54 protein-coding genes (1 of these 54 only partly in view) are annotated in these 55411 nt (G+C 71.4%); 40 read left to right on the plus strand and 14 right to left on the minus strand.

Annotation, left to right across the window (positions count from 1 at the left end; all coding sequences use genetic code 11):
- The 3 genes from JMJ55_RS08380 to JMJ55_RS08390 all read left to right on the plus strand — a co-directional run.
- Positions 1-423 carry the 3' portion of a hypothetical protein gene (locus tag JMJ55_RS08380; protein ID WP_202825086.1) on the plus strand. Its footprint begins 3 nt before the window's first position, so only the last 423 of its 426 coding nucleotides appear in the window; the start codon falls outside the window, past its left edge; it ends in the stop codon at positions 421-423.
- An 85-nt stretch (positions 424-508) separates the two neighbouring features.
- Positions 509-736: a 50S ribosomal protein L31 gene (gene rpmE / locus JMJ55_RS08385; RefSeq protein WP_202825087.1), complete on the plus strand. Its 228-nt coding sequence runs from the start codon at positions 509-511 to the stop codon at positions 734-736.
- 204 nt (positions 737-940) lie between these two features.
- Positions 941-1417, plus strand: a complete 477-nt coding sequence (locus JMJ55_RS08390) for an Hsp20 family protein (RefSeq protein WP_202825088.1) — start codon at positions 941-943, stop codon at positions 1415-1417.
- Between the two features lie 160 nt (positions 1418-1577).
- On the opposite strand, the gene JMJ55_RS08395 is transcribed toward JMJ55_RS08390, so the two are convergent.
- A complete protein-coding gene (locus tag JMJ55_RS08395; protein WP_202825089.1) occupies positions 1578-1775 on the minus strand; it encodes a DUF1192 domain-containing protein in 198 nt (65 codons plus the stop codon).
- 116 nt (positions 1776-1891) lie between these two features.
- On the opposite strand from JMJ55_RS08395, the gene JMJ55_RS08400 reads away from it, so the two are divergent.
- Entirely contained in the window at positions 1892-2461 is a 570-nt protein-coding gene (locus JMJ55_RS08400) for a DUF1013 domain-containing protein (protein ID WP_202825090.1), read from the plus strand.
- Positions 2462-2481: 20 nt separating this feature from the next.
- On the opposite strand, the gene JMJ55_RS08405 is transcribed toward JMJ55_RS08400, so the two are convergent.
- Entirely contained in the window at positions 2482-2652 is a 171-nt protein-coding gene (locus JMJ55_RS08405; protein WP_202825091.1) for a YdcH family protein, read from the minus strand.
- A gap of 178 nt (positions 2653-2830) precedes the next feature.
- On the opposite strand from JMJ55_RS08405, the gene JMJ55_RS08410 reads away from it, so the two are divergent.
- The 6 genes from JMJ55_RS08410 (at position 2831) to JMJ55_RS08435 (ending at position 8046) form a co-directional block, all read left to right on the plus strand.
- Positions 2831-3031: a YdcH family protein gene (locus JMJ55_RS08410; RefSeq protein WP_202825092.1), complete on the plus strand. Its 201-nt coding sequence runs from the start codon at positions 2831-2833 to the stop codon at positions 3029-3031.
- Positions 3028-3528, plus strand: a complete 501-nt coding sequence (purE, locus tag JMJ55_RS08415) for a 5-(carboxyamino)imidazole ribonucleotide mutase (RefSeq protein WP_202825093.1) — start codon at positions 3028-3030, stop codon at positions 3526-3528. The genes JMJ55_RS08410 and purE overlap by 4 nt, the downstream gene beginning before the upstream one ends.
- On the plus strand, positions 3525-4646 hold the full coding sequence (locus JMJ55_RS08420; RefSeq protein ID WP_202825094.1) for a 5-(carboxyamino)imidazole ribonucleotide synthase: 1122 nt from the start codon (positions 3525-3527) through the stop codon (positions 4644-4646). Before purE ends, JMJ55_RS08420 begins: the two co-directional genes overlap by 4 nt.
- Positions 4647-4823: 177 nt before the next feature.
- Entirely contained in the window at positions 4824-5870 is a 1047-nt protein-coding gene (locus tag JMJ55_RS08425; protein WP_202825539.1) for an OmpA family protein, read from the plus strand.
- A gap of 229 nt (positions 5871-6099) precedes the next feature.
- On the plus strand, positions 6100-7263 hold the full coding sequence (locus JMJ55_RS08430) for an OmpA family protein (protein ID WP_202825095.1): 1164 nt from the start codon (positions 6100-6102) through the stop codon (positions 7261-7263).
- Between the two features lie 267 nt (positions 7264-7530).
- The gene (locus JMJ55_RS08435; protein WP_202825096.1) at positions 7531-8046 is read left to right on the plus strand and encodes a hypothetical protein; all 516 of its coding nucleotides are present in this window, start codon (positions 7531-7533) and stop codon (positions 8044-8046) included.
- On the opposite strand, the gene JMJ55_RS08440 is transcribed toward JMJ55_RS08435, so the two are convergent.
- The gene (locus tag JMJ55_RS08440) at positions 8043-9161 is read right to left on the minus strand and encodes a PA0069 family radical SAM protein (protein ID WP_202825097.1); all 1119 of its coding nucleotides are present in this window, start codon (positions 9159-9161) and stop codon (positions 8043-8045) included. The genes JMJ55_RS08435 and JMJ55_RS08440 overlap by 4 nt on opposite strands.
- Positions 9162-9268: 107 nt before the next feature.
- Between JMJ55_RS08440 and JMJ55_RS08445 the strand changes: the two genes are divergently transcribed.
- The 5 genes from JMJ55_RS08445 to JMJ55_RS08465 all read left to right on the plus strand — a co-directional run bounded on the left by JMJ55_RS08445 (position 9269) and on the right by JMJ55_RS08465 (position 13909).
- Positions 9269-9910 (plus strand): TIGR04283 family arsenosugar biosynthesis glycosyltransferase, encoded by a 642-nt coding sequence (locus JMJ55_RS08445; protein ID WP_328702590.1) that lies wholly within the window; start codon positions 9269-9271, stop codon positions 9908-9910.
- A complete protein-coding gene (locus JMJ55_RS08450) occupies positions 9907-10476 on the plus strand; it encodes a TIGR04282 family arsenosugar biosynthesis glycosyltransferase (RefSeq protein ID WP_202825098.1) in 570 nt (189 codons plus the stop codon). The genes JMJ55_RS08445 and JMJ55_RS08450 overlap by 4 nt, the downstream gene beginning before the upstream one ends.
- Positions 10467-11813, plus strand: a complete 1347-nt coding sequence (locus JMJ55_RS08455; protein WP_328702591.1) for a chloride channel protein — start codon at positions 10467-10469, stop codon at positions 11811-11813. Before JMJ55_RS08450 ends, JMJ55_RS08455 begins: the two co-directional genes overlap by 10 nt.
- A gap of 148 nt (positions 11814-11961) precedes the next feature.
- The gene (locus tag JMJ55_RS08460) at positions 11962-12651 is read left to right on the plus strand and encodes a DJ-1/PfpI family protein (protein ID WP_202825099.1); all 690 of its coding nucleotides are present in this window, start codon (positions 11962-11964) and stop codon (positions 12649-12651) included.
- Between the two features lie 52 nt (positions 12652-12703).
- Positions 12704-13909, plus strand: a complete 1206-nt coding sequence (locus tag JMJ55_RS08465) for an MFS transporter (protein ID WP_202825100.1) — start codon at positions 12704-12706, stop codon at positions 13907-13909.
- Here the strand turns inward: JMJ55_RS08465 and JMJ55_RS08470 are convergent.
- The 5 genes from JMJ55_RS08470 to JMJ55_RS08490 all read right to left on the minus strand — a co-directional run bounded on the left by JMJ55_RS08470 (position 13889) and on the right by JMJ55_RS08490 (position 19695).
- Entirely contained in the window at positions 13889-14830 is a 942-nt protein-coding gene (locus tag JMJ55_RS08470) for a ketopantoate reductase family protein (RefSeq protein ID WP_202825101.1), read from the minus strand. The two genes, JMJ55_RS08465 and JMJ55_RS08470, sit on opposite strands and share 21 nt — an antisense overlap.
- Positions 14830-15777, minus strand: coding sequence for a CarD family transcriptional regulator (locus JMJ55_RS08475; protein ID WP_236033532.1), 948 nt, complete (start codon positions 15775-15777; stop codon positions 14830-14832). The genes JMJ55_RS08470 and JMJ55_RS08475 overlap by 1 nt, the downstream gene beginning before the upstream one ends.
- Positions 15778-16061: 284 nt before the next feature.
- The gene (gene fdxA, locus JMJ55_RS08480) at positions 16062-16394 is read right to left on the minus strand and encodes a ferredoxin FdxA (RefSeq protein WP_202825102.1); all 333 of its coding nucleotides are present in this window, start codon (positions 16392-16394) and stop codon (positions 16062-16064) included.
- A 73-nt stretch (positions 16395-16467) separates the two neighbouring features.
- Complete coding sequence (locus tag JMJ55_RS08485) at positions 16468-16770, minus strand: RNA-binding S4 domain-containing protein (protein ID WP_202825103.1); 303 nt, start codon at positions 16768-16770, stop codon at positions 16468-16470.
- A 3-nt stretch (positions 16771-16773) separates the two neighbouring features.
- Complete coding sequence (locus tag JMJ55_RS08490) at positions 16774-19695, minus strand: helicase-related protein (protein WP_236033534.1); 2922 nt, start codon at positions 19693-19695, stop codon at positions 16774-16776.
- 170 nt (positions 19696-19865) lie between these two features.
- Between JMJ55_RS08490 and JMJ55_RS08495 the strand changes: the two genes are divergently transcribed.
- From JMJ55_RS08495 to JMJ55_RS08550, 12 genes are all read left to right on the plus strand, one after another.
- Entirely contained in the window at positions 19866-21005 is a 1140-nt protein-coding gene (locus JMJ55_RS08495) for an MFS transporter (RefSeq protein ID WP_202825104.1), read from the plus strand.
- 81 nt (positions 21006-21086) lie between these two features.
- Positions 21087-22325 carry an SAM-dependent methyltransferase gene (locus JMJ55_RS08500; protein ID WP_202825105.1) on the plus strand — a complete coding sequence of 413 codons (1239 nt, stop codon included), beginning with the start codon at positions 21087-21089 and terminating at the stop codon, positions 22323-22325.
- Positions 22326-22431: 106 nt separating this feature from the next.
- Positions 22432-23958: a replicative DNA helicase gene (locus tag JMJ55_RS08505; protein WP_236033535.1), complete on the plus strand. Its 1527-nt coding sequence runs from the start codon at positions 22432-22434 to the stop codon at positions 23956-23958.
- Positions 23945-25015, plus strand: coding sequence for an alanine racemase (gene alr / locus JMJ55_RS08510; protein ID WP_202825106.1), 1071 nt, complete (start codon positions 23945-23947; stop codon positions 25013-25015). Before JMJ55_RS08505 ends, alr begins: the two co-directional genes overlap by 14 nt.
- Positions 25015-25803 carry an MlaE family ABC transporter permease gene (locus JMJ55_RS08515; RefSeq protein ID WP_202825107.1) on the plus strand — a complete coding sequence of 263 codons (789 nt, stop codon included), beginning with the start codon at positions 25015-25017 and terminating at the stop codon, positions 25801-25803. The genes alr and JMJ55_RS08515 overlap by 1 nt, the downstream gene beginning before the upstream one ends.
- A gap of 65 nt (positions 25804-25868) precedes the next feature.
- Positions 25869-26642 carry an ABC transporter ATP-binding protein gene (locus tag JMJ55_RS08520; protein ID WP_202825108.1) on the plus strand — a complete coding sequence of 258 codons (774 nt, stop codon included), beginning with the start codon at positions 25869-25871 and terminating at the stop codon, positions 26640-26642.
- Between the two features lie 53 nt (positions 26643-26695).
- Positions 26696-26905, plus strand: a complete 210-nt coding sequence (locus JMJ55_RS08525; RefSeq protein WP_202825109.1) for a hypothetical protein — start codon at positions 26696-26698, stop codon at positions 26903-26905.
- A gap of 112 nt (positions 26906-27017) precedes the next feature.
- On the plus strand, positions 27018-28337 hold the full coding sequence (locus JMJ55_RS08530) for an ABC transporter substrate-binding protein (protein ID WP_202825110.1): 1320 nt from the start codon (positions 27018-27020) through the stop codon (positions 28335-28337).
- Between the two features lie 70 nt (positions 28338-28407).
- Positions 28408-29295, plus strand: a complete 888-nt coding sequence (locus JMJ55_RS08535) for a TauD/TfdA dioxygenase family protein (RefSeq protein WP_202825111.1) — start codon at positions 28408-28410, stop codon at positions 29293-29295.
- Between the two features lie 60 nt (positions 29296-29355).
- The gene (locus JMJ55_RS08540) at positions 29356-29754 is read left to right on the plus strand and encodes a cupin domain-containing protein (RefSeq protein WP_202825112.1); all 399 of its coding nucleotides are present in this window, start codon (positions 29356-29358) and stop codon (positions 29752-29754) included.
- Positions 29754-30377, plus strand: coding sequence for a ribonuclease HII (locus JMJ55_RS08545; protein WP_202825113.1), 624 nt, complete (start codon positions 29754-29756; stop codon positions 30375-30377). Before JMJ55_RS08540 ends, JMJ55_RS08545 begins: the two co-directional genes overlap by 1 nt.
- Before the next feature lie 128 nt (positions 30378-30505).
- Positions 30506-31528, plus strand: a complete 1023-nt coding sequence (locus tag JMJ55_RS08550) for a site-specific DNA-methyltransferase (RefSeq protein WP_202825545.1) — start codon at positions 30506-30508, stop codon at positions 31526-31528.
- Positions 31529-31585: 57 nt separating this feature from the next.
- On the opposite strand, the gene JMJ55_RS31555 is transcribed toward JMJ55_RS08550, so the two are convergent.
- Positions 31586-33664, minus strand: coding sequence for a methyl-accepting chemotaxis protein (locus JMJ55_RS31555; RefSeq protein WP_202825114.1), 2079 nt, complete (start codon positions 33662-33664; stop codon positions 31586-31588).
- A 115-nt stretch (positions 33665-33779) separates the two neighbouring features.
- On the opposite strand from JMJ55_RS31555, the gene JMJ55_RS08560 reads away from it, so the two are divergent.
- Both JMJ55_RS08560 and JMJ55_RS08565 read left to right on the plus strand, forming a co-directional pair.
- On the plus strand, positions 33780-34997 hold the full coding sequence (locus JMJ55_RS08560; RefSeq protein ID WP_236033536.1) for a M20/M25/M40 family metallo-hydrolase: 1218 nt from the start codon (positions 33780-33782) through the stop codon (positions 34995-34997).
- Between the two features lie 82 nt (positions 34998-35079).
- Entirely contained in the window at positions 35080-35481 is a 402-nt protein-coding gene (locus tag JMJ55_RS08565) for a DMT family transporter (RefSeq protein WP_328702592.1), read from the plus strand.
- On the opposite strand, the gene JMJ55_RS08570 is transcribed toward JMJ55_RS08565, so the two are convergent.
- The gene (locus tag JMJ55_RS08570) at positions 35478-36524 is read right to left on the minus strand and encodes an A/G-specific adenine glycosylase (protein WP_202825116.1); all 1047 of its coding nucleotides are present in this window, start codon (positions 36522-36524) and stop codon (positions 35478-35480) included. The two genes, JMJ55_RS08565 and JMJ55_RS08570, sit on opposite strands and share 4 nt — an antisense overlap.
- Here JMJ55_RS08570 and JMJ55_RS08575 point away from each other — a divergent pair, their 5' ends adjacent.
- Genes JMJ55_RS08575 through JMJ55_RS08585 form a run of 3 tightly spaced genes read left to right on the plus strand, consistent with a single transcriptional unit; the run spans position 36525 to position 42267 of the window.
- Positions 36525-36989, plus strand: coding sequence for a DUF721 domain-containing protein (locus tag JMJ55_RS08575; RefSeq protein ID WP_202825117.1), 465 nt, complete (start codon positions 36525-36527; stop codon positions 36987-36989).
- 17 nt (positions 36990-37006) lie between these two features.
- On the plus strand, positions 37007-37618 hold the full coding sequence (locus JMJ55_RS08580; RefSeq protein WP_202825118.1) for a thioredoxin domain-containing protein: 612 nt from the start codon (positions 37007-37009) through the stop codon (positions 37616-37618).
- A complete protein-coding gene (locus JMJ55_RS08585) occupies positions 37615-42267 on the plus strand; it encodes a chromosome segregation SMC family protein (RefSeq protein ID WP_236033537.1) in 4653 nt (1550 codons plus the stop codon). Before JMJ55_RS08580 ends, JMJ55_RS08585 begins: the two co-directional genes overlap by 4 nt.
- A gap of 9 nt (positions 42268-42276) precedes the next feature.
- Here JMJ55_RS08585 and JMJ55_RS08590 read toward each other — a convergent pair whose 3' ends face one another.
- A complete protein-coding gene (locus JMJ55_RS08590) occupies positions 42277-43359 on the minus strand; it encodes a sensor histidine kinase (protein ID WP_328702593.1) in 1083 nt (360 codons plus the stop codon).
- A gap of 130 nt (positions 43360-43489) precedes the next feature.
- On the opposite strand from JMJ55_RS08590, the gene JMJ55_RS08595 reads away from it, so the two are divergent.
- The 7 genes from JMJ55_RS08595 to JMJ55_RS08625 all read left to right on the plus strand — a co-directional run bounded on the left by JMJ55_RS08595 (position 43490) and on the right by JMJ55_RS08625 (position 49681).
- On the plus strand, positions 43490-45355 hold the full coding sequence (locus tag JMJ55_RS08595; protein ID WP_202825120.1) for an ABC transporter ATP-binding protein: 1866 nt from the start codon (positions 43490-43492) through the stop codon (positions 45353-45355).
- A 114-nt stretch (positions 45356-45469) separates the two neighbouring features.
- Complete coding sequence (locus tag JMJ55_RS08600; protein WP_202825121.1) at positions 45470-45766, plus strand: AtpZ/AtpI family protein; 297 nt, start codon at positions 45470-45472, stop codon at positions 45764-45766.
- A gap of 19 nt (positions 45767-45785) precedes the next feature.
- A complete protein-coding gene (locus tag JMJ55_RS08605) occupies positions 45786-46544 on the plus strand; it encodes a F0F1 ATP synthase subunit A (RefSeq protein ID WP_202825122.1) in 759 nt (252 codons plus the stop codon).
- Between the two features lie 55 nt (positions 46545-46599).
- Complete coding sequence (locus JMJ55_RS08610) at positions 46600-46824, plus strand: ATP synthase subunit C family protein (RefSeq protein ID WP_043338292.1); 225 nt, start codon at positions 46600-46602, stop codon at positions 46822-46824.
- 55 nt (positions 46825-46879) lie between these two features.
- Positions 46880-47482 carry a F0F1 ATP synthase subunit B family protein gene (locus JMJ55_RS08615; RefSeq protein ID WP_202825123.1) on the plus strand — a complete coding sequence of 201 codons (603 nt, stop codon included), beginning with the start codon at positions 46880-46882 and terminating at the stop codon, positions 47480-47482.
- Complete coding sequence (locus JMJ55_RS08620) at positions 47482-47988, plus strand: F0F1 ATP synthase subunit B family protein (protein WP_202825124.1); 507 nt, start codon at positions 47482-47484, stop codon at positions 47986-47988. The genes JMJ55_RS08615 and JMJ55_RS08620 overlap by 1 nt, the downstream gene beginning before the upstream one ends.
- A 118-nt stretch (positions 47989-48106) precedes the next feature.
- Complete coding sequence (locus tag JMJ55_RS08625; protein WP_202825125.1) at positions 48107-49681, plus strand: ABC transporter substrate-binding protein; 1575 nt, start codon at positions 48107-48109, stop codon at positions 49679-49681.
- Between the two features lie 46 nt (positions 49682-49727).
- Here the strand turns inward: JMJ55_RS08625 and JMJ55_RS08630 are convergent, their stop codons facing one another.
- A complete protein-coding gene (locus JMJ55_RS08630) occupies positions 49728-50804 on the minus strand; it encodes a TRAP transporter substrate-binding protein (protein ID WP_202825126.1) in 1077 nt (358 codons plus the stop codon).
- Positions 50805-50946: 142 nt separating this feature from the next.
- Positions 50947-52038 carry a TRAP transporter substrate-binding protein gene (locus JMJ55_RS08635; RefSeq protein ID WP_202825127.1) on the minus strand — a complete coding sequence of 364 codons (1092 nt, stop codon included), beginning with the start codon at positions 52036-52038 and terminating at the stop codon, positions 50947-50949.
- 125 nt (positions 52039-52163) lie between these two features.
- Here JMJ55_RS08635 and JMJ55_RS08640 point away from each other — a divergent pair, with 125 nt between their 5' ends.
- Positions 52164-53081 (plus strand): NAD(P)-dependent oxidoreductase, encoded by a 918-nt coding sequence (locus tag JMJ55_RS08640; protein ID WP_202825128.1) that lies wholly within the window; start codon positions 52164-52166, stop codon positions 53079-53081.
- Positions 53082-53087: 6 nt separating this feature from the next.
- Here the strand turns inward: JMJ55_RS08640 and JMJ55_RS08645 are convergent, their stop codons facing one another.
- Complete coding sequence (locus JMJ55_RS08645; protein WP_202825129.1) at positions 53088-55406, minus strand: xanthine dehydrogenase family protein molybdopterin-binding subunit; 2319 nt, start codon at positions 55404-55406, stop codon at positions 53088-53090.
- Positions 55407-55411: the final 5 nt, after the last annotated feature.

The following is a 55411-nucleotide window of genomic DNA, read 5'->3' on the forward strand; positions in this document are numbered from 1 at the left end:
AGAACCCATCTTGCGGTGCTGCTGCTGGCGGGGCTCGGTGGCTGCGCCGCGCAGCCCCGCACGGCCCTGCCCGATGCCAGCGTCATCGCCGCGCATGAATGGGACCACGGCCCGCCCTGGGGGCCGGAGGAGATCCCCTGGGTCGCCCCGCCCCCCGACACCTATTATGCGGGCTCCCCCTGGTACTGGGGCGGGCCGGCGGTCGGGCTCGGCGTCGGGATCGGCATCGGGCGCGGCCATTGGTGGGGCGGCCATCGCGGCGGCTTCCATCGCGGTGGCGGCTGGCATGGCGGGCGCGGCTTCCATCGCGGGGGCGGCTGGCATGGCGGGCGCGGCTTCCATCGCGGGGGCGGCTGGCATGGCGGGCGCGGTTTCCATCGCGGGGGCGGGCATTTCGGCGGCGGGCGGCGCGGGGGTCGGTAAGGTTGCGTCGAGGGCGCGCTTCCCCTATACGCCCCGCTTCCCGCGGCCGGTCGGTATCGGCTGCGCCTTGTCCCGCGAGCGCGCCATGAAGCCCGATATCCATCCCGATTACCACACGATCACCATCGTCATGACGGACGGCACGACCTATACGACGCGGTCCTGCTACGGGAACGAGGGTGACACGATCCGCCTCGACATCGACCCGAAGTCCCATCCGGCCTGGACCGGCGTGCAGCGGGTGATGGACACCGGCGGCCAGGTGGCGAAGTTCAACAAGAAGTTCGCCGGCATCGGCGCCCGCAAGAAGTAGGCTTCGTCCCACTCGGACGGCTCTTTGGGAAAGGCCGCGCCCCCTTGAACGGGGCGCGGCCTTTGCTAATTTCTCCCTCCGTCAGGGGCGCCCGAATGGGGCTCCTGGCGCGGTTCACCGCAAGCAGCGGCGCCCGAATGGGGTCGATGCAGCAGAACCGCCGGCACAATCGGACCTTGCTTCCGCCAAGGAGGTTCTCTGGCTATGAATACCCTCGATTTCTCCCCGCTGTTCCGCACCGCCATTGGCTTCGACCGTCTGGCCCGCACGCTCGAGACGGCGCGCGCCTCGCAGGACCAGCAGGGCTATCCCCCGTACAACATCGAGAAGGTCGGTGAGGACAGCTACGTCCTGACCATGGCCGTCGCCGGCTTCGGCCCGAACGACCTCGAGATCGTCGCGCGCGACAACGTCCTCACCGTTGCCGGCCGCGCGCCGCAGACCGAGGAAGGCCGCAGCTACCTGCATCGCGGCATCGCCGGCCGCGCCTTCGAGCGTCGCTTCGCCCTGGCCGACCATATCGTGGTCGATGGCGCGAACCTCGAGCATGGCCTGCTCCAGCTCTCGCTGAAGCGGGTGGTGCCGGAGGCGCTGAAGCCCCGCCGCATCCCGGTGCAGGCCGGCCGTCCGGCCATCGCCAACCAGGACCAGCCGGAGGCGCCGCAGGCCCAGGCTGCCTGAGGGCAGTTCGGCCATCAGGGCCGGCGGGGGCAGCCCCGCCGGCCTTTTTCATGCTTTTTTATGGCGGCACCGGCCCACACCCCCACCTGGCCACCCATCAGCATACTGTCGTGGGTAGCCGGGTGGGGCTGCGGGCCGGTGCCGAGCGTCCCGATGCCCCTCAGCCCCCGCCGGGCTTGCGGAACAGCGCATCCGCCGCGCCCCGATGCGTCTGCCGGGCCGCGATCATCGCCTCCGCCCGGGCGATTTCGGCCCGCAAGGCGTCGATATACTGGCGCAATTCCTCGACGTCCCAGCGATCGAGCTGGGCGGGCATGAAACGAGCGGCGACGGGGCGGGGGCTCTCTTCCTCGAACATGGGCGGTTTCTCTCGATCAAGCGGGCTTTGACCATGCCCGGCGCCGCCTCTATATCCCAGCCCAAGTCGCGGCGGGGGATCCCGCCTTGCCCCGCGTCGCCCAGATAGGTTCGCCCATGACCCAACCGCTGATGCCCAAGGCCACCGCCGTGTGGCTGATCGATAAAACTTCCCTGACATTCGAACAGGTCGCCGATTTCGTGGGCATGCACCCGCTGGAGGTGCAGGCGATCGCCGATGGCGAGGTCGCGCAGGGGATCATCGGCTACGACCCCGTGCTGAACGGCCAGTTGACGCGCCAGGAGATCGCCCGCTGCGAGGCCGATCCGGCCTTCCGGCTGCAGATCCAGTCCTCGGCCCTGCCGGCGCCGAAGGTTCGCGGCAAGGGCGCCCGCTACACCCCCGTCTCCAAGCGGAACGACCGGCCGGACGCCATCGCCTGGCTGATCCGCCACCATCCGCAGCTCTCGGATGCGACGGTCGGCAAGCTCGTCGGCACCACCAAGGAGACCATCGCCAAGGTCCGCGACCGGACCCACTGGAACAGCGCCAATATCAAGCCGCGCGACCCGGTGATCCTCGGCCTGTGCAGCCAGTCGGACCTGAATGCGGCCCTGATCGCCGCGGGCGACCGGCCGGCCAGCGCCGTACCCCTGCCGGATGCGGCGGAAGACCCGGCGGCCTGAATGCCGCCGGGCCGGAAGCGCTAATTCGACCGGCGGAGCCGCTCGATCTCCTCGCGCAGTTTCAGCTTTTCCCGTTTCAGCCGCGCCAGCTCCATCTCATCGGGTCGCGGTCGGGTGCCCTGCGCCATGATCTCCCGTTCCAGGATGGCATGCTTGTCCTCGAGGGAGCGGAGCCTCGGCGAGCTCATCATGCAGGCATCTCCTTTAGATCCGGTTGCGCCCTGGGCGCAGCCCCATCGGGGCGGCAGCAGGCCGGGTCCGGTGGCCCGGCCAAGCTGTTGCGCCCGGGCCGGGGCATGGTAATGGCGACCGCGCCCCGTTTGCACGCCTCCTTTTTCCCCCACCGTCCAGCCCCGGGCCCGCATATCGATGCTCGATGACCGAGACAGCCTGCTGCGCCGCCTGCATGAGATGCGGAGCGAGCACCGCGACCTCGACACGGTCATCGCCCGATTGCAGGACAGCATCGCCGATCAGCTCCAGGTGCAGCGGCTGAAGAAGCGCAAGCTGAAGCTGAAGGACGAGATCTCCTGGCTGGAAAGCCGCCTCCTGCCCGATATCAGCGCATGAGCGACCCAATTCCCCCCTCGGCGCCCCTTATCGGCGTCATCATGGGCAGCCGCTCCGACTGGGAAACGATGCGCCACGCGGCGGAGGTGCTGGAGCGGCTCGGCATCCCGCACGAGACGCGGGTGGTCTCGGCCCATCGCACGCCGGACCGGCTGTTCGAATACGCTAAGGCAGCGCGCGGCCGCGGCCTCCGGGTCATCATCGCCGGCGCCGGTGGCGCGGCCCATCTGCCGGGCATGGCCGCCGCCATGACGCCGTTGCCGGTCCTTGGCGTGCCGGTCGAGAGCCATGCGCTGAAGGGCATGGACAGCCTGCTCTCCATCGCCCAGATGCCGGGCGGCATCCCCGTCGGAACGCTGGCCATCGGCCGCGCCGGCGCCACCAATGCCGGGCTGCTGGCCGCCGCGATCCTCGCCCTCTCCGACCCGGAACTGGCCGGTCGGCTCGATGCCTGGCGCGCCGCCCAGACCGAGGGCGTGGCGGAGACGCCGGCATGAGCTTCCCGCTGCCGCCGGGCTCGACCATCGGCATCCTGGGCGGCGGCCAGCTCGGCCGGATGTCCGCCATGGCGGCCGCCCGGCTCGGCTATCGCTGCCATGTCTATGCGCCCGAGACCGAGAGTCCCGGGATGCAGGTCTCCGCCGCCGCGACCGTCGCTCCCTATGAGGACTCGGCGGCACTGACCCGCTTCGCCGCCGCGGTCGATGTCGTCACCTTCGAATTCGAGAATGTCCCGGCCGAGACGCTGGCGACCCTCGCCCCCCTCGCGCCCTGCCGTCCGGGGGTGGAGGTGCTGCGGGTCTGCCAGGACCGTCTGGCCGAGAAATCCTTTCTCGAGAGCGCCGGCGTCCCCGTCGCCCCCTGGCGCGCGGTGGAGGACGAGGCCGGCCTCGCCGAGGCCATCGCCGCGATCGGCCTGCCGGCGGTGCTGAAGACGACCCGCCTCGGCTATGACGGGCGCGGCCAGGCGGTGATCCGCCGCCCGGAGGAGGCCGCGGCCGCCTTCGCCCGGCTGGCGCCGAAGCCGCTGATCCTCGAAGCCTTCGTCCCCTTCGTCGCCGAGGTCTCGGCCATCGCCGCGCGCGACGAGGATGGCGCGACCGTGGTCTATGACGCGGTCGAGAATCGCCACCGCGACCATATCCTCGATCTCAGCTTCGCCCCGGCGCGGCTGCCGGCCGATGTGGCGGCCGCCGCACGGCGCCATGCGGTGGCGGTGGCCGAGGCGTTGGGCCTGATCGGCGTGCTCGCGCTCGAGATGTTCGTGCTGCCGGACGGCCGGTTGCTGGGCAATGAGATCGCGCCGCGGCCACATAATTCCGGCCACTGGACCATGGATGCCTGCGCCGCCGGCCAGTTCGAGCAGCATGTGCGCGCCGTGGCCGGCCTGCCACTGGCTGCCGCGACGCGACATCACGATGCTGTGATGCGAAACCTCGTCGGGTCGGACGGCCTGGAGCGCTGGCCAGGCCTGCTGCGGAGCCCGGGCGTGGTGCCGCACTGGTATGGCAAGGCAGAGGCTCGGAAGGGCCGAAAGCTGGGCCACGCCAATCGGTTGCTGCCGCTCGGCAGCCTCGACAGCCTGGATGACGAGGCCGCCCTGGCCGGCCTGTGACGTATTTGCCATCCCCCGCTGTGGTTTTCTCGCCACATCGATGCGGAATTGGTTCCGCCTGGGGTGCAGGTTGCGGTCCTCGATGCTAGGTTCCCGAAACGCAGCGCTGTCGCCGCCTCAACTTCGCGGCAGAGCGTGGCGACACACAGCGTTTCGGAAGAATCGAGGAGAATGGTGATGACCCTCAGGAAGGCCCTTCTGGCGGCGACGGTGCTGGCGCTGCCGGTTGCCGCGCAGGCGCAGCCGGTCTCCGGCCTCTACATCGGCGCCGGCGGTGGCCTGAACTTCCACCAGACGTCGAACAACAACGGCGCCAAGACCAAGTTCGACGATGTCGGCGCGGTCGGCCTCGTCGCGATCGGCTGGGGCTTCGGCAACGGCCTGCGCGCCGAGATCGAAGGCAGCTATCGCCACAACGAGATCCGCAGCATCACTGGCGGCGGCAGGAACGGCAATGGCGGCTATTTCCGCAACTACGCCGCGATGGCCAACGTCCTGTATGACTTCAATCTCGGCCTGCCGGTCATTCCGTACCTGGGCGTTGGCGTCGGCTACGGCTGGGCCGATGTCGACAAGGCGCGCCTCGCCGGCCCCGGCGCCGCCCGCTATCGGATCGAGGACACTGACGGCAACCTCGCCTATCAGGGCATCGCCGGCCTGGCCTTCGCGCTGCCGGTTCCCGGCCTGGCGCTGACCGCTGAGTACCGGTTCTTCGGCACGCTCGAGCCGAAGCTGGACATCGACCGCACCAGCACCGTGGGCGCCCCGGGCGGCACCTACAAGCCGACCAACTACAACCACAGCGCGCTGCTCGGCATCCGCTATGCCTTCAACGCGCCGGTTGCCCCGCCGCCGGTTCAGCAGGTTCCGGCGGTCGTGCAGCCGGCCGAGACGGCCCGCACCTACCTGGTCTTCTTCGACTGGGATCGTGCCGACCTGACCGACCGCGCCCGCCAGATCATCGGCGAGGCCGCCAGCGCCGTCCGCCGCGTGCAGAGCACCCGCATCGAGGTGGCCGGCCATGCCGACCGTTCGGGCACCCCGCAGTACAACCAGCGCCTCTCCGAGCGGCGCGCCCAGGCCGTGGCCGCCGAGCTGGTCCGTCAGGGCGTGAGCCGCAACGAGATCGCGGTCACCGCCTTCGGCGAGAGCCGCCCGCTGGTTCCGACCGCGGATGGCGTGCGCGAGCCGCAGAACCGCCGCGTCGAGATCGTCCTGCGCTAAGCAGCCGACCTCCCGCAAGGGCTTGGGAAAGGGGTGCCGAAAGGCGCCCCTTTTTCTTTGAGTTTCAGGCTGTAACGGCGGCTGTGGCAGCCTTGCCACAGTCACAGAGCTCGCGTTTCCGGCACCGAACTTCCCGCCAATTTTTTTCTTAACCGAGGGAACGCACCCCGCGCCCGCACCGGATGGCCGGTTCCCGACGGGGCTGCGTCTCTTGCTTGGAGCATAGTTTATGAGCCTGAAACGGGCCCTGCTGGCGACCACCGCGGTCGCTCTCCCCCTGCTCGCCGGCCTCGGCACCGCCAGCGCACAGCCGGTCACCGGCCTCTATATCGGCGCCGGCGCCGGTGCGAACTGGGTGAACAGCCCCGAGCGTTTTGAACCGGCTTCCGAAGGCTTCACCATCGGCGGTCAGCGGAACACCGTCGGCAAAGCCAATTTCAACACCGGCTGGGTCGGCGTCCTCAGCCTGGGTTGGGGCTTCGGCAACGGGCTTCGTGCCGAGATCGAGGGCAATTACCGTGAGAACGAGGTCGACAGCCTCCGCGGCTTCAATCTCGCGCCCCTCTCCCGGACCGGTGGCTTCCAGCGCTCCTACGGCGTGATGGCCAATGTGTTCTACGATTTCGACTTCGCTAACTTCGGCCTCGGACAGAGTGTCATTCAGCCCTATGTCGGCGTTGGCGCCGGCTATGCCCTGACCGAGTTCAGCAACATCCGTGGCGTCAGCGCCGGAAACGGTCTGGTGCTGCACGCGGATGATAAGCAGAGCATCGGGGATGGCAGCTTCGCCTTCCAGGGCATCGTGGGCCTTGCCACGCCCTTGACCTGGCTCGGCGTTACCGGCCTGACCCTGACGGCCGAGTACCGCTTCTTCGGCATGCTGGAGAATGAGGTGAAGGGTTCGATCCGGGATGGGGCGAACCGCATCGTCGGGAACACCAGGCTGGAGACGGACAAGTACAACCACTCCGCCATGCTCGGCCTGCGCTACGCACTGTTCCAGCCGCCGCCGGCCCCGCCGCCGGTCGTCGCTGCCCCGGCCCCGGCTCCGGTGCCGGCTCCGGCGCGGACCTATCTGGTGTTCTTCGACTGGGATCGGGCTGACCTGACCACCCGCGCCCGCGAGATCATCGGCGAGGCCGCCCAGAACGCCCGGCGCGTCGAGTCCACCCGGATCGAGGTTGCGGGCCATGCCGACCGTTCCGGCACGCCGCAGTACAACCAGCGCCTGTCCGAGCGCCGCGCCCAGGCGGTTGCGGCTGAGCTGATGGCCCGTGGCATCGGCCGGAACGAGATCAGCGTGACGGCCTTCGGTGAGAGCCGGCCGCTGGTCCCGACCGCGGATGGCGTGCGCGAGCCGCAGAACCGCCGCGTCGAGATCGTGCTCCGCTAAGTCTGACGCTCCGGCCGGGTGGCGACACCCGGCCGGGACTGCAGGCTGACATGGAAAAGGGCGCCGCGAGGCGCCCTTTTTTCGTCTCTGAAGCCAGTCATGTCCTAGAGAATGTTGAACAGGTAGAGCAGAATCAGAATCGGAATGGGGATACCAAGGAGCCAAAGCAGAATGCCGCGCATGGTTACTCTCCGTTGCGTTCCAACACGTCTGGAACGCTTGCTGGTCCTTTCGGCTCCCGCACGGGCCTGCTCTCGCCTCCTCGTGATGGTCGGCCTGCTGCTCGGGCTGGCCGGTTGCGCCACCGACCCGAGCGCCGAATATCTGGGCGGCTTCGGTGACCCGATCCGTGGCGCCGCGCTCTATGCCCCGCGCAATCTGGGCGATACCAGCCGCTGGGCGGGCCAGCCGGCCGAGGCCGCGGTCGCGGCGGAACAGCTCGAATTCCTCACCGATTCCCTCACCACCGACCCGCGCTATGCGCCGGAGATCAACCCGGCCGTGCTGCAAACCCTGCAGACCGCCCGGACCGAGATGCGCGGCTATCTCGGCATCGCCCCCGATGCCGCACCGGCGGGTGTCATCGCCGGCCTGCGCCGCGCCGCCGAAGGGTTGCGTGCCGGCAGCCGCGCTCGGGCCGAGGCTGCGCTCGCCGGCCCCGCCTTCACCGCCGGCCCGACCGGGACCCTGCAACGCCTTGCCACCATGCCCCGCCTGCCGCGCACCGCCGAGGCGGCCGGCATGGTCGCCGCCGAATTCGATCGGCTGGAGCGGCGGCGCTAGAGCAGTTCCAGCTGCCGCGCCGGCGCAGCCGCATCCGGCGGGGGCGCGAATTGGCTGCAATCCAGCCCTTGCGAGGCCACGCGGCTATTGCCGAAGCCAAGCTTGCCGGCGGCCAGGGCGAAGCGGCGGGCGAGCATATCGGCATAGGCGCCGGTCCCGGTCTGGCGGATGCCGAAGCGGCTGTCATACATCGCCCCGCCCCGGGTCTCGCGGATCAGGGCCAGGATGCGGGCGGCACGGTCCGGGACATGGCTGCGGACCCACTCCTCGAACATCGCCCGGATCTCGAGCGGCAGGCGCAGCAGCACATAGCCCGCGCGCGTAGCGCCGGCCTTGCAGCTTTCGGACAAAATGCGCTCCAGCTCCGCATCATTGAGGCCGGGGATCATCGGCGCGGCCAGCACCCCGGCCGGAACCCCGGCCTGGGCCAGGGCCTGGATGGCCTGCAACCGCCGCAGTGGGGAGGCGGCGCGGGGCTCCATCCGCCGGGCCAGCGCCGGGTCGAGCGTCGTCACCGACAGGCAGACATGCACCAGGTTCCGCTTCGCCAGCCGGGTGAGGATATCCAGGTCGCGCAGCACTCCGGCCGATTTGGTCACGATGGTGACCGGATGGCCAAAGCGTTCCAGCACCTCCAGCACCTGGCGGGTCAGCAGCAGGGTGCGTTCGATCGGCTGGTAGGGGTCGGTATTGGAGCCCAGCGCCACCGGCCGCGGCACATAGCCGGGGCGGCGCAACTCCTTCTCCAGCAGGGCCGGCAGGTCGGGCTTGAAGAGCAGCCGCGTCTCGAAATCGAGGCCGGGGGAATAGCCCACGGTCGCATGGCTCGGCCGGGCATAGCAGTAGATGCAGCCATGCTCGCAGCCGCGATAGGGATTCACCGAACGGTCGAAGCCGAGATCCGGGCTCTCGTTGTAGGACAGCGCGCTCCGCGCCCGCTCCTTCAGGAGCGTGGTCGGCAGCGGCGGCAGGTCCGCGAGATCGGCCAGGCCCGCCCAGCCATCATCGAAGGCCTCGCGCGCCGTGCTCTCATAGCGGACGGGCGGGTTCGAGAGGGCGCCGCGGCCCTTGCGCGCGCCGGGCAGGAGGGCGGAAACAGACGATCCGTCCGGCATGGTGACCGTTCCTTCTCTGTTCTGCACCACCCTGCCAAGGCACTCCAGCCCTGTCAAGAACATCGTAGGAACGCTTGGTTAAAGACCGCTCAGAACAAAGCCTGACCGTGATCATCCCGACCCTGAACGCGGCCGGCAGCCTGGGCGGCGTCCTCGCCGCCTGCGCCGGGCTGCCGGTGGTGGTGGTGGATGGCGGCAGCACCGATGGCACGGCGGAGCTGGCGCGGGCCGCCGGGGCACGGCTGGTCGCAGCGCCGCGTGGCCGGGGCGTGCAGCTCGCGGCCGGGGCAGAGGCGGCGGAGGGAGAATGGCTGTTCTTCCTCCATGCCGATACCCGGCCCGGTCCTGGCTGGCGGGATGCCCTGCGGGCGGCGATGCGCGATCCCGGCCGGGCGCATTACCTCCGCTTCGCCCTGGACGACCCCTCGCCTGAGGCACGGCGGCTGGAACGGCAGGTCGCCTGGCGCTGCCGGGTGCTGGCCCTGCCCTATGGCGACCAGGGGCTGCTGATCTCGCGCGCGCTTTATGACGCAGTGGGCGGCTTCCGGCCCCTGCCGCTGATGGAGGATGTGGATCTGGTCCGCCGCCTCGGCCGGCGCCGGCTGGCCCCGATGCCGGCCGAGGCCATCACCTCGGCGGCGCGCTGGCGGCGGGAGGGATGGCGTCGCCGCTCGGCCCGTAACCTGCTCTGCCTCTCGCTCTGGTTCCTCGGCCTGCCGCCGGGGATGATCCGAAGGATCTATGGATGAAGGGCGATGCGGTGATCCTGTTTGCCCGCGCCCCGCGGCTCGGCACCGTGAAGCGGCGGCTGGCGCGGGAGGTGGGGGATGTCGCGGCGCTCCGCTTCCATCGCGGGCAGGTGGCGCGGCTGGTGCGGCAGCTCGGCCGGGACCGGCGCTGGCGGCTGGTGCTGGCGGCGACGCCGGACCGGGCGCGCTGGCGGGCCGGGGTGGCGCTGCACCCCCAGGGCGGGGGCGATCTCGGCGCACGGATGGCCCGCGCCCTCGGGCGGCACCGGCGGGCGGTGCTGATCGGCAGCGACATCCCCGGCCTCGGCACGGGCGATATCGCCGCGGCCTTCCGGGCGCTGGGGCGGGCGGACGCGGTCTTCGGCCCCTCGGAGGATGGGGGCTACTGGCTGGTCGGCTTCGGGCCGCGGCGGCCGGAGCGGCCCTTCGCCCGCATCCGCTGGTCCAGCGAGCATGCGCTGGCCGATACCCTGGCGAATTTCAGCCGGCACCGGGTGGCGCTGCTGCGGCGGCTGCGGGACGTTGATAGCGCGGCGGATCTGCGGGAGGTCGGGCAGTGGCGGTGAATCTGCGGCGTCTGCGGCGCATGCCCCTGGTCTCGCCCCGGCTCTGGCGGCGACGGCTGATGGCCTGGACGGGGGCGTTGCTGGTGGCACTGGCCGCCATCCTCTTTGCCTGGGCGGCGGACGGGGTGCATGAGCTTTTCACGGCGCTGACCGGGCCGCAGCCCTGGCTGGTCTTCCTGCTGGCGCCGGCCGGGCTGGCGCTCTCGGCGGCGCTGACCCGCCATGTCTTCCCCGGTGCCCAGGGCAGCGGCATCCCGCAGGTGATCGCGGCGCTGCACATGCAGGACCCCCGGCTGGTGGACCGGATCCTGGCCGTGAAGATCGGCTTCGGCAAAGTGGTGCTGACCCTGCTCGGCCTGCTCGCCGGCGGCTCGATCGGGCGGGAGGGCCCGACGGTGCAGGTCGGCGCCACCATCATGCATGCGCTCGGGCGGCGGCTGGCGCTGCCGCGGCCGGAGCTGCAGCGCGGCCTGATCCTGGCCGGCGGGGCGGCGGGGGTGGCGGCCGCCTTCAACACGCCGCTGGCCGGCGTCGTCTTCGCCATCGAGGAGCTGAGCCATTCCTTCGATGCGCGGGCTACGGGGACGACGCTGATCGCCGTCATCATCGCCGGCATCGCCTCCATCGCCCTGGTCGGGAACTACGCCTATTTCGGGGTGAGCGAGACGCAGCTCGCCTTCGGTGCCGGCTGGGCCGCGGTGCTGGCGGCGGGGCTGCTGGGCGGGCTGCTGGGTGGGGCTTTCAGCGCCCTGCTGGTCCGCGCCGCGGCCGGGCTGCCGGGCCTTGCGGGGCGGCTGGTCGGGCGGCATCCGGTCGGCTTCGCCGCGCTCTGCGGCCTGGCGCTGGCCGTGATCGGCTGGGCCTCGGGCGGGACCACCTATGGCACCGGCTATGCCGAGGCGCGCGGGCTGGTCGAGGGCGGGGCCGCGCTGCCGGCGGCCTTCGCGCTGTGGAAATTCCTGGCGACACTCGTCTCCTATCTCAGCGGCATCCCGGGCGGCATCTTCGCGCCCTCGCTCTCGATCGGCGCCGGGCTCGGCCATTGGCTTTCGGTGCTGATGCCCTTCGCCCCGGCCGGCGCCGTCGTCCTGCTCGGCATGGTCGGCTATTTCGCCGGGGTGGTGCAGGCGCCGATCACCGCCGCCGTCATCGTCATGGAGATGACGAGCAACCAGGCGATGATGATCCCGCTGATGGCGACCTCGATGCTGGCCTATGGCGTCTCCCGCCTGGTCTGCCGCAGGCCGCTCTACGGTGCCCTGGCGCGGCGGTTCCTGCTGGCGCAGGAGCGGGGGCGTGGCGGGATGCGCAGCCCGTTGGGCGAGGCCGGAGGTTGAGGGCCGCTGAGGGATTTTTTGCCTTGGACAGGAGGGCGGCGCAGCCGATGCTGGTTGCATCGGCAAGCCGGTCGACGCATCCAAGGCGAAAAAGACCCGGCGGACCGACCCGACCGGCCTTGCCCAACGGGCTTCAGGAGGACCCGCCATGACCGCGCCGCTTTCCATCGGATTCCTGTTATTCCCGAAGCTGACGCAGCTCGACTTCACCGGCCCCTATGAGGTGATGAGCCGGCTGCCGGGCGCGCAAGTCCGGCTGATCTGGAAGGAGGCGGGGCCGGTCCGGGCCGATACGGGTCTCAGCATGCTGGCTGATACGGCCATGGAGGGCTGCTCGCAGCTCGATATCCTCTGCATCCCCGGCGGGCCGGGGGTGGCGGCGCTGATGGAGGATGAGGCGGTCCTCGCCTTCCTCCGCGCCCAGGCGCCGGGGCTCCGCTACCTTACCTCGGTCTGCACCGGGGCGCTGGTGCTAGGGGCCGCGGGGCTGCTGAAGGGCCGCCGGGCGACGACCCATTGGGCCAGCCATGATTTCCTGGCCGCGCTCGGGGCGGAGCCGGTACAGGCGCGGGTGGTGCGGGACGGCAACCTCGTCACCGGCGGCGGCGTCACGGCGGGGATCGACTTCGCCTTGACCATCGCCGCCGAGATCGCTGGGCCGGAGGTGGCGCAGGCGATCCAGCTCCAGATCGAATATGCCCCCGCCCCGCCCTTCCAGGCCGGGCGGCCGGAGACGGCGCCCGCTTCCGTGCTGGAGGCAGCCCAGGCACGCGGCGCCGGGATGCGGGCCGAGCGGGAAGCGTTGGTGGCCCGGGTGGCGGCCCGGCTGGCGGCCTGAGCCTGCCCGGGGGCGGTTGCCCCGTGCTGCGGTGCAGCGCACAGTTGGGGCAATGGCCTTCGATCCGATCACGCCGCCCCCTCCGCCAGCCGAACCCGTCACCGATGTGCGGCGGCTGATCCTGCTGCTCGGCATTTCCTGCTTCGCCGGGGCCTTCGGCGGGCGGGTGCTGGACCCCTTCGTCACCACCATCGCCGGGGAATTCACCGCCCCGGTGCGGGAGGCGGCGCTGCTCGCCAGCGCCTATGCCCTGCCCTTCGCGCTGATCCAGCCGATCCTCGGCCCGATCGGCGATGCGGTGGGCAAGCGGCGGGTGATCCAGGCGGGGCTCTGCTGCCTGACCCTGTTCTGCCTCCTCGCGCCGCTGGCGCCGAGCCTTGGCGTGCTGCTGGCGCTGCGGGCGCTGGCCGGAGCGGCGGCGGGCGGGATCATGCCGCTGACCCTGGCGGCGGTCGGCGATGCGGTGCCGATCCAGGGGCGGCAGGTGGCGCTGAGCCGGTTGCTGGTCTTCTCCATCGTCGGCCAGATCGCGGGCGGGGCACTGGCCGGGGCGCTCGGGCCGCTGATCGGCTGGCGCGGGCTGATGCTGGTCTGCGCCGGACTCGCCGCCGCCGCGGCCGTGGTCATGCTGACCATCCCGCTGAGCCGGGTGCCGGAGCCGCGTGGCCGGTTCGACCCGGTGCGGGCCATCCGGCGCTACCGCGCCATCCTCGCCCTGCCGCAGGCGCGGCTGCTCTATGCGGCGGTGGCGATCGAGGGGGTGCTGATCTTCGGCACCTTCCCCTATTTCGCGCCGATGCTGGAAAGCCGGGGCTTCACCGGGGAATTCGGCGCGACCGCCGAGGCGGGGATGACGGTCGCCGCCTTCGGCCTGGGCGGGGTGGTCTATGCCATGGTGGCGCGGCCGCTGCTGGCGCGGCTCGGCCAGGGGCGGATGGTGGTGCTGGGGGGCGGGCTGGCGGCGCTGGCGCTGCTGGGCTTCGGCCTGGCGCCCTCGGTCGTGGTCTTCATCGCCTCCGGGCTGGCGCTCGGGACCGGCTTCTACATGATCCACAACAGCATCCAGACCCGGGTGACCGAGCTGGCGCCGGAAGCGCGCGGTTCGGCCGTCGCGCTGCATGCCTTCCACTTCTTTACCGGCCAGTCGCTGGGGCCGGTGCTGGTGGGGCTGGCGATGGCGGGTGTCGGCCCGGCGCCGGCGATGGCCGTGGCGGCGGTGGCGATCCTCGCCCTGGCGCTACGCCTGAAGCGCCGGTAGGCGCCCGGCCTCGCGCCGCTGTTCGTAGGCCTTGGCGTGGATATAGCCGGCCTCGTGCAACTCATGCGGGATGCCGGCCGCCTTCGCCGCATCGAGCAGGAAGCCGAGGATATGATCCGCCTCGATCCGCCCGCCGGCCTCGAGGTCGCGGAGCATGGAGGCCGCATAGGTGCCGGCCGGATCGGCGAAGAGGCGCTGGTAGTCCGCGATGAAGCCGGGGCGGACCGGATGGCCGTTGGCGGCGGCGATGGCGGCGTTTCGGTCGAGGATGCGGTGCATCAGGGCGACGCCGCCAGGGGCGCGGGCGATCTCGCCGGTATTGGCGCGCATCAGCACGGTGCCGAGGGCGCTGGTGCCGAGATGGACCAGCTTCTCCCACATCCGCGCCATGATGTCGGGCACCGCCTCGGCGACCATGCCCTCGGCGCCGGAAGCGAGCGTGGCCAGGGCCTGGGCGCGGGGCGAGAGGCTGCCATCCAGCTCCCCGAAGGTCAGCCAGCGCCAGTCGTTCAGCTGGCGGACCACCCCGGCCGGGGTCAGCGTCGCCTGGATCTTGGCCAGGCCGCCGAGGACCTGGCCCTCGCCGAATTCCCGGCACAGGCGGTCGATATGCGCGAGGCCGTTGAGCACGGGCAGCACTGCCGTGCCGGGGCCCATGGCGGGGCGGATGGCCTCGATGGCGGCATCGAGGTCATAGGCCTTGCAGGTGAGGAGGACGAGGTCGAAGCCCGGCTCCGCCGCGAGCAGCGTGCGGACGGAGAGGCGGGCATTGCCGAAGGGGCTCTCGATGACGAGGCCCTCCGCCGCCAGCTGAGCCTGCCGGCGGGGGCGGACGAGGAAGGCGACCTCCGCCCCGGCCTGGGCCAGGCGGCCACCGAAATAGCCGCCGAGGGCGCCGGCGCCGAGGCAGAGGATGCGCATCAGCCGGCCTTCAGATGGTCCAGCAGCTTGGTCGTCGCCGCGGCCTTGTCGGTGCGGTCGATGGCGGCGAGCTCGGCGGCGAGGCGGTCCATCGCCTGCTCGTAGATCTGCCGTTCGGAGAAGGACTGGTCGGGCTGGCCGGCATTGCGGTGCAGGTCGCGCACCACTTCCGCGATGGCGACCGGGTCGCCGCTATTGATCTTTGCCTCGTATTCCTGGGCGCGGCGGGACCACATGGTGCGCTTGATGCGGGCGCGGCCCTTCAGCGTGTCCAACGCCTCCTTCATCGAATCCGGCGCCGCGAGCTTGCGCAGGCCCGAGGAGGCGGCCTTGTTGACGGGCACGCGCAGCGTCATCCGGTTCTCGTCGAAGGTGACGACGATGACCTGGAGGGTGAGGCCGGCGGCGGACATGGACTCGATGCCCTGGACGGTGCCGACCCCATGGGTCGGATAGACGACATGGTCGCCGGCTTTGAATTCCACGGGTTTCGAAGGCTGCCTGGGAGGGATGGAGGGATGGGTGTCGCGCCGCGCCAGGGGCGGGCCGACTGGCGGGGCGGGGCTGCTGAGCGAGGGCTCAACCTTGGTGAGGACGGGCATGGGTGGCGGCACGGGCGCGGCGGCCTGGGCCTCGGCGAGGCCGGGCTTCGCGGCCGGCGGTTTGGGCGGCGGTGCCGGCTTGGCGGCTTCCTGCTTGGGGGCTTCGGTCTTGGGCGCCGCGGGCTTCGCGGCCTCGACCTTCATCGGGGCGGGCTTGGCCGCGGCCGGCTTGGCCACCGGTTTCGCCGCGGGCTTGGCGGCCGGCGCTTCGGCCGCCGCGACCTTGGCGGGGGCTTTCGCCAGGGCAGCCGCGACGGCACGCGGCTTCGGGGTGGCCGGGCTGGCGGCCTTGCGTCCCGGCGCGGGCTGCGGGCCCGGGGACTTGGCGCGAGCGGGTGGCTTCATACCGGCGTCATCTCCTGCGTCGCTGGCCCTGCAAGCCGAGCACCGAAGGGGGGCGCGCTCGGCTGGCCAGGGCCAGGACATGTCATCGGCTCAGGACAGGTCCGGTTCTCTCAAGGCGCCAAGGCTTTGCATGCGGGCCCGGAACGGGCACCCGCGAGCCTCGGTCCGTCCTCGCGGGCCGTCCATGCCATCACACTGTAACCAATAGCATTATTTTTGGGATGTGTCACCTGCTCGTCCCGAGAGGGCAGGACTGTCCCAATTTCGAGACGGCCGGCCTTGGCTCAGGGCTTGCCGGGGCTGGGGCTGAACATCTCCCGCTTGCCGGGCTTGTCCTTCCACTCATCGGCATCGGCCGGCGGCTCCCCCTTGCGGGTGATGTTCGGCCATTCCGCCGCATAGGTGCGGTTGAGCTCGGCATAGGGCGCGGCACGGTCGTCGCTGTCTGGGACGATCGCCTCGGCCGGGCATTCCGGCTCGCAGACGCCGCAGTCGATGCACTCGTCCGGATGGATCACCAGCATGTTCTCGCCGACATAGAAGCAGTCGACCGGACAGACCTCCACGCAATCCATGAACTTGCACTTGATGCAATTTTCGATGACGACATAGGTCACGGCAGGCAGTCCCCGGAGCCAGGCTGAACGGCAGGGGCGAGACATGGACCGCCACGGGCCCGCTGTCCAGAAGCTAGCCTGTGGACCCTGCTGAGATGTCTTCGAATAGCTGCTGCGCCTCGCTGGCCGGGCCGCGCCGGTCCGCGAGAGCCAGCACGCGCCAGACCCGCACCACCCCCCGCTCGGCGCTGCCGAGGGCGAAGGTCAGCACATCGCCGGGGCGGAGCTTGTAATGCGGCTTGTCGGTCGGCTGGCGGTTCACCCGGACCCCGCCGGTCTCGACGATCCGGGAGCAGGCGGCGCGGGTCTTGGCCACCCGCGCGCACCAGAGCCATTTATCGAGCCGCTGCCAGTCCTGGTCCTCGGTCTCGGCCACGGCTTACCGCAGCTTGAGCGTGGCCAGGATGGCGAAGGGCGAGTCGGGATTGATCCGCGGCTCGGGCTTGCGCGGCGGCTGCGGCGAGCGCGGGCCGCGCGGCGGTCCGTCATGGCGGGGCCCATCATGGCGCGGCTGGCCATGGCGCTGGCCCTCATGCCGCGGACCTTGCGGGCGCTGCCCTTCCGGCCGCTGGCCCTCGGGACGCGGGCCACGATGCTGCTGCGGCGGGCCCTTGCCCTGGTGCTGCGGTCGCCCCTGATGCTGCGGCCGCGGGCCACGGGCCTCGCGCAGCAACTCGGCCGGCACCGGCGGCCCGAACATCCCCTCCGGCAGGGCGGGTGGCTGCGGCCGGGCCTGCTGCGGCCGGCGATCGCGCTGGCCTTGCGGTTGCCCCTGGGCTTGCCCCTGCCCTTGGGGCCGGCGGTCGCCGCGCGGATGGTGGTGCTGCGGCCGCGGCTGCGCCACGCGCAGCGGCGTCGGCGGGCCATACTGGCCCTCCTCCAGCGGCACCGGCTCCAGCAGGCGGAAGCCGAGCGCGGTCAGCGTCACGCCGAGCGTATCCGCCTTCACCCCGAGCCGGCTGGCGAGATCGGGCGGCGGCGGTGCCGGGGCCCGGCGCGTCAGGTAGCCCAGCTCGGCCGCGATCCGCTCCGCGACATCGAGGCGCAGCAGGACGGGGCCCGCCTCGATCCAGCCGATGGTCGCGGCGAAGCCCGGCGGCCAGTCGGCCCAGGGCACGGTGGTGGTCGCCTCCGGCTCCGGCCGGTGCAGGGCCACGAGGCCTGGCGCCGGCAGGGAGGGCGTGTCGATATTGCGCGACATGGCCCAGAGCTGGGCGCGCAGCGCCATGGCGCGGGGCTTCAGCGCCTCCGGCACGAAGAGGGCAAAGCGGCCGGCGCGGACGCCGATCGCCTTCAGCTTCTGCCGCAGATCGGGATTGATATTCCCCTCGGTGCCGCCGAGGGCGATGCCGAGCTGTTCCCGCAGCAGGAAGGCTGGGCCGCGCAGCGCGCCCTCCGCCTCGGCCTTGGCCTCGATGGCGGCGAGGATGCCGAGCTCCTTGGCGATCAGGCCTTCCACGAATTTCGCCAGCCGGGCGCGGACGCGCTCACGCTGGGCGCCGTCGAGGAATTCGCTCGGCAGCGGATCGACCTGCGGCTTGGAGGGCTCGGAGCCCGGGCGGAGCCGGGCGACCTCGGCGGTGCCGGCGCCGTTGTTCCAGGTGATGCGATGCGTCGGCGTCAGGGCGAAGGCATCGTCCTTCGCCACTTCGAGGGCGGCGACGCGGCGCGGCATCTCCTCCTTCAGCGCCCGGCGGGCGGCGCGGAGGATGAGCTTCTTCTGCTCCTCGGTCTCCGCCTCGGCCTCGGGGTGGAAGAGGAAGCCCTCGACCTTGCCGACGGGATGGCCCTCGACCACCACCTCGCCCTGGCGCGTCACCGCGGAGAGCAGCTCTTCCTCGGTATCGTCGAGGCGGCGGATCAGATGCGCGGCGCGGCGATCGACGAAGCGCGCCGTCAGCCGCTCATGCAGCGCGTCGCTGACCGCATCCTCGGCCTTGCGGGCCTCGGTCTGGAGCGTCGCAGCATCCTTCAGCCAGTCGGCGCGGGCGGCGACATAGGACCAGACCCGGATGCTGGCGAGGCGCGCCATCAGCGTATCGAGATCGCCCTCGATGCTGCTGCACTGCGCGATCTGGCCGAGCGCCCAATCCTCGGGCAGCACGCCATCCTCGGCCAAGTGGCGGAAGACGCGGCTGCAGAGCGCGGCGTGGCTGTCGTCCGAGAGCTTGCGGAAATCGGGGATCTGGCAGGCTTCCCAGAGGAGCTGCACCCGGGCCCGGCTGGAGGCCAGGGCCCGCACCTCCTCCTCCCGCGCCAGCATGGAGAGGGTGATGTGGTCCGTTGCGTCATTGCCCTTGGCGAGGCCGGGCTGCGGCGCGGGCATGGCGAGGCTGTCGAGCAGCGCATCGACATTGCTGAAGTCGAGGTCGCTGTTGCGCCAGGCCAGGGTCTGCAAGGGCTCGAAATTATGGGTCTCGATCTTGTGGACGATCTCGTCCGGCAGCGGCGGGCATTCGCCCGTCACGCCGAAGGTGCCGTCGCGCATGCCGCGGCCGGCGCGGCCGGCGATCTGCGCCGCCTCCTGCGCCGTCAGCTGGCGGGGCTTGTGGCCGTCGAATTTCTGCAAGGAGGCGAAGGCCACATGGTCCACATCCATGTTGAGTCCCATCCCGATGGCATCCGTCGCCACCAGGAAATCCACCTCGCGGTTCTGATAGAGCGCCACCTGGGCATTGCGGGTGCGCGGGCTGAGCCGCCCCATCACCACGGCGCAGCCGCCACGGCGGCGGCGGATGGCCTCGGCGATCGCATAGACCTCGCCGGCGGAGAAGGCGACGACGGCGCTGCGCGGCGGCAGGCGGGTCAGCTTCTGCGGCCCGGAATGGGTCAGCTGCGAGAGGCGCGGCCGGGTCTCGATCTCGGCTTGCGGGACCAGGCGCTGAAGCAGCGGCCGGATGGTCTCGGCGCCGAGGAACATGGTCTCGACCATGCCGCGGGCATTCAGCAGCCGGTCGGTGAAGACATGGCCGCGATCCGGATCGGCGCAGAGCTGGATCTCGTCGACGGCGAGGAATTCCACGCGCCGGTCGAGCGGCATGGCTTCCACCGTACAGGCGAACCATTTCGCCTCGGGCGGGACGATCTTCTCCTCGCCGGTGATGAGCGCGACGTATCGCTCCCCCTTGGCGGCGACCATGCGGTCGTAATTCTCGCGCGCCAGCAGGCGCAGCGGGAAGCCGATGATGCCGCTGCTGTGCGCCAGCAGGCGGGTGATCGCCAAATGGGTCTTGCCGGTGTTGGTCGGGCCAAGCACCGCGCGAACCCGGGCTTCGAACATAGGGGTATGGGTGTCCGGCATGCGGCGCCATTCCTGGGCCGGATGGCGACGGATTGCAACCTCGGGCGCAGGATGCGCCAGACCGGCTTCCGCTCGGCCAGGCTCGCGGAAGCCGGTCTGGGTTTTGTCGGGCGAGCAAATTACCCCTCCCGGATGTTCCATCCTTCCGGGGTTTGCTCTAGTCGCCCGCCATGCCCCTCGCCGTACAAAGCCGCTTCGCCCTGGTCTATGCGGCGCAATTCGCCACGGTCGGCGTGCTGGTGCCCTTCATCCCGGCGGTGCTGGCCGGACATGGGCTGACGCCGGGCGAGATCGCCACCATCCTCGCCCTCGGCTCCGCGGTGCGGCTGCTGGCGGCCCCGGCGGTGGGGCGCGGGGCCGATGGCTGGGGGGATGCACGGAGCATCCTGGTCCTGGCCTCGGGGCTGGCGGCCTGCACCATCACCGGCTTCGCCTGGGCGCCGGGCTTCGGGGCGCTGGTCGCGGTGGCCATGCTGCATGCGCTGGTGAGCGCGCCGGTGGTGCCGCTCTCGGATGCGCTCTGCCTCGGCGGGGCGCGGCAGCTTGGCTTCGATTACGGGCGGGCGCGCTCGGCGGGCTCGGCCAGCTACATCGCCGCCGCGGTGCTGGCGGGCTTCGCCGTGCAATGGGCCGGGGCGCCGGTGGTGGTCTGGCTGGCCTCCCTGTTCTTCCTGCTGACGGCGCTGGCGGCGCGCGGGGTGCCGCGGCTGGAGGCACCGGCCGCCGGGCGGGGCGGCTTCCGGGCGCCCTTCCGCGACCCGGCCTTCCGCTGGCTGCTGCCGCTTTCGGCGCTGATCCAGGGCAGCCATGCCCTCTACTATGGGTTCGCCACGCTGCACTGGCAGGCGGCCGGGCTTTCCTCCGGCGTCATCGGCCTGCTCTGGGGCGAGGGCGTGGTGGTGGAGGTGGCGCTCTTCCTCTGGGGCCGGCCGCTGGTGGAACGCCTCGGCCCGGCGGGGCTGGCGGGGCTCGCGGCCCTGGCCGGGGTGGTGCGCTGGAGCGTGACGGCGATGACGAGCTGGCTGCCGGCGCTGGTCGTCGTGCAGCTGCTGCATGCGCTGACCTTCGGGGCGATGCATCTCGGCGCCATGCGGGTGCTGGGCAGCCTGCCGCCCGGCCAGGCGGCGACGGCGCAGACCCTGCATTCCTCGCTCGGGGTCGGGCTGGCGATGGGGCTGCTGACCTATGGCTGCGGCCCGCTCTATGCCCGCTTCGGCGGGGAGGGCTTCTGGGCGATGGCCGCATTGTGCGCCATCGCACTGCCGATTGCCGGGAATTTGCGGCGGGCTCTCCGCCGGCGGAGGGGCTGAACGGGCCCCTACCGCTGGACGCCCGGGCCAAGCGGGCACAGACTAAGCCCTTGATCGGCTGATGACGGAGTGCGGCATCCCATGCTGTTGCACACCATCCTGACCCGCATGATCCGGACCGGAAGCCTGACGGTCCGCTACCCCTCGGGGCGCATCCGCGTCTATGGCACGGGAGAGGCTCCGATGGCCGGCCTCTGGCTCCGCACCCCGCGGGCCGAGCGGCGCATGGTGCTCAATCCCGGCCTCGCCCTCGGCGAGCTCTATATGGATGGCGAGGTGGAGCCGCTGGACTGCTCGATCTTCGAGCTGCTGGACCTTATGGCGGGAAATCTCTGGGCCGGCGCGCCGCATCCGATGGAGACGCTGAACTACCAGCTGCGGCGGCTGCGGCGGCGGATCGACCAGCTCAACCCGGCCGGGCGGGCGCGGCGCAACGTGGCGCATCACTACGACCTGAACGGGCGGCTCTATGCCCTCTTCCTCGACCGGGATCGGCAGTATTCCTGCGGCTATTTCCCGACCGGACAGGAAACGCTGGACGAGGCCCAGACGGCCAAGAAGCGGCACATCGCCGCCAAGCTGCGGCTGACCGAGCCGGGGCTGGAAGTGGTCGATATCGGCTGCGGCTGGGGCGGCATGGCGCTGACCCTGGCGCGGGACTGGGGCGCGCGCGTCACCGGCATCACCCTGAGCGAGGAGCAGCTGGGCGTCGCCCGGAGCCGGGCCGAGGAAGCCGGCCTCGCCGACCGGGTGCGGTTCGAGCTGCTGGACTACCGGGCGCTGCCGCAATTCCTCGGGCGGCCGGTGGACCGGGTGGTCTCGGTCGGCATGTTCGAGCATGTGGGGATCGACCATTACCGCAGCTTCTTCCGCACCCTGCGGGGGCTGCTGAAGCCGGATGGGGTGGCGCTGATCCATGCGATTGGCCGCGCGGCCGGGCCAGGGGCGACCAATCCCTGGCTGACGAAATACATCTTCCCCGGCGGCTATTCCCCCGCCCTGTCCGAGGTGCTGCCGGCGGTCGAGGCCTCCGGCCTCTGGGTCACGGATATCGAGATCCTGCGCCTGCACTATGCCGAGACGCTGAAGCACTGGCGGCGCCGATTCGCCGCCAACCGGGATGCCATCCTCTCGCTCTATGACGAGCGCTTCTGCCGGATGTTCGAATTCTACCTGGCGGGGGCGGAGCTGTCCTTCCGCCGCTCGGACCACATGAATTGGCAGCTCCAGCTCTCGCCCAGCGTCGATGCCCTGCCGATGTCGCGGGACTACATGCTGGATGCGGAACGGGCGGCGGCCGGGGGGCGGGTTTCGGCCTGATCCTCCGTGTCGGGCGGGCCACGGGGAAGGGAGACGGACGGGTTGCCCCCGTTATCCACAGCCATCCCCATGATCCACAGCCACCCGACTGGGCTATGCTGGCGTCATGAACACCATGGACCAGCCCGCCCCCTTCGCCGGCCTCGAGGCCGGACTGCTCGGAATGTCGCAGCGGGTGCCGCCCTCGAATCTGCAGGCGGAACAGGCGCTGCTCGGCGCCTTGCTGGCCAACAACAAGGCCTATGAACGGGTTTCCGAATTCCTCGCCCCGGAGCATTTCGCCGATGCCGTGCATGGGCGGATCTTCCGGGCCATCCAGCGCCGGATCGAGGCCGGGCAACTCGCCGATGTCGTGACCCTGCGGCCGGAATTCGAGCATTCCGGCCTGCTGGATGAGGTGGGCGGGCCGGCCTATCTGGCCCAGCTGCTCTCGGCCATGATCGGCATCATCAATGCCGGCGAATATGGCCGGATGATCCATGATGCCTGGCTGCGCCGGCAGCTGGTCGATGTGGGCGAGGAGGTGGTGAACCGCGCCTTCGGCGCCGAGCCGGAGCTGGACGCCAAGGCGCAGCTCGAGGCCGCGGAGCAGCGGCTCTTCGACCTCGCCAAGGATGGCGGCTCGGAGGGCGGCTTCGTCACCTTTGAACGGGCGCTGACCGATGCGGTGCTGGCCGCCGAGCGGGCCTTCTCGACCCCTGGCGGCGTCTCCGGCCTCTCCTCCGGCCTGCGCGACCTCGATGCCAAGACCGGCGGGCTGCATGGCTCGGACCTGCTGATCCTCGCCGGGCGGCCGGGCATGGGCAAGACGGCGCTCGCCACCAAGATCGCCTTCGGCGCCGCCCAGGCCCTGGTGAAGGAGGCGCAGGAGAAGGGCGAGGGCGTGCAGCCCCGCGGCGCGGTCGCCATCTTCTCCCTGGAAATGAGCGCCGACCAGCTCGCCACCCGCCTGCTGTCCGAGGCATCGCGCATCTCGGGCGACAAGATCCGCCGCGGCGACATCTCCCAGCGCGATTTCGACCGCTTCGTCGAGGTGAGCCGGGAGCTGGCGACCCTGCCGCTGGTCATCGACGACACCCCGGCCATCACCATCTCGGCGCTCCGCACCCGCTGCCGGCGGTTGAAGCGCACCCGGGGGCTGGAGCTGGTGGTGGTCGACTACCTCCAGCTGATGCGGCCGGCGGCGGGGACGCGGCCGGAAAGCCGGGTGCTGGAAATCTCCATGATCACCCAGGGGCTCAAGGCCATCGCCAAGGAGCTGTCGGTGCCGGTCATCGCGCTCTCCCAGCTCTCCCGCGCGGTCGAGCAGCGCGAGGACAAGCGGCCGCAGCTGAGCGATCTCCGCGAGTCGGGCTCGATCGAGCAGGACGCCGACATGGTGATGTTCGTCTACCGCGACGAATATTACGAGGCGCAGCGGGCGCCGAAGCAGGTGGGGTTCGAGGGCGAGGACAAGTTCCAGGAGGCGCTGAACCAGTGGCAGCAGCGCATGGAAGCGGTCCACAACCGCGCCGACCTCATCATCTCCAAGCAGCGCCACGGCCCGACCGGGACCATCCCGCTCTTCTTCGAGGCGGAGTTCACCCGCTTCGGCGACCTGGACCAGGCGCATATCGGCCATGACGGGTATTGAGGCGGTCCTCACCGTCGATTTAGGGGCCATCGCCGCCAATTGGCGGCAGCTCGCGGCGGCCGGACCGGTCGCCGGGGTGGTGAAGGCGGATGGCTATGGCCTGGGTACGGCGCCGGTGGGGCGTGCCCTGCTCGCGGCCGGCTGCCGGCATTTCTTCGTGGCCCATCTGTCCGAGGGCGTGGCGCTGCGGGCGGCGATCGGTGCCGGGCCGATGATCGCGGTGCTGAACGGCTTCCCGCCTGGGGCCGATGACGGGGCCGGCCTTGTCCCGGTGCTGAACGGCCTGCCCGATGTCGCGGCCTGGACGGCGGCGGCGCGGGCGGCGGAGCGGGCGCTGCCGGCCATCCTGCATGTCGATACCGGCATGGCGCGGCTCGGCCTCGATGCGGGCGAACTGGAGCGGGTGGCGGAGGATCACGGGCTGCTGGCCGGGCTCGACCTCCGTTATGTGATGACGCATCTCGCCTGCGCCGATGCACCGGAGCATCCGCTGAACGCCGACCAGGCCCGCCGCTTCGCCGCCGCCTGCGCCCGCCTGCCGCCGGCGCCGCGCAGCTTCGCCAATTCCTCCGGCCTCTTCCTCGGCCCGGACTTCGCCAGCGATCTCGGCCGGCCCGGCTGCGCTCTCTATGGCATCAACCCCACCCCCGGCCGGCCCAACCCGATGCGCCAGGCCGTGGGCCTGGAGGCGCCGATCCTCCAGGTCCGGGAGATCGCGGCCGGGACGCCGGTCGGCTACGGGGCGAGTTGGACCGCCCCCCGCCCCTCCCGGATTGCCACGGTTGCCGCGGGATATGCGGATGGCTACCTTCGCGCCCTCTCGGGGCGGGCCACCGGCATCCTCGCCGGTCGGCCCGTGCCCCTGGTTGGCCGGGTATCCATGGATCTCATCACCTTCGACGTGACGGATGTGCCGCCCCCGGCGCCGGGCGACCGGATCGGCCTGATCGGGCCGGGCCTGACGCCGGACGACCTCGCCACCGCGGCCGGCACCATCGGCTACGAGATCCTCACCTCGCTTGGCGCCCGCTACCGGCGCGAGTACCGCGGCGCCTGATGGCCGCCATATTGCTCGATCCACTGGCGGCCATCGGCCGCGCGACGCTCGGCGCCTGCCGTACGGTCGGGGGCATCGCGCTCTTCGCGCTGGAGGCGGTGAGCCATCTGGTCCGGCCGCCCTTTTATGGGCGGCTCTTCGCCCGCGCCTTCCTCGAGGTCGCCTGGTTCTCCCTGCCGGTGGTGGCGCTGACCGCGGTCTTCACCGGCATGGTCCTCGCCCTGCAGAGCTATACCGGCTTCGCCCGCTTCAATGCGCAGAGCGCCATCGCCAGCGTCGTCGTCATCTCCCTGGTGCGCGAATTGGGGCCGGTGCTGGCGGCGCTGATGGTGGCCGGGCGGATCGGTGCCAGCTTCGCCGCCGAGATCGGCACCATGCGCGTCACCGACCAGATCGATGCGCTGACCACGCTCTCGACCAATCCGATGAAATACCTGGTGGCGCCAAGGCTGCTGGCGGCGACGATTGCCTTGCCGCTGCTGGTGCTGGTGGCGGATGTGCTCGGCGTCATGGGTGGATGGCTGATCGGCACGCTGAAGCTCGGCTTCGTCTCGGCCGCCTATCTGAAATCCACCTTCGACTATCTCGAAACGGATGACGTGGTCTCCGGCCTGGTGAAGGCAGCGGTCTTCGGCTTCGTCATCGCGCTGATGGGCACCTGGTGCGGCTATAACAGCCGCGGCGGCGCACAGGGCGTGGGCGGGGCGACGACCTCGGCGGTGGTGGCCTCCTCCATCCTGATCCTCGCGCTCGACTACGTGCTGACCGAGATCTTCTTCGCGCAATGAGCCCCGGATCCGATGACCGCAGGGCGCAGGCGGAGCCGAGCACCGGAGGTCTGAACCGGACCGCCATGGCCACCACACCCAAGATCCGCATGCGCGGGGTGCGGAAGGCCTTCGGCGGCAAGCAGGTGCTGGACGGCGTCGATCTCGACGTGGCGGCGGGCCAGGGCATGGTGATCCTGGGCGGCTCCGGTTCCGGCAAGTCGGTCACCATCAAATGCATCCTCGGCCTGATCGAACCCGATGAGGGCGTGATCGAGATCGACGGCGTGAACGTGCTGAAACTGCCGCGGCGGGAGCGCGAGGCGCTCGGCGACCGTATCGGCATGCTGTTCCAGAACGGCGCGCTCTTCGACAGCCTGCCGGTCTGGGAGAATGTCTGCTTCAAGCTGCTGGCGCAGAACCGCATCACCCGCGCCAAGGCGCGCGACCGGGCGGTGGAGGTGCTGGCCCAGGTGGGGCTGGCAGCCACCGTCGGCGACCTCTCGCCCGCCGAGCTCTCGGGCGGCATGCAGAAGCGCGTGGCGCTCGCCCGCGCCATCGCGGCGCAGCCCGACATCATCTTCTTCGACGAGCCGACCACGGGGCTCGACCCGATCATGGGCGCGGTGATCGACGGGCTGATCGTCGATTGCGTGCAGCGGCTGGGCGCGACGGCCGTCTCCATCACCCATGACATGGCGAGCGCCCGGCGGATCGGCGAAACGGCGGCGATGATCTACAAGGGCCGGATCGTCTGGACCGGCCCGGCGGCCAGCCTCGGCCATAGCGGGAATGCGATGGTGGACCAGTTCGCCAATGGCGAACGGGATGGTCCGATCCAGATGGAGCTGCGGCGCTAGACACGCGCGCCATGCCGGGCGTTCACTCCTCCCATAAGGGAGGACACCAACCAATGACACCCACCGAGCGCGAGCAGGTGAAGACCGACCTGCAGGCCTATGTCGCCCAGCATGGCCTCAGCATCCACGACCTCGCCGCGCGGATGAAATCCAGCGGCCGGAAGGTGGATGCCAAGGTGCTGCACCGCTTCCTCGACCGTGGCCTGCTGGTCGATGACACGATCCTGAGCGTCTATCGCGGCTTCGTCGATCAGCCAGGCTGAGGCTCGCCGCCGCTTTTCCTCGCTTTCCGCACTCGTTACGGCGCATCCTCCCCATGCTGGGCGGCGCCCCAGGCGTCGCTGCGGCCAAGGCTACGCTTGGGAGGAACAAAACATGCACGATCTGACCCGCAGGGCGACGCTCGCCCTCGGTGCCGCGGCGCTGGCCGGCCCGGCCTTCGGGCAATCCGCCATTCCCCGGCGCGATGTCGCGCCGCCACGCCTGCCGCCGGAACAGGGGGCAAGCCTCCGCATCATCCGCCCCTCCCGCTTCGTCGAGCCGGATGAGGTGATCTTCCGCCGCAACACCCAGGCCTTCCAGGACAAGTTCAACATCCCCGTCCGGGTCGATTTCGTCGGCTGGGAGGATATCCGGCCGCAGACCGCGGTCGTCGCCAATACCGGCAGCGGGCCGGATGTCGTCATCGGCTGGGGCGACGATCCGCATGTCTATGCCGACAAGCTCGTCGAGGTCTCCGACATCGCGGAGTATCTCGGTCAGCGCTATGGCGGCTGGACCTTCCTCGGCGAGAAATTCGGCAAGAAGGACCGGTCGCAGACCTGGCTCGGCCTGCCGATCGGCGGGAATATCGGGCCGATCAATTACCGCATCTCGGCGGTGAAGGAGGCCGGGTTCACCAGCATCCCGGAGGACCATGCCGGCTTCCTCAAGCTCTGCCAGGCGCTGCGGCGGGCCAACAAGCCGCCGGGCTTCGCGCTGGGCAATGCGGTCGGCGACGGCAACGGCTTCGCGCAATGGCTGCTCTGGTCGCATGGCGCCAGCCTGGTCGATGAGGAGGGGAAGGTCAGCATCAACAGCCGCGAGACCGTCGCCGCCCTCAACTACCTGAAGGAGCTTTACCCGACCTTCGTCAACGGCACGCTGTCCTGGGCGGATATCTCCAACAACCGCGCCTTCTCCTCGCAGGATATCTGGCTGACGGCGAATGGCGTCTCGCTCTATTTCAGCGTCAAGAACGACCCGAACACGCGGGCGATCGCCGAGGATATGGACCACGCGCCGCTGCCGAAGGGCCTCGCCGCCGCGCCGCCGCATTCGACGACGGTGATGAATGCCATGGTCTTCAGGCACACCCGCTACCCGAATGCGGCCAAGGCCTTCCTCACCTTCATGATGGAGGCGGAGCAATACGATCCCTGGCTCGTCGGCTGCCTCGGCTACTGGGCGCACCCGCTGAATGCCTACCGGCAGAGCAGCGTCTGGTCCTCCGACCCGAAGCTCACCGTCTTCGCCGATACGATGAACACGCCCTTCTGGAGCGGCTATCGCGGGCCGATCAGCCTCGCTTCCGGCGCAGTCGCGGCGGATTACGTGCTGATCCAGATGTGCGCCTCCGTCGCCGCCGGCCAGGCGACGCCGGAAGCGGCGGCGCGGGAGGCGGAGCGGCGGGCGAAGCGGCACTACCGGAGCTAGAACGGGAGCGGGGCGGCGGCTTGCCTGGGCCGCCGCCCGCTGCCTACCATGCGGGCCGGGAGGATCTGCCATGACCTTGCAGTTCACGCCGCTCCATCCGCTCTTCGCCGCCGAGGCCTCGGGGATCGACCTGCGGCAGACCCCGGACTCGGCGCTCTGCGCCGAGATCCACCGGGCGATGGACCGTTACGCCGTCCTCGTCTTCCGCGACCAGCATCTGGACGACGACCAGCAGATGGCCTTCGGCGAGGCGCTCGGCCCGCTGGAGCAGACCCGGGGCGTCGTCGATGTCCACAAGCAGCGGCTGAAGCATCAGCAGATGGCCGATATCTCGAATATCGACCTCAACGGAAAGCTGCTCGGCGCCGATGACCGGCGGCGGATGTTCAACCTGGGCAACCAGCTCTGGCACAGCGACAGCAGCTTCAAGGCGACCCCAGCCAAGTATTCCATGCTGCATGCGCGGATGATCCCGCCCGAGGGGGGCGAGACCGAATTCGCCGATATGCGCGCCGCCTGGGACGCGCTGCCGGCGAAGATGCAGGCGAAGATCCGCGACATGGTCACGGAGCACAGCCTGATCTTCTCCCGTGGCCAGCTCGGCTTCACCGACTATACCGAGCAGGAGCGGCGGGACTTCGCCCCGGTGCCGCAGCGGCTGGTGCGCTGGCATCCGGGCTCGCAGCGGCACTCGATCTACCTCTCCTCCCATATCGGCCGCATCCAGGGCTGGCCGGTGCCGGAGGCGATGGCGCTGATCCGCCAGCTGGCCGAATTCGCGACGCAGCGGCACTTCGTCTACAGCCATCACTGGCGCCAGTGGGACCTGGTGGTCTGGGACAACCGCAGCACCATGCACCGGGCCCGGCCCTATGAGGACCATACCTATCCGCGCGACATGCGGCGAGTGACGCTGACGGATGTGGCGCCGACTCTGGACCAGCAGATGGCCGCCTGAGGCTTGGCCCCGGGCGGCCCGATCCGGTAGGATTCGTGCGCTTGGGGAAGGAACGGACGGATGCGCTCTCGTCGGGGTTTCATGGGCTGCGCCCTCTGCGCGGCGGTCGGGCTGGTAGCAACAGGGGCGCAGGCCCAGCCGGCCGGCGGCGTGACGCGCACCATGATCGGCACCATCGATTATCCGGGCGATGGCAAGGTCTCCATCCTGATGACGGTGGAACTCGCCCCGAATGCCGTCATCGCCCGCCATACCCATCCGGGTGTCGAGTCCTCGGTGGTGATGGAGGGCGAGGTGATGCTCGAGGTACAGGGCCAGCCGGCCCGGACCTACAAGGCCGGCGAGGGCTTCCAGGTGCCGCCCGGCGTCCCGCATGGCGGGAAGAACGGCCCGGCGACCTCGAAGCTCGCGGCGACCTATATCGTCGAGAAGGACAAGCCCCTGGCCTCCCCGGCCTGATGCCCCACTTCCTGCTGGAATCGGAGGCCGGCGGCCGCGTTGCCGGCGTGGATGAGGCCGGGCGCGGCCCGCTGGCCGGGCCGGTGCTGGCGGCGGCCGTGGTCTTCCCGGCCGGCGTCCCGCCGGCGCTCGCCGATCTCCTCGATGACAGCAAGCGCCTGACCGCCGCCGCGCGGGAGGCCGCCTTCATCGCCTTGCTGGAAGCCGCCCGGCGCGGCGAGGCGGATTGCGCCATCGCCGCCGCCTCGGCCGAGGAGATCGGGCGGATCAACATCCTGCGCGCCACCCATCTTGCCATGGCCCGCGCCGTGGCCCGGTTGGCGGCGCCGCCGGCCCTCGCCCTGGTCGATGGCAACCAGCCGCCGCCCCTGCCCTGCCCGGTCCGCTGCGTGGTCGGCGGGGATGGGCAGAGCCTCTCGATCGCCGCGGCCTCGATTCTCGCCAAGGTGATGCGCGACCGGGCCATGGCGCGGCTCGACCCGCGCTGGCCGGCCTATGGCTTCGCCCGCCATGCCGGCTATCCCACCGCCCGGCACCGGGCGGCGCTGGCGGAACATGGGCCTTCGCCGCATCACCGGCGGGGATTCGCGCCGGTCGATCAGGCAGCGCTTCGCTTCGGTTGACCCGGGGAGTCCGGCCGGCGATTGTGGTCCCGCGCCGATTCGATGCGGGAAGGGTTGTGGGGGCTGCCTTGGGGACCGGGCTTGATTTGACCCTCGACCAGATCCTGGTCGGGGACTGCATCGAACAGATGCAGCGCCTGCCACCGGCCTCGGTGCATGCGATCTTCGCTGATCCGCCGTACAACCTGCAGCTCAGGGGCGACCTGCGCCGGCCGGATGACAGCCTGGTCGATGGCGTGGACGATGCCTGGGACCGGTTTGACAGCCTGCCCGCCTATGACGCCTTCACCCGCGCCTGGCTGGCCGAGGCGCGGCGCGTGCTGCGCAAGGACGGCACGATCTGGGTGATCGGCAGCTACCACAACATCTTCCGCCTCGGCGTCGCGCTGCAGGATCTCGGCTTCTGGGTGCTGAACGACGTCATCTGGCGCAAGGCGAACCCGATGCCGAATTTCCGCGGCCGGCGCTTCACCAATGCGCATGAGACGCTGATCTGGGCCGCCCGCGGCGAGGAGAGCCGCTACCGCTTCAATTACGCCGCCATGAAGTCGCTCAACGAAGACGTCCAGATGCGGAGCGACTGGTTCATCCCCCTCTGCACGGGTCAGGAGCGGTTGCGGGACGGCAAGGGCGCCAAGCTGCATCCGACCCAAAAGCCCGAGGCGCTGCTGCATCGGGTCATCCTCTCCTGCACCAATCCGGGGGAGATCATCCTCGACCCCTTCCTCGGCACCGGGACCACGGGCGCGGTCGCCCGGCGGCTCGGCCGGCGTTATGTCGGGATCGAACGCGACCCGGCCTATGCCGAGGCGGCCCAGGCCCGGATCGACGCCATCGAGCCCCTGTCGGAAACCGCCGCCCTGACCATGGCCGGCAAGCGGGAGCAGCCCCGCATCCCCTTCGGCGCGCTGGTCGAACGCGGCCTGGTCCCAGCCGGCTCCCTGCTGGTGGACCGGGCACGGCGCTGGCAGGCGACGGTCACCGCCGATGGCTCGATCCGCTGCGGCCGGGCCCAGGGCTCGATCCACCAGGTCGGCGCCGCGGTGCAGGAAGCGCCGAGCTGCAATGGCTGGGCCTTCTGGCACCTGGAACTGCCGGGCGGCCGCCTCCGCCTGCTGGACGAGATCCGCAGCGAGGTGCTGGGCGGCTGATCAGAGCAAACCCCGGCCGGGTGGATTCACCGGCCGGGGTAATGTGCTCGCCCAGATCTAGGCGGCGCGGATCGCCGCCAGGAAGCCGTCCACCGTGCCTCGCAGCGCCTCCGCCTGCTGCGAGAGGCCGTCCGAGGCACGGCGCAGCTCCCCGGTCGCGGCGCCGGTGCGGTCGGCACCATCCAGCACGCTGGCGGTGTGGCGCGTTACCTCCTCGGTGCCGGCCGCCGCCTCGGCCACCGCCCGGCCGATCTCCTGGGTCGCCGCCGCCTGCTCCTCGGCCGCCGCGGCCACCTGGGCGGAGATGCCGTTCAGCTCCTCGATGGTGCGGCCAATGCCCTGGATCGCCTCCACCGCACGGTTGGTCTCGGCCTGCATGGCAGAGATCTGGGCGCCGATCTGCTCGGTCGCCTTGGCGGTCTGGGCGGCGAGCGCCTTCACCTCCCCGGCGACCACGGCAAAACCCTTGCCCGCCTCGCCGGCGCGCGCCGCTTCGATGGTGGCGTTCAGGGCCAGCAGGTTGGTCTGGCCGGCGATGGAGGAGATCAGCCCCACCACCTCGCCGATCCGCTGCGCCGCTTCGGAGAGGCCGGTGACGGCGGCATTGGTGGATGCCGCATCCTCCGCCGCCCGCCGGGCGACGCGGGCGCTGGCGGCGACCTGCCGCGCCACATCGGCGATGCTCGCCGCCAGTTCCTCGGTCGAGGCAGCGACGGTCTGCACATTGGCCGAGGCGCTGCCGGCGGCGCCGGACATGGCGGCAGCCTGGTTGCGCCCCGCCTCCGCCGCCGCCGCCAGCCCATCCGCCGTCGCCTCCAGCGGCGCCGCAGCGGTGCGGAAGGCGCCGAGACCCTGTTCCATCGCCGCCTCGAAGCGCCGCACCTCGGCCTGCAGCCGGTCCGCCCGGGCCATCTTCTCCGCCTGCTCGGCGGCGATGGTGGCGGAAAGCCGGGCCGCTTCCTGCGCCCCGGCGCGCAGCACCTCCAACGCCGCAGCCATCTGGCCGATCTCGTCCTGGCGGGCCTGGTGCGGCACCTCGACCTCCAGCTCCCCACGGGCCAGCGCCTGCACGGTGCCGGTCAGCGCGACCATCGGGGTGACCACGCGCCGGGCGAGCAGCAAGGTCAGGCCGCCCAGCATCAGGGCGAAGCCGAACACGGCCAGGCTGATCGCGGCGAACCAGTGTTCCGCCTGCGCCGCCGCCTCCCCGGCCCGGTCCACCACCTCGGCCAGGGCCGCATCGCGCACCCGCAGCAACTCCTGCATGGAGGGCGTGGCGAAGGCGGTGAATTCGGCCTGGCTCATCGGATAGGCGCTGCCGGTCCGCCCGGCCGCGATCATGGCCCGGAATTTCGCATCGGCATCCTCGAAGAAGCGGCGCTGCACCTCGGCCGCCGCATCGGTCAGGCGCGGCGTGGCGGCGATGCCGACCATGTCGCGGATGGTGCGCCAGCCGCCTTCGAGCGCGCCGGCGGCTGTGGCAATGGCCTCCAAATCGGCCGGCGTCAGCGCCCGGCCGGAGGAGATGGCGGTGGAGAGCGGCACGATGCGCCGGCTCGCGGCCTCCCGCAGGTCCCAGGCGCTGCGGGCGATGCGCAGCAGCCCATCCAGCTCCTGCGCCGTCGCCGCCATGTGGCGATGCCCGGCATCGAGGGCGGCGGTGACCTTGCCGAGCATGGCGGTGATCGCCTGCGGTGGACGCGCGGTGATGCTGCCGGCGCGTTCCGCCAAAGGCTGCCGGACCGCTGCCATCACCGGCCCGCGCAGCGCCTCCAGCTCCCCGCCCAGGGCCTGGATGCCGGCGCGATGCGAGACGAGGCTGCCGGTGCGGTCGGCGGCGAGCGCCGTCACTGCCGCGGCCAGCGCCGCATCGGTGTTCCGCTGGATGGTCTGCAACCGGGCGAGCGTCGCCTCATCCGCGGCGGCCGGCACGGCGAGGCGGATGGTGTAGTTGCCGCGCTCGATCGTCAGCGTCTCGACCAGCCGCAGCAGGCTTGCCGAAGCCTCGGTCAGCCGCACCGCCTGCCGTGCCGCGGCACCGCGCTGCCATTCCCCGAAGGCGAGGCTGCCGCCCACTGCGATCCCGACGGCCGCGATGGCCGCCATGGCGGCCCCAAAGAGCGTTCCAATGCGCATGGCCTGATCCCAATCGTCCCGCCCCTCGCTTACGGCGAGGAAGGTTGAGAAAGGCTCAATGCGGTCTATGCCGGGGCGACTTGACGCGCCGCGGCCACCCCGCGAAGAGGCAGGCATGAACAGCGCCACCGACACCGTCGCCGCCATCCTGGCCGATCCGCGCTTCAAGGCCGCGGTCGCCACCCTGGAGCGGGAGCATGACCGAACGGTCGAGGACATCATCCGCCTGACCGAGATCCCCGCCCCGCCCTTCAAGGAGGAGCGGCGGGCCGCGGCCTATCTCGATATGCTGCGCGCCCATGGCCTCGAGGAGGTGGAGCAGGATGCGGTCGGCAATGTGATGGGCCGGCGGCGGGGCAGCGGCAATGGCAGCACCGTCGTCGTCGCCGCGCATCTCGACACCGTCTTTCCCGAGGGCACCGATGTGCGCGTCCGGCGGGAGGGCACGAAGCTCTTCGCCCCCGGCGTCGGGGACGATACCCGCAGCCTCGCGGTCAACCTCGCTTTCGTCCGGGCGCTGGACGCGGCCGGCATCCGCACGCGGGCCGACCTGCTCATCCTCGGCGATGTCGGGGAGGAAGGGCTCGGCGACCTGCGCGGCGTCCGCCACTTCTTCACCGAGGGCCGGCACCGCGACCAGGTCGATGCCTTCTTCACCGTGGACAGCCCGGAGGTGGACCGGATCGTCACCGGCGGCATCGGCAGCAAGCGCTACCGCATCGGCTTCCACGGCCCGGGCGGGCACAGCTTCGCCGCCTTCGGCCTGGTGAACCCGGCCTATGCCATGGCCCGGGCGGCGCTGGCGCTGGCCGGCCTCGCCGCCCCCGAGGCGCCGCGCACCACCCATTGCGTCAGCGTGCTCGGCGGCGGCACCTCGGTGAACGCCATCCCCAATGCGGTCTGGATGGAGGTCGATCTCCGGTCGCAGTCCGCCGAGGAGCTGGCGCGGCTGGAGGCCGAATTCCTCCGCGCGGTCGAGGCCGCGGCGGCCGAGGAGAATGCCGCCCGCTCGACGCGGGAGGGCCCGGTCACGGTCGAGGTCGCGCCGATCGGCGACCGCCCGGCCGGCCATACCCCGGTCGAGGCGCCGATCGTCCAGCTCGCCACCGCCGCCGTCGCCGCGCATGGCTACACGCCGCGGCAGGAATACTCCTCGACCGATGCCAATATCCCGATGAGCCTCGGCATCCCGGCAGTGAAGATCGGCTCCGGCGGCCGCGGCGGGCGAGCACATTCGCTGGAGGAATGGATCGATGTCGAGCCGGGCGAGAGCCTGCGCGGCATGTCGGCCAGCCTCGCCACCATCCTCGCCGTCGCGGGCATCGCGGATTAGCGGGAGCGGCTAACGCGGTCTTGTCTTGGCTTGGCCGGGGCGGTGCCTGATCCCTAGGTTGAGTTAGGCAGGGGAACAGAGCGTGGGCGTCGCGGTATCGGAACGGGCATCGGCCAGCCATTGGGCGGCGCTGGTCACCGCCATCATCGCTTCCCAGGCCGGGCAGCTCCTGCTGAAGCTCGGCGCCATCGGCCTGCCGGCGACCACCAACATCGCCGCCAGCATGCTGACGCAGATGCTGCGCTGGCAGACCCTGCTCGGCCTCTGCTGCTACGGCTTCGGCACGATATTCTATGCGGTGGCGCTGCGGCGGATCCCGATGTCGGTCGCCCTGCCCTGCACCGCCGTCTCCTATGTCACCGCCACCCTCTTCGGCATGGCCCTGTTCGGCGAGACGCTGAACATGGTCCATGTCCTGGGCCTCGCCATGGTCTGCGGCGGCATTGTGCTGCTGGCCGAGATCGGCGAGGCGAAGCCAGCCTAACCGGCTAAAGCGAGCAGCCGCCGCATGACGGTGGGCAGCGCCGCCGCGGCCCCGGCCAGGGGCCGCGCCTCCATCCCCTCCGGCGGGTCGAGGCGGGGCACGGTTGCCGCGTAGAGCACCATCTCCAGCTCGAAATGGGTGAAGCCGTGCCGTGCCACCCCGGGCAGGCGGCGCCAGGCCGGGCCCTCCAGGGGCGCATGGGCCAGCGCCTCCGCCTCGCCCCAGGGCGCGTCGCGCCAGAGGGTGCCGGGCACTTCCAGCATGCCGCCGAGCAGCCCGCACGGCGGGCGGCGGCGCAGCAGCACCTGCCCGGCCGCATCGGTCAGCAGGAAATGCGCCCCATGCCGCAGCGGCCGGGCCCGCTTCGGGGATTTCCGCGGCAGCTCCGCCTGGATCCCCCGGCGCTGCGCCAGGCACTCGCCCCGCCAGGGACAGAGCGCGCAGGCCGGCGCCCGCGGCGTGCAGATGGTGGCGCCGAGATCGAACAAGCCTTGGGCAAAATCCCCCGGCCGGGCCCGTGCCGCCGCATCCGCCATGAAGCCCTGCGCGGCGGCGGCGAGGCGCGGCTTGGCGCCGGGCAGCGGCGCCTCCTCGGCCAGCAGCCGGGCCACCACCCGCTCCACATTGCCATCCGCCGGCACCACCGGCTCCCCGAAGGCGATGGCGGCGACCGCGGCGGCGGTATAGGCGCCGATGCCGGGCAGCGCCCGCAGCGCCTCGGCGGTGGGGGGGAAGCCGCCCAGCGCCGCCACGGCCCGCGCGCAGGCATGCAGGTTGCGGGCGCGGGCGTAGTAGCCGAGCCCGGCCCATTCCTCCATCACCTCTGGCTCCGGCGCGGCGGCCAGCGCCGCGACATCGGGGAAGCGGGCGAGGAAACGCTCGAATCGTGGCCCGACCGCGGCCACCGTCGTCTGTTGCAGCATGACCTCGGAGAGCCAGACGCGGTAGGGATCGGGCTGGCCGCCGCCAGCGGTGCGGAAGGGCAGGGTCCGGCGATGGCGGTCGTACCAGGCGAGAAGTTCGGCAGCGGGGGGCAAGGGCATATGGCGAAGGATAGCGAAGACCGCTTCATCTGGGGCCCCCGCCCGCTCGGCGCATTGATCCCCCACCTCACCCGCCCGGTCTTCCGCAAGAAGAGCCCGGCCGGGGCGATGCTGATGGCCGACTGGGCGGAGATCGTGGGTCCGGCCCTGGCCGCCGTCACCACCCCGCGGCGGGTCACCACCGGCACGCTCACCATCGCCTGCGCCGGACCGGTGGCGATGGAGCTGAGCCACCTCGCTCCGCAGCTGATCGAGCGGATCAATGCCCAGCTCGGCAAGCCGGTGGTGGAGCGGCTTCGATTCGTCCAGCAGGCCTCGGCCGGCACGCCCCCGGCGCGGCCCCGCCCGGCGCCCCCGGCCCAGTTGCCTCCGGCGACGGAGGCGGCGATCGGCAAGCTTCCGGAAGGGGAATTGCGCGAGGCGCTGGCAAAGCTTGGCCGGGGCGTCTATCGGAACCGCGGTTGACGCCCCTCGGAGGCCCCATGCCGCTCGTTCGCCGCACCGTCCTGGCCCTGCCCGCCCTGCTCGCCACCCCTGCCCTGGCCCAAGGGACCGATCCGCGGCTCGGCGAGCGCGGCATCGGCAAGCCGGATGCCCCGGTGACGGTGACGGAGTTCTTCTCCCTCACCTGCAGCCATTGCGCCGCCTTCCACCGCGACATCTTCCCGAAGGTGAAGGCCGAGCTGGTGGACAAGGGCGCGATCCGCATGGTCTGGCGCGACTTCCCGCTGGACCAGCTGGCGCTCGCCGCCGCCTGCGTCGCCCGCAACCTGCCGCCCGAACGCTATGAGGGCTTCATCGGCGCCCTGCTGTCGAACCAGGACCGCTGGGCCTTCACCCGTGGCGATCCGCGCGAGGAGCTGGCGAAGATGGCCGCCCTGGCCGGGATGAGCCGGGCCAAGTATGACGAGGCGATCGGCGACGAGGCGCTGAAGCGCGCCATCCTGGCCGAGCGCCTGACGGCGGAGAAGCAGTACAACGTCTCCGCCACGCCCAGCTTCTCCTTCAAGGGCCGCGGCGCGCCGGTGAACCAGTCCGGCAACATGGCCTTCGAGCGGTTCCAGCAGCTCGTCGAGGAGGCGAAGCGCGGTTGAGCGAGACCGCCCCCGAGGAGCAGCCGGCCGAGGCGCCGCCGGAGGCCGAGGAGCCGCGCCGCGATGCGCCGGAGCCTGAGCAGCAGCGGCGCGATGCGCCGCGGGCCACGCTCGCCCGGCTGCGCATCGCCGGCTTCAAGAGCTTCGCCGAGCCGACGCTGGTCGAGGTGCTGCCGGGGCTGACCGGCATCGTCGGGCCGAATGGCTGCGGCAAGTCCAATGTCGTCGAGGCGCTGCGCTGGGCGATGGGCGAGACCTCCGCCCGTTCCATGCGCGGCGGCGAGATGGAGGATGTGATCTTCGCCGGCACGGCGACCCGGCCGGGGCGCAACCTGGCCGAGGTCGCGCTCTTCCTCGAGGAAGCCGCCGGCCTTGCCCCGCCGCCCAATGCCGATGCGCCGGATCTCGAGATCATCCGCCGCATCGCCCGCGGCGACGGCTCCTCCTTCCGGATCAATGGCCGCGAGGTCCGGGCGCGCGACGTCCAGACCATGTTCGCCGATATCGGCTCCGGCGCCCGCGCCTCCGCCATGGTCAGCCAGGGCCGCGTCGCCGCCATGATCGGCGCCAAGCCGGAGGAGCGGCGGCAGGTGCTGGAGGAGGCGGCCGGCATCAGTGGCCTCCGCGCCCGGCGACATGAGGCGGAGCTGAAGCTGCGCCAGGCGGAGACCAATCTCGGCCGGGCCGAGGACCTGCTCGGCCAGCTGGAGACGCAGCGCGGGTCGCTGCAGCGCCAGGCCCGGCAGGCCAACCGCTACCGCAACATCTCCGGCCTGGTCCGGCAGGCGGAGGCCGAGTGGCTGGCCCTGCTGCGGGCGCGGGCCCAGGCGGCGCTCTCCCTGGCCCGGGCGGAATTCGAACGCACCGCCGCCGCCACGAAAGCCGCCGAGGCCGCCGCCGAGGCCGCCGCCATCCGCAGCTTCGAGGCCGAGCGCGCCATCCCCGCGCCGCGCGAGGCGGAGGCCGTGGCCCGCACCGCCCTCGAGCGCCGCCGCGTCGAGGCCGAAGGGCTGGAGGCCGAGGCCCGGCGCGCCGAGGCGGCGCTGGCCGAGGCCGAGGCGCGCCTCACCCAGATCCGCCGCGACCTCTCCCATGCCGAGGCGGTGGAGGGCGATGCCGAGGCCGCCGAGCGGCGCCTGGCGCGCGAGGATGCGGCGCTGGCCGAGGCCGAGGCGAGCCTGCCCGGCCGGATCGAGGCCGCCGCCGCGGCCCTGACCGAAGCCGCCGAGGCGGCGCGGGAGGCCGAGCGCGCCGCCAATGCGGCGACCGAGGAAGCCGCCGCCATCGCCGCCCAGGCCAATGCTGCCGCCATGGAGGCCTCGGCCAGTGGTGAGCGGGCCCGGCGCCTGGCCCAGCAGCGTGATGCCCTGGCCGCCGAGCATGCGGCGGCGCTCGCCGCCCGCATCGCCTCGGAGGCCCTGGCCGCAGCCGAGGCCGAGGCGGTCGCCGCCGGGTCGCGGCTGGAGGCAGCCCGCGCCGCGCTCACCGAGGCCGAGGCCGGCCGCGCCGCCGCCGGGGAAGCCCATGCTGGCGCCCGCCAGGCTGCCGCCGCCGCGGAGGCCGAGGCCGGCCGGGTCCGTGCCGCGCTCGCCGAGGCGGAGCAGCGTGCCGGGCGCATCGCCGCCCAGCATGGCCGCGTCTCCGCCGACCATGCCGCCGCGCTGGCGGCCCGCGTGCCGCCGGAGCGGCTGGCCGAGGCGGAAGCCGCCGCCGGCGCCGCCGACCGCGCCCTGGCCGAGGCCCGCACCGCGCTGGAGGCCGCCGAGGCCGCCCGCGCCGCGGCGCAGGAGGCCCATGCCACGGCCCGCCGCCGCATGGCCGAGGCCCGCAGCGCCCGCGAACGGGCCCTTGCCGAGCACCAATCCGCCGGCCACCGGTTGAATCAGGCCCGGGCCCAGCATGCCCGGCTGCTCTCCGAACGCGATGCCGCCCTGGCCGCCGCCGTGCCGCCCGAGACGGTCGCCGCTGCCGAGGCCGAGGCCGCCGCGGCGGATACGGCGCTCGCCGACGCCCTGGCTGCCGTCACCGCCGCCGAGACCGGGCGGGGCGAGGCCGCCGCCCGGCATGCCGCCACCCGCACCGCAGCCGCCGAGGCCGAGGCCGACCGCGCCCGCGCCGCCGCCGAGGTGGAGGCGCTGGCCGAGACCCTGGCCGCCGCCGCGGGCGCCGGCAGCGCCGCGCCGCCGGTGCTGGATTCGGTCGCCGTGCCGCCCGGGCTGGAAGCCGCGCTTGGTGCCGCGCTGGGCGAGGCGCTGGAAAGCCCGACCGATCCCGCCGCCGCCCGCCACTGGCGGGTGCTGCCGGCGCTGGACCCTGCCCCGGCCCTGCCGGCCGGGCTGACGCCGCTCTCCACCCTGGTCGAGGCACCGGCGGCGCTGGCCCGCGCCCTCTCCCAGGTCGGTCTGCTGCCGGAGGGGGCGGAAGGCGCCACGCTCCAGCCTGCGCTGGCGTCCGGCCAGGCCGTGGTCGGTCGCGACGGCGCCGTCTGGCGCTGGGACGGGCATGTGGCCCGGGCCGATGCGCCCAATCCCGGCGCGGTGCGGCTGCAGCAGCGCAACCGCCTCGCCGCCGCCCGCGTCCGGCTCGACGCCGCCGAGGCCGGTGCCATCGAGGCCGCCGCTGCCCGCACCGCCGCCGAGGCCGCCGAGGCCGAAGCCGGCACCGCCGAGGCCGCGGCCCGTGAGGCCCGCCGCGCCGCCGAAGCCCGCCTCGCCGCCGCCCGGGCGGAGGCAAGCCGCCTTTCGGCCGCCGCTGCCGCCGCATCGAGCCGCCTCGGTGCGCTGGAGCCGCAGCTGGCCCGGCTGGCCGAGGACCGGGCGACCGCCGAGGCAGCCCTCGCTGCGGCCGCCGAGGCGCTGGCTGCCCTTCCCGCCCCCGAACAGGCCGCCGCCGCCGCCCAGGCCGCCGCCCGCGCCGAATCCGAAGCCGGGGCCGCCGAGGGCGCCGCCCGCCGCCGCCGGGCCGAGGCCGAGACCGGGCTGCAATCTGCCCGCACCGCCGCCGCCCGCCTCGCCGCCACGGCAGCCGAGGCGGAGAGCCGCATCGGCGCCCTGGCGCCACAGCTCGACCGCCTGGGCGCCGAACGGGCCGAGGCCGAGGCGGCACTGGCGGAAGCCCGCACCGCGGCCGCCGGCCTGCCCGACCTCCCCGCCCTGCGCAGCGCGACCGAGGCGGCGCGGGCACAGGAAGCCGCGGCGCTCGCCGCCGAGGCCGGGGCGCGCCAGGCCCGTGCCGCGGCGGAAGCCGGGCTGGAAGCGGCCCGGGCCGAGGCCGCGCGCCTCGCCGCCTCCGCCGGCCAGGCGGAAAGCCGGATCGCTGCGCTGGAGCCCCAGCTGGAGCGCGTCTCCGCCGATGCCGCCGAGGCCGGGGCGGCGCATGCGCGGGCGCGGGAGGCGCAGGCCGCCCTGCCCGATCTCGATACCATCCGCGCCGGGGTCGAGGCCGCCCGGCAATCCCTCTCCGCTGCCCGCGGCGCCGAGGGCGCGGCGCTGGAAGCCCAGGCCGCGCTACGGGCCGAAGGCGAGCGGCTGGCGACCCGCCGCGCCGCCATCGGCGCCGAGGCCGCCGATTGGGCCGCCCGCCGCGCCGATGCCGCCGGCCGGCTGGCCGAGCTGCGCAGCCGGGCCGCCGAGGCCGAGACGGCGCGCGAAGCCCTGGCCGAATTACCGGAAGCGGCCGAAGCCCGGCGCCGCCAGGCCGGCGCTGGCCTCGCCGCCGCCGAGGCCACCCATGCCGAAGCAGCCGCCGCCCTGGCCGCCGCCGAGGCCGAGCGGCAGGCGGCCGCCGAGGCCCGCCGCGCCGCGGATGCCGCCTTCGCCGCAGCGCGCGAGGCACAGCTCCGCGCCGAGGGCGCCGCCAGCCAGGCCGGCGCCGCCGCCGACACGATCGAGGACCGGGTCGCCGAGCGCCTCGGCGAGGGGGCGGAACTGCCAGCGCCGGAGGAACTCTCCGACGCCGCCGAGGACCGTGCCCGACGCAAGCTGGAACGCTTGGCGCGGGAGCGCGAGGATATGGGCCCGGTCAATCTCCGCGCCGATGTGGAGATGGAGGAGATCGAGACCCGCATCGCCACCATCACGCGCGAGCGGGAGGAGATCGGCACCGCCATCGCCAAGCTGCGCGGCTCCATCGGCTCCCTCAACCGCGAAGGGCGGGAGAGGCTGCGGGCGATCTTCGACCGGGTGAATGCCGAGTTCCAGGGGCTGTTCGGCCGCCTCTTCGGCGGCGGGCGGGCGCATCTGGCGCTGGTCGGCTCGGAGGATGCGCTGGAGGCGGGGCTCGAGATCTATGCCGAGCCGCCGGGGAAGAAGCTCTCGGCGCTGTCCCTGCTGAGCGGCGGCGAGCAGGCGCTGACCGCCCTCTCCCTCATCTTCGCCGTCTTCCGGTGCCAGCCGGCGCCGGTCTGTGTGCTCGACGAGGTGGATGCGCCGCTCGACGATGCCAATGTCGAGCGGCTCTGCGACCTGCTGGAGGCGATGGCGGCGGAGAGCGGCACGCGCTTCCTGATCGTCACCCACCATCCGCTGACCATGGCGCGCATGCACCGGCTCTATGGCGTGACGATGCAGGAACGCGGGGTGAGCCGGCTGCTCAGCGTCGATCTCGGCCGCGCGGTCGAGATGGTGGAGGGGCAGCAGGCGGCCGAATAGCGGCGCCCCTCAGGGGCGCGGGCCGCCGGGTCCCGCGGCCGGGAAGCGCAGCTCGGCATGGGTGCCATTGCCGTCCTCGCCGGGGCCGCGGCTGAAGCTGCCGCGGAGCTGGGCGGCCATGCCGCGCAGCAGCCGGGTGCCGAGGCCGGTGCCGAGCGGGCGGGCACGGTTCGGCGCGCCGGTCTGGTCCTCGGGCGGGGTGCCGGTGCCGTCATCATCGATGCTGAGGACGAAATCCGCGCCGGCGCGGATGAAGACCACCTGCACCCGCCCCGGCCGCTCATCCGGGAAGGCATATTTCAGCGCATTGGTAACGCATTCGTTCAGGACCAGGCCGACCAGGATGGCCCGTTCGGAATCGAGAGGGTGGGACTCCGCCGTCGCGGTCAGCGCCACCGGGCGCAGCCCATCGACCGCATGGGTGCGCCCCAGCTCCGTCGCCAAACCCTCCACGAAGACGCGGCTGTCCACCAGGGTGGGATCGTCCTCATGGATCGCTTCCTGCGCCAGCAGGGTATGGACCCGGGCCAGGGCGCGGGCATGCTCGGCCGCCTCCCGCAGCCCGTCCTGAGCCGCCGGGGAGGGCGCGGCGCGGGCCCGCAGCAGCAGAAGGGCCACCAGGGATTGCAGGTCGTTGCGGGTGCGGTGGCGAAATTCGCGCAGCAGGAGCCGGCGCTGGGAATCGGTGCGAGCCAGCGCCGCATGCGCATCCTTCAGCCGGCGCAGCGCGGCCTGGAACCCATCGATCACCAGGCTGATGAAGCCGCCGATCATGACGAAGAGCAGCAGCGCCGCAGCCTGCTTCGGGTCCGCGATCCACGGACTGTAATAGGGCGGCAGATAGGTCCAGCCGATCACCACAGCAGAGAGCAGCGTAGCGCCGAGCCCGCCATCCCGGCCGAACAGGGTGGCGGCCAGCAGGACCGACAGGACCGGCAGAAGATAGACATTCCGCTCCGGCAGCACGTCACCCAGCGCGTAGCGGAGGCCGAAGGCTGCCGCCACGAGTAATGCAGTCAGCGGGTAACGCATCCAACGCGGCAAGGCTTGTGCGCGGCCGATCGTGGCCATGAATGCAGGGAAGGAGATCATTGCGCGCTAAACGAACCAAAGGATTGTCGGGACGCCTCTGCTGAACGTTTCGTGAAGCCGCATCGATACGGTAGCGCTTGCCTTTGCGGCCGGGCTTGACCTCGGCGCGGCGCCGGCGCGTTGATCGGGCATGCCCTTCCGCCTGTTCGAGAGCCTGGTCGATCCCGTCGCCGCGCCCGGCCGCCCCGCCGCCCGGCTCCTTGGCAGCCCGGTGCCGGAAGGCCCCCCACCGCGCACCTTGGCGGGCTTCTACTGGCACTTCCTCGGCCAGGCCCGGGCATTGTTCGCCGCGCTGTTCCTGGCGGGGTTGCTGGTGGCGCTGCTGGATGCGGCGATCCCGGCGATGATCGGCCGGCTGGTGGCCCTGCTGACCTCCCATGCGCCGGACCGGCTCTGGGCCGAGGCCTGGCCGAGCCTGCTGGGGATGGCGGCGCTGGTTCTGGTCGGACGGCCGGGGGCGATCCTGATGCAGAACCTGATCACCCAGCAGGGGATCAACGGCAACTTCACCTCCCTCGTGCGCTGGCAGAGCCATTGGCAGGTGGTCCGCCAGGGCCTGCCCTTCTTCCAGGAGGATTTCTCCGGCCGCATCGCCAACCGGGTCATGCAGGCGGGGCCGGCGCTGCGCGAGAGCGTGGTGCAGGTGGTGAATGCGGTCTGGTACATCCTCGTCTACGGCACCGCGGCGCTGGTCCTGCTGGCCGGGGCGGATTGGCGCCTCGCCATGCCCATCGCCGTCTGGTTCCTGGTCTATGCCGCCCTGCTGCGGGTGCTGGTGCCGCGCATGCGCGACCGCTCGCGCGAGGCGAGCGCCCAGCGCAGCCAGCTCACCGGGCGGATCGTGGACAGCTACACGAATATCCAGACGGTGAAGCTGTTTGCCCGGGCCGAGCAGGAGGATGCCTTCGTGCGCGAGGGCCTGCTCGGGCTGAACACTGCCTTCCGGCGGCAGATGCGGCTGGTGACGCTGAACGGCGTCCTGCTGAGCACGCTGAACGCGGCGATGCTGACCGCGACGGCGGCGACCGGCATCTGGCTCTGGACCCATGGGCAGATCGGGCTGGCCTCGGTCGCCACCGCCCTGCCGCTGGCCTGGCAGATCGCCAATATCTCCGGCTGGGTCGCCTTCAACGTCACGGCGATCTTCGAGAATCTCGGCGTGGTGCAGGAAGCGATGAACTCCATCGCGGTGCCCCCTACCGCGCCGGATCCGCCGGAGGCCGTCCCCTTGCGGGTGCCGCGCGGAGAGATCCGCTTCGAGGGCGTGCATTTCGCCTATGGGCGGGAGACGGGCGTGATCCAGGGGCTCGACCTGCGCGTCGCGCCCGGGGAGCGGGTCGGGCTGGTCGGCCATTCGGGGGCAGGGAAATCGACGCTCGTGAACCTCCTCCTCGGCTTCTTCCGGCCCGAGGCGGGGCGCATCCTGATCGATGGCCAGGACATCGCCGGGGTGACGCAGGAAAGCCTGCGCGCCGCCATCGGCGTCGTCACCCAGGACACCGCGCTGCTGCACCGCTCGATCCGCGAGAATATCCGCTATGGCCGGCCGGAGGCGGCGATGGAGGAGGTGGAGGCCGCCGCCGCCCGTGCCGCCGCATCCGGCTTCATCGAGGGGCTGCAGGACTGGCGCGGCCGGGCCGGCTATGAGGCGCAGGTGGGCGAGCGGGGGGTGAAGCTGTCCGGCGGGCAGCGCCAGCGCATCGCCATCGCCCGCGTGCTGCTGAAGGATGCCCCGATCCTGGTGCTGGACGAGGCGACCAGCGCCCTTGATTCCGAGGTGGAGGCGGCGATCCAGGAGCAGCTGGCGGAGTTGATGGCCGGCAAGACGGTGATCGCCATCGCCCATCGGCTTTCGACCATCGCCCGGATGGACCGGCTGGTGGTGATGGAGGGGGGACGGATCGCCGAGGAGGGGACGCATGAGGGTCTGCTGCGCCAGAACGGGGTCTATGCCCGGCTCTGGCGGCAGCAGAGTGGTGCTTTCGAATCAGTCTAGGGCAGCGAAAAACGCGTATCGCGCCCCTTCCCGGCGCGCGATGGATTGACACTCCGCGGGGCGGGCCTTACGAGCCCGATGCCTTCCGCCGGGGTCCGACGGAGGAGCGAGGGTTTGAACGAGCGCGACGACTTCGAACAGCGTCTCCGTGAGGCACGGACCCGGCAGGGTCTCGACAAGCCGCAGGGGGGCACGAGTGGGGGTCTTCCGCCCGGTCCGATGGGGGTCGGGTTCCGCGTGGGCGTCGAACTGGTCTCGGCCTTGGTGGTCGGGATCGGCATCGGCCTCCTGCTGGACCGCTGGCTCGGGACGAAGCCCTGGCTTTTCCTGCTGTTCTTCGTGGCGGGCGCCGCTGCCGGGATCATGAACATATACAGGCTGTTCAACCCGCGCCGTGGCCGGAAGAATTGACGCGACGGGAGAGGCAGCAGTGGCCGCTGAAGGCAAAGCTATCGACGCGCTGAGCCAGTTCGAGCTGGCGCCGTTCCTCGGCGCCGTCGGCGAGTCCGTGCGCTTCAGCCAGTCCAACGCGCATATGCTGCTGGCCTTCGGCCTGATCACCGCGCTGATGCTCTGGGGCACCGCGCGGCGCGCGATCATCCCGGGCCGGCTGCAGGCGCTGGCCGAGAGCGGCTACGAATTCATCTACGGCATCGTCGAAGGACAGGTCGGGTCCGAGGGGAAGCGCTACTTCCCGTTCGTCTTCTCGATCTTCATGTTCGTCCTGTTCGGCAACATGCTGGGCCTGCTGCCCTTTGCCTTCACCTATACCAGCCATATCGCGGTGACCTTCGCCCTGGCTGCGCTGGTCTTCATCGTGGTGACGGTGGTGGCGCTGGCCATCCACGGCACGCATTTCTTCAGCTACTTCTTCCCGGAGGGTGCGCCCAAGGCGCTGGCCCCGCTGATCATCCCGATCGAGATCATCTCCTATCTCTCGCGGCCGATCAGCCTCTCCGTCCGTCTCTTCGCCAACATGGTCGCCGGCCACGTCATGCTGAAGGTCTTCGCCACCTTCGTCGTCATGATCGGCTCGGCGGCCGGCGTGCTGGGCCTGATCGGCGCAGTGCTGCCCATGGCGATGAACGTCGCCCTGGTCGGGTTCGAGATCCTGGTCGCCTTCCTGCAGGCCTATGTCTTCGCCATCCTGACCAGCATCTACCTGCACGACGCGGTGCATCTGCACTAAGCCCCGCCGTCGCTCAGACCTTCCGCAACCACACCACCCCTGAAGGGACACTCACATGGAAGTCGCTGCCGCCAAGGCCCTTGGGGCCGGTATCGCCGTCATCGCGCTGTTCGGCGTCGGTCTCGGGATCGGCAACATCTTCTCCTCGCTGATCACCAGCGTGGCGCGCAACCCGGCCGCCCGCGACGCCGTCTTCCCGATCGGCATCCTGGGCTTCGCCCTGACGGAAGCGGTGGCGCTCTTCGCCCTGCTGATCGCCTTCCTCATCCTCTTCACCTGAGCATCGCCCTGGGGCGGTCGCGGACCGCCCCATCTGGCATGCAAGGGAGACGAGCATGACGAAGACCATCCGGATCGCCACCCTGCTGTCCCTGGCGGCGCTGCCCGCCATGGCGCAGGTGGCCGCGGAGCATCCGGGCGCCACCAGCAGCGCCGGCATGCCGCAGCTTGATTTCGGCAATCCCTGGACGATCGCGCAGGTCGTCTGGATGCTGATCATCTTCGGCGCGCTGTACTACGTGATGGCGCAATACGCGCTGCCGCAGGTGGCAAGCGTGCTGGAGGCCCGGCGGGCCCGGATCGAGGGCGACCTCGAAAGCGCCCAGGCCGCGAAGCGCCAGGCCGATGCCGCCCTGGCCGAGCACCAGTCGGCCACCGCCAAGGCGCGTGCCGAGGCCCAGGCCGCCATCGCCGGCGCCACCCAGAAGGCGCAGGCCGAGGCTTCCGCCCGGTCCGAGGCGCTGAACGCGAAGCTCGCCGCCCAGATCGATGCGGCCGAGACGCAGATCGCAACGGCGCGGGATGCCGCCATGGGCGCGCTGCGCCAAGTGGCGACCGACACCGCCGATGCGCTGGTCACCCGGCTGATCGGCCGGAGCGACAGCACCGCCGTCGCCGCGGCGGTCGATCGGGAACTCGCGGCGCGGGGGCGGGGCTGATGGGTCACCATTACGAGCATTTCTGGCTCGACCCCAAGTTCTGGGTCGCCGTCAGCTTCGTCATCTTCTTCCTGCTCGTCGGGCGGAAGGCCTGGGCGCAGCTCACCGGCATGCTGGATGCCCGGGCCGAGCGGGTACGGGCCGACCTCGCGGAGGCCTCGCGCCTCCGGGTCGAGGCGGAGGCCCTGCTGAAGCAGGCCGAGGCCGACCGCGCCGCGGCGCTGCAGGAGGCGCAGGACCTGCTGACCCGCGCCCAGGCCGAGGCGCAGCGCGTCGCCGAGGCTTCGGCGGCCGAGGCTGAGGCGGCGGCGAAACGGCGCGAGCGCATGGCGCTCGACCGCATCGCGGCGGCGGAAGCCGGCGCGGTGGCCGAGGTGCGGGGTGCCGCGGCCGATATCGCGGTGGCGGCGGCGCGCAACGTCATCGCCCAGCGCATCGACGCCAAGGCGGATGCGGCGCTGATCGACAGCGCGGTGGCGGGCCTGCCGGCCAAGCTCCGCGCCTGATCTCAACCTGATTGCTTGACCATGGAACGGGGGCCTTTCGGCCCCCGTTCTGCTTTTCGGCGCCAGATCGGCGGGCTAGTTTTCCTCGCGCCAATTCGCGCTGGGAGACCAAGCAACAATGCGTCGTTTTGCCCTGGCGGCCGCCCTGCTCTGCGGCTCCGCCCTCACCGCCCAGGCCCAGACCTTCCGATGGGCCAATGACGGCGACGTCAATTCCATGGATCCCTATACCCGGCAGGAAACCTTCCTGCTGGCCTTCGGGTCGAATTTCTACGAACCGCTGGTGCGGCGGAACCAGCAGATGCAGCCGGAGCCGGCCCTGGCCGAGCGCTGGGAGCAGCCCTCCCCCACCGTCTGGCGCTTCCATCTGCGCCAGGGCGTGAAGTTCAGCGACGGCACGCCCTTCACCGCCGATGACGTGATCTTCAGCGCCCAGCGCGCCCGCGCCCCCGGCTCGAACGTCCAGTCCGTCCTGGCCTCGGTGAAGGAGATCCGGAAGATCGGCGACCACACGGTCGAGTTCGAAACCGCGCAGCCGAACCCCATCCTGATCCAGGAGATCACCAACTGGGGCATGTTCTCCAAGGCCTGGGCCGAGAAGAACAACGCGACGCGCCCGGCCGACCTGACCTCCCGCGAGGAGAATTTCGCCACCCGCAATGCGATGGGCACCGGCCCCTTCCTGCTGGTGAGCCGCGAGCCCGACCGGCGCACGGTGCTGCAGCCGAATCCGAATTGGTGGGACAAGCCGGTCCACAACATCCAGCGCGCCGAGCTGAACATCATCGCCAATGACGCGACCCGCGTCGCGGCGCTGCTCTCGAACGAGGTGGACTTCCTCTATACCGTGCCGCCGCAGGACGTGACGCGAATCGGCAGCACCCAGGGTGTCCGCATCATCCAGGGGCCGGAGCTGCGGACCATCTATCTCGGCCTGGACCAGATGCGGCCGCAGCTGCTGAAGTCCGATGTGCAGGGCAAGAACCCCTTCCAGGATGTCCGGGTGCGCCGCGCCATGCTGCTGGCGATCGACGTGAACGCCATCCAGCGCACCGTCATGCGCGGCCAGTCGCGGCCGTCCAACCTGCTCTATGGGCCGGGGGTGAACGGCTTCGTCGAGGCCGATGACGTGCGCCCGGCGGTGAACGTCAACGAGGCGAAGCGGCTGCTGACCGAGGCCGGCTATCCGAACGGCTTCGGCGTGACGCTCGACTGCCCGAACGACCGCTATGTGAATGACGAGGCGATCTGCACGGCGACGGTTGCCATGCTGGCCCGCATCGGCATCCGCGTGACGCTGAACGCGCAGACCCGCGCCCGCTTCTTCGCCGAGGTGAACGCGCCCCGCTACAACACCAGCTTCTACATGCTGGGCTGGACGCCGGCGACGAGCGACGCGCACAACGCGCTCTTCAGCCTGGCCGGGTCGCGCAATGGCAGCCGCGGCGTGTTCAACAACGGCGGCTACTCCAACCCGCAATTCGACACGCTGGTCGACCAGATCGCGGTGGAGACGGATCCGGCCAAGCGCCAGGCCTATATCAGCCAGGCGAGCAAGCTGCTCCAGGACGATGTCGCCTATATCCCGCTGCACCAGCAGCAGGTCGTCTGGGCGGCGCGCCAGGGCGTCGAGGTGCCGCAGACGGCCGACAACTACATCCAGCTCCGCTGGGTGCGGCTGCCGGCGCGCTGAGTGAAACCGGGGCCCGGGGGGAAAACCTCTCCCCGGGCCTTCGCGCCTAGCTCCGCTCCACGATGGCGAGGAAATTGGCGCTGCTGTCCTCCGCCACGCGGAACCAGCCCTGCACGTCGCGGCGGAAGCGGTCCCAATGCGCATGCACGCGCTTGAAGCGCGGATTGCGCTCGCCGATCTCGGCATAGGTGTCCTGCGTCGCCTTGTGGCAGGCCGCCAGCACCTCCCGCGGATAGGCGCGGAGCTGGGTGCCGCCGGCGACGAGCCGCCGCAAGGCCTGCATGTTCAGCATGTCGTAGCGCGAGAGGCTCCAGACGGTGGTCTCGCCCGTCACCACCTCCAGCACCTGCTGGTACTGCTTCGGCAGCGCCTCCCAGGCGCGGGTATTGACCATCAGTTCGCTCTGCGAACAGGCCTCCCACCAGCCGGGGTAGTAGTAGTAGGGCGCGACGCGGGAGAGGCCGAGCTTCTCGTCGTCATGCGGCCCGACCCATTCGGCGCCGTCGACCACGCCGCGCTCAAGCGCCGGGTAGATATCCGCCGCGCCAAGCTGCTGCGCGACGACGCCGAGCTTGGTCAGCACCGTCCCGGCGATGCCGGCGATGCGGAATTTCAGCCCGTTGAGGTCCTGCACGGTGCGGATTTCCTTCCGCAGCCAGCCGCCCATCTGCGCGCCGGTATTGCTGCAGGGCAGCGCCACGACGCCCTGGTCGCGATAGACCTCCTGCATGATCTCGGCGCCGCCGCCGTGATGGATCCAGGCCAGGTGCTGGCGGGCATTCAGGCCGAAGGGCATCACCGTGCCGAAGCCGAGCGTCGGGTCCTTGCCGATATAGTAGTAGGCGGCGGTGTAACCGCACTCCACGGTGCCGCCGCCGACGGCATCCATCACCTGCAGGGCCGGCACCAGCTCCCCGGCGGCGAAGGGGCGGATCTGGAAGGCACCGCCGGTCAGCTCGGCGACGCGGCGGGAGATCATCTCCTGCACGCCCCAGAGCACATCCGTCGATTTCGGGAAGCTCCCGGCCGAGCGCCACAGGATCTGCGGCTGGGCGGAGGCAAGATTCGGGGCTGCGAGCACCGGCGCGGCGGCGCCCGCGGCCAGAAGGCCACGGCGATTCATATAGGGACTCTCCCTAGCGGTCTTGCTGGCCACGTTCGGATGGGCGGCCTGCGGCAAGTCTAGCCAGGGAAAGCGGGAACGGCGAAAGTGAAATCGGCGGGGGTAAACTCCGGCCGGGCAGTCTACCCGGCCGGAGCTTGGTTCAACGCTGCGCTGTCGCCGCCGCCAGGAAGTTGCCGAGCGAATCCTCGGCGACACGCAGCCACTGCGTCTGCTCCAGCCGGAAGGCGTCCCACTTCTCGTGGATGCGCTTGAAGCGGGGATTCTGCGCGCCGATCTCGGCATAGAGTTCCTGGCTCGCCCGGTAGCAGGCGGCCAGCACGTCGCGCGGGAAGCCGCGGAGCTGCGTGCCGGAGGCGATGAGGCGACGCAGCGCCGCCGGGTTCAGCACATCGTAGCGCCCGGACATCCAGTGCCAGCCCTCGGTGCAGGCGGCGTGCAGCACGGCCTTGTACTGGGAAGGCAGCTCGTCATAGGCCTTGGCATTCACCATCAGGTCGATGGAGGGCGAATACTCCCACCAGCCCGGATAGTAGTAGTATTGCGCGACGCGGTTGAAGCCGAGCTTCTCGTCGTCATAGGGGCCGACCCATTCGGCGCCGTCGATGACGCCACGCTCCAGCGCCGGGTAGATGTCCGGGCCGCCGATCTGCTGGGTGACGACGCCGAGCTTGCCCAGCACATTGCCGCCATAGCCGGCGATGCGGAATTTCAGTCCCTTGAGGTCATCGAGCGACTTGATCTCCTTGCGGAACCAGCCGCCCATCTGCGCCGCGGTATTGCCGGCCGGGATGCCGACCACGCCCTGGTCCCGATAGACATCCGCATACAGCTCCTTCGCGCCGCCATGGGTCAGCCAGGACCAGTGCTGGCGCGAGGAGAGGCCGAAGGGCAGGCAGGTGACCAGCGCCAGGGAGGGGTCCTTGCCCAGATAGTAGTAGCCGCTGGTGAAGCCGCATTCGACATTGCCGTTGCCGGCGGCATCCAGCACCTGCAAGGCCGGCACCAGCTCGCCCGGGCCGAAGACCTGGATCTGGAAGGCTCCGTCGGTCATCTCCGAGACGCGCCTGGCGATGAATTCCTGCGTGCCATAGAGGGTGTCGAGGGATTTCGGGAAGCTCCCCGGGCAGCGCCAGCGGATGCGCGGCTGGGCGGAAGCGAGGTTCGGCGTGGCCAGTACAGCGGCGCCGGCGGTGCCGGCGGCCCCCGACGCAATGAAGCGGCGGCGGTTCATTCAGAAGATCTCCCTGGATCGGTTTCCTGCGACAGATTGCGCGGATTGGGCCCCAGACGCAACGACCCAACGGCTTTCCCCGCGGCCCGCGCAATGCCAGTCTCCGCGCCCCAATGGAGAGCGCCATGAGCGAGACGCGTGACAAGATCGGTTTCATCGGGCTGGGTCGGATGGGCCGCGGGATGGCCTCCAACATCCGCCGCAAGCAGCACCCGCTGACGGTGCATGACATCGCACCCGGCCCGGTCGCGGCGCTGGAAGCCCTTGGCGCCGCCTCCGCCCCGAGCGCCGCCGCCGTGGCACAGGCGAGCGATGTGGTGCTGACCATGCTGCCCGGCCCGCGGGAGGTGCAGGGGCTGATCCTCGGCACGGGGGGCATCCTGGACAACATCCGCGCCGGCGGCGTGGTCATGGACATGTCCACGGTCGATCCCGAGACCACGGATGCGCTGGCCGCCGCCTGCGCCGCGCGCGGCATCGGCTTCGTCGATGCGCCGGTGGGGCGGCTCGCCTGGCATGCGGATCGCGGCGAGTCGCTGTTCATGGTCGGCGCGAGCGATGCCGATTTCGCCCGGGTGAAGCCGCTGCTGGAAGCAATGGGCAGCACCGTCCATCACTGCGGCGGGCCGGGCACGGGCACCCGGACCAAGCTGGTGAATAACTACCTCGCCATCATCCTCTGCCAGCTCAATGCCGAGGCGCTGTCGCTGGCCACCGCCTTCGGCCTCGACCTGGAGAAGACGCTGGAGGTGCTGCACGGCACGACGGCGACCAACGGGCAGCTCAAGGTGAACTGGCCGAACAAGGTGCTGGCCGGCGATACCGAGCCGGGCTTCGCCATCGACCTCGCGCATAAGGACCTGTCGCTGATCGTCCAGGCGGCGAATGCGGCGAAGGTGCCGCTGCCGGTCGCCGCCATCGCGCGGGAGGCCTTCAGCAGCGCCCGGGCCCGCGGCTTCGGCCAGCGCGACTTCTCGGCCATGCTGGACGCGCAATGCGACCTCGCCGGGGTGGCGCCGCCGCGGCTCGGCGGCGCCAAGTAGGGCGGGTTACCCCGCCAGCGCCGCCCAGATCCGGGGCGGCGTCAGCGGCATCTGCAACCGGTCCGCCGCCGCCGCATGGCCGGCGCGGACCAGCGCATCGGCGACGGCGCTGACCACGGCCGGCGTCGCGCCGATGGTGCCGAGCTCGCCCACGCCCTTCACCCCGAGCGGGTTGGTGCGGCAGGGGATAGACTGGTCGAGTTCGGTGACATAGCCCGCCGCCAGATTGGCCCGCGGAATCGCGTAGTCCATGAAGCTGGCCGAGAGCGGCTGGCCCGTCTCCGGGTCGTAGACCACCTGCTCGCCGAGCGCCTGGCCGATCCCCTGCAGGGCACCGCCGACGATCTGCCCCTCCACGATCAGCGGATTCACCACCCGCCCGGCGTCGTTGGCCGAGACATAGGAGAGCACCTCGACCTCGCCAGTTTCGGGATCGAGTTCCACCTCGCAGACATGGCAGCCATTGGGCCAGGTGGGGCCCGAGACGGAATGGCTGATATCGACGAAGATGCGGCCTTCCGGCTGGCGCGCGGCGAGATCGTAAAGGCCGATGCGGCGGTCGGTGCCGGCGACGCTGATGAAGGCGTCGCGGTATTCGAGGTCGGCGGAGGCGGCTTCCAGCGCCTCGGCGGCGAGATCCTTCGCCGTATCGACCGCCTTGTCGGAGGCGACCTTGATTGCCGAGCCGGCGGTGAAGAGCGAGCGGGAGCCGGCGCTGCCGAAGCCGCTGCCACGGTCGGAATCGCCGAGCACCACCTTGATCTGCTCGATAGGCACGCCGAAGACGTCGACGGCGAGCTGGGCGTAGCTGGTGGCGATGCCCTGGCCCATGGCCTGGGTCGTCGCATAGACCTCGATCTCGCCCTCGCCCTTGATCGCGACCGTCACGCGCTCCTCAAAGACGTTGCCGCCGGTCCATTCGAGGAAGGTGGCGATGCCCCGCCCGCGAAGCTTGCCCGTGGCGTGCGAAGCCTCGGCGCGGGCCGCGAAGCCGGTCCAGTCGGCAGCGGCGAGGCCCTCATCGAGGATCCGCTCGAAGCTGCCGCTGTCATAGGTCTGGCCCATGGCATTGGTGTAGGGCATCTGCTCCGGACGGATCATGTTGCGGCGGCGCAGCTCCGCCGGGTCCATGCCCATCTGGCGCGCGGCGGCATCCATCAGCCGCTCGATCAGGTAGATCGCCTCCGGCCGCCCGGCGCCGCGATAGGGTGCGGTCGGCGCGGTATTGGTCAGCAGCGCGGTGAAGCGCAGATCAATGGTCTTGATGTCGTAGATGCTGGTCGAGACCCAGGGGCCGATCATCAGCTGGATGGCAACGCCCGCCGCCCGTTGATAGGCGCCCATATCGGCCAGCGTCCGGACGCGCAGCGCCAGCACGCGGCCCTCGGCATCGAGGGCGAGTTCAGCCCGGCTCTCGGTATCCCGGCCATGCGTCGCGGAGAGGAAATCCTCCAGCCGCGTCGCCGCCCATTTCACCGGCCGGCCGAGCTGGCGGGCGGCGAAGGCGACCACGCCATCCTCGGGGTAGAGGCCGGTCTTCATCCCGAAGCCGCCGCCGACATCGCCGACCAGCACCCGCACCTTCTCCGGCGGGATGCCGAGGATCTCCTTCGCCACCGTATCCCGCGCGGTGGACGGCATCTGGCTGCTGAGGCGGAGCGTGATGCGGTCGCTCGCCGCGTCGTATTCCGCCAGGGCCATGCGCGGCTCCATCGAGGCCGGCGCCAGGCGCTGGTTCACCAGATCGAGCGAGACGCTATGCGCGGCGCGGGCGAAGGCAGCCTCCACCGCGGCGACATCGCCATACTGGGTCTGGGCCACGACATTGCCGGTCGCGGCCGGCCAGACCAGCGGCGCATCCGGCGCGCTGGCACGGCCAAGGCCGATCACCGCCGGCAGTTCCTCATACTCAACCTCGACCGCCTCGGCCGCGTCGCGGGCTTGGCCGGGGCTCTCGGCGATGATGGCGGCCACTGCCTCGCCTACGAAGCGCACGGTGTCGGTGGCGAGGATGGAGCGCGGCGGGGCGGCGAGCGGCGAGCCATCCGGCCGCTTGAAGGGCAGCGCCACGCCGAGCGGCTTCACCCCCGCCGCGGCCAGATCGGCGCCGGTGATCACCGCCAGCACGCCGGGCATGGCCCGCGCCGCAGCCGTCTCGATACCCAGGATACGGGCATGCGCATGGGGGGAGCGGAGGAAGACCAGATGCGCCTGGCCGGGCAGGGAGAAGTCGTCGGTGAAATGCCCGGCCCCGGCCAACAGCGCCGCATCCTCGATCCGCCGCACCTTCTGGCCACTGCCGAAGCGGCCGAAGCCGGAATCCATGCCGT

Source organism: Belnapia mucosa (assembly GCF_016775475.1).
In the GTDB taxonomy this organism is placed as follows: Bacteria; Pseudomonadota; Alphaproteobacteria; order Acetobacterales; family Acetobacteraceae; genus Belnapia; species Belnapia mucosa.

Coding starts and splice junctions, on each gene's coding strand:
- rpmE (WP_202825087.1), top strand. CDS start 509: ATGAAGCCCGATATCCATCCCGATTACCACACGATCACCATCGTCATG.
- JMJ55_RS08390 (WP_202825088.1), top strand. CDS start 941: ATGAATACCCTCGATTTCTCCCCGCTGTTCCGCACCGCCATTGGCTTC.
- JMJ55_RS08395 (WP_202825089.1), bottom strand. CDS start 1,775: ATGTTCGAGGAAGAGAGCCCCCGCCCCGTCGCCGCTCGTTTCATGCCC.
- JMJ55_RS08400 (WP_202825090.1), top strand. CDS start 1,892: ATGACCCAACCGCTGATGCCCAAGGCCACCGCCGTGTGGCTGATCGAT.
- JMJ55_RS08405 (WP_202825091.1), bottom strand. CDS start 2,652: ATGATGAGCTCGCCGAGGCTCCGCTCCCTCGAGGACAAGCATGCCATC.
- JMJ55_RS08410 (WP_202825092.1), top strand. CDS start 2,831: ATGCTCGATGACCGAGACAGCCTGCTGCGCCGCCTGCATGAGATGCGG.
- purE (WP_202825093.1), top strand. CDS start 3,028: ATGAGCGACCCAATTCCCCCCTCGGCGCCCCTTATCGGCGTCATCATG.
- JMJ55_RS08420 (WP_202825094.1), top strand. CDS start 3,525: ATGAGCTTCCCGCTGCCGCCGGGCTCGACCATCGGCATCCTGGGCGGC.
- JMJ55_RS08425 (WP_202825539.1), top strand. CDS start 4,824: ATGACCCTCAGGAAGGCCCTTCTGGCGGCGACGGTGCTGGCGCTGCCG.
- JMJ55_RS08430 (WP_202825095.1), top strand. CDS start 6,100: ATGAGCCTGAAACGGGCCCTGCTGGCGACCACCGCGGTCGCTCTCCCC.
- JMJ55_RS08435 (WP_202825096.1), top strand. CDS start 7,531: ATGGTCGGCCTGCTGCTCGGGCTGGCCGGTTGCGCCACCGACCCGAGC.
- JMJ55_RS08440 (WP_202825097.1), bottom strand. CDS start 9,161: ATGCCGGACGGATCGTCTGTTTCCGCCCTCCTGCCCGGCGCGCGCAAG.
- JMJ55_RS08450 (WP_202825098.1), top strand. CDS start 9,907: ATGAAGGGCGATGCGGTGATCCTGTTTGCCCGCGCCCCGCGGCTCGGC.
- JMJ55_RS08460 (WP_202825099.1), top strand. CDS start 11,962: ATGACCGCGCCGCTTTCCATCGGATTCCTGTTATTCCCGAAGCTGACG.
- JMJ55_RS08465 (WP_202825100.1), top strand. CDS start 12,704: ATGGCCTTCGATCCGATCACGCCGCCCCCTCCGCCAGCCGAACCCGTC.
- JMJ55_RS08470 (WP_202825101.1), bottom strand. CDS start 14,830: ATGCGCATCCTCTGCCTCGGCGCCGGCGCCCTCGGCGGCTATTTCGGT.
- JMJ55_RS08475 (WP_236033532.1), bottom strand. CDS start 15,777: ATGAAGCCACCCGCTCGCGCCAAGTCCCCGGGCCCGCAGCCCGCGCCG.
- JMJ55_RS08490 (WP_236033534.1), bottom strand. CDS start 19,695: ATGCCGGACACCCATACCCCTATGTTCGAAGCCCGGGTTCGCGCGGTG.
- JMJ55_RS08495 (WP_202825104.1), top strand. CDS start 19,866: ATGCCCCTCGCCGTACAAAGCCGCTTCGCCCTGGTCTATGCGGCGCAA.
- JMJ55_RS08500 (WP_202825105.1), top strand. CDS start 21,087: ATGCTGTTGCACACCATCCTGACCCGCATGATCCGGACCGGAAGCCTG.
- JMJ55_RS08505 (WP_236033535.1), top strand. CDS start 22,432: ATGAACACCATGGACCAGCCCGCCCCCTTCGCCGGCCTCGAGGCCGGA.
- alr (WP_202825106.1), top strand. CDS start 23,945: ATGACGGGTATTGAGGCGGTCCTCACCGTCGATTTAGGGGCCATCGCC.
- JMJ55_RS08515 (WP_202825107.1), top strand. CDS start 25,015: ATGGCCGCCATATTGCTCGATCCACTGGCGGCCATCGGCCGCGCGACG.
- JMJ55_RS08520 (WP_202825108.1), top strand. CDS start 25,869: ATGGCCACCACACCCAAGATCCGCATGCGCGGGGTGCGGAAGGCCTTC.
- JMJ55_RS08525 (WP_202825109.1), top strand. CDS start 26,696: ATGACACCCACCGAGCGCGAGCAGGTGAAGACCGACCTGCAGGCCTAT.
- JMJ55_RS08530 (WP_202825110.1), top strand. CDS start 27,018: ATGCACGATCTGACCCGCAGGGCGACGCTCGCCCTCGGTGCCGCGGCG.
- JMJ55_RS08535 (WP_202825111.1), top strand. CDS start 28,408: ATGACCTTGCAGTTCACGCCGCTCCATCCGCTCTTCGCCGCCGAGGCC.
- JMJ55_RS08540 (WP_202825112.1), top strand. CDS start 29,356: ATGCGCTCTCGTCGGGGTTTCATGGGCTGCGCCCTCTGCGCGGCGGTC.
- JMJ55_RS08545 (WP_202825113.1), top strand. CDS start 29,754: ATGCCCCACTTCCTGCTGGAATCGGAGGCCGGCGGCCGCGTTGCCGGC.
- JMJ55_RS08550 (WP_202825545.1), top strand. CDS start 30,506: ATGCAGCGCCTGCCACCGGCCTCGGTGCATGCGATCTTCGCTGATCCG.
- JMJ55_RS31555 (WP_202825114.1), bottom strand. CDS start 33,664: ATGCGCATTGGAACGCTCTTTGGGGCCGCCATGGCGGCCATCGCGGCC.
- JMJ55_RS08560 (WP_236033536.1), top strand. CDS start 33,780: ATGAACAGCGCCACCGACACCGTCGCCGCCATCCTGGCCGATCCGCGC.
- JMJ55_RS08570 (WP_202825116.1), bottom strand. CDS start 36,524: ATGCCCTTGCCCCCCGCTGCCGAACTTCTCGCCTGGTACGACCGCCAT.
- JMJ55_RS08575 (WP_202825117.1), top strand. CDS start 36,525: ATGGCGAAGGATAGCGAAGACCGCTTCATCTGGGGCCCCCGCCCGCTC.
- JMJ55_RS08580 (WP_202825118.1), top strand. CDS start 37,007: ATGCCGCTCGTTCGCCGCACCGTCCTGGCCCTGCCCGCCCTGCTCGCC.
- JMJ55_RS08590 (WP_328702593.1), bottom strand. CDS start 43,359: ATGATCTCCTTCCCTGCATTCATGGCCACGATCGGCCGCGCACAAGCC.
- JMJ55_RS08595 (WP_202825120.1), top strand. CDS start 43,490: ATGCCCTTCCGCCTGTTCGAGAGCCTGGTCGATCCCGTCGCCGCGCCC.
- JMJ55_RS08610 (WP_043338292.1), top strand. CDS start 46,600: ATGGAAGTCGCTGCCGCCAAGGCCCTTGGGGCCGGTATCGCCGTCATC.
- JMJ55_RS08615 (WP_202825123.1), top strand. CDS start 46,880: ATGACGAAGACCATCCGGATCGCCACCCTGCTGTCCCTGGCGGCGCTG.
- JMJ55_RS08620 (WP_202825124.1), top strand. CDS start 47,482: ATGGGTCACCATTACGAGCATTTCTGGCTCGACCCCAAGTTCTGGGTC.
- JMJ55_RS08625 (WP_202825125.1), top strand. CDS start 48,107: ATGCGTCGTTTTGCCCTGGCGGCCGCCCTGCTCTGCGGCTCCGCCCTC.
- JMJ55_RS08630 (WP_202825126.1), bottom strand. CDS start 50,804: ATGAATCGCCGTGGCCTTCTGGCCGCGGGCGCCGCCGCGCCGGTGCTC.
- JMJ55_RS08635 (WP_202825127.1), bottom strand. CDS start 52,038: ATGAACCGCCGCCGCTTCATTGCGTCGGGGGCCGCCGGCACCGCCGGC.
- JMJ55_RS08640 (WP_202825128.1), top strand. CDS start 52,164: ATGAGCGAGACGCGTGACAAGATCGGTTTCATCGGGCTGGGTCGGATG.
- JMJ55_RS08645 (WP_202825129.1), bottom strand. CDS start 55,406: ATGGATTCCGGCTTCGGCCGCTTCGGCAGTGGCCAGAAGGTGCGGCGG.